Raw genomic sequence first — 53,936 nt, forward strand, 5'->3', positions numbered from 1 at the left:
TTTTTTTTTGGTGTCGTCATGTTTTTTAACTATTGATTAACGAAATTGCCGGGTGGGGGGGGCCCCCCACCCCCCCCCAAACTCTGGTGTCCGCGCCCCCCCGCCCCCCCCCCCCGCCACCGGGCAAAACGAACTAAACCTGCTGCTTCTTATCGTGCTGGCGGTTAACCCAGGTATTGATAATCAGCGTCACGATCAGAATGCCAAACACCACGCCGAGCGAAATGGCGATTGGGATGTGGTAGAAATCGACAATCAGCATCTTGATACCGATAAACACCAGAATCACCGACAGGCCGTACTTCAGCATCGAGAAGCGCTCTGCCGCGCCAGCCAGCAGGAAGTACATGGCACGCAGACCGAGGATCGCGAACAGGTTTGAGGTCAGGACGATGAACGGGTCGGTTGTCACCGCGAAAATAGCCGGGATGCTGTCTACGGCAAAAATCACGTCGCTGAGCTCCACCAGAATCAGCACCAGCAGCAGCGGGGTGGCAAACAGCAGACCGTTCTTGCGCACGAAGAAGTGCTCGCTCTCAATCTTGTCGGTCATGCGCAGATGTCCACGGATCCACTTCACCAGCGGACGATCGCCAATCGCGGAGCCGTCCTCTTTCGCCAGCGCCATCTTGATCCCGGTGAACAGCAGGAACGCGCCGAAGACGTACAGCAGCCATTCGAACTGGGTGATCAGCCAGCTGCCGGCGAAGATCATAATGGTACGCAGAACAATGGCACCCAGCACGCCGTAGACCAGCACGCGGCGCTGCAGGGCAGCAGGCACGGCAAAGTAGCTGAACAGCATCAGCCAGACGAAGACGTTATCCACCGCCAGGGCTTTTTCAATCAGATAACCGGTGAGGAAGGCGAGCGCCTGCGGATCGGCCACCGCCCGGCCTTCGGTCGAGGCCAGATACCACCAGAAGGCAGCACAGAACAGCAGGGAAAGGGTAACCCACACCAGGGACCAGGCGGCGGCCTGCTTCATGGTCATGCCGTGTGCGCCGCGACGCCCCTGCAAAAAGAGGTCGATCGCCAGCATGATGAGCACGACAACCGCGAATCCGCCCCACAACATTGGAGTGCCGACAGAATGCATACTATTTTCCTTACACATAAAAAACAAAAACGGCCATGGTCAGAAGACGATAGCCGTTAGCTTTTTATGCATAGACCTCGCCTTCCGGCAAGGTCTCACTTACAACCACGAGGGTTGCCCGGCGACCGGATGCGGTATTACACGCATCGTAATGACGATCCACCGACGAAGAAGTTACTCCCCTTTGCAGGTAACAAAATATGTCAGACCATTGGTTTCGTCAATGGTCTGCGCCGTTTCATTACACAGCTTTACGCGATGGCTTCCGCGTTCACGCCGTCTGCCGGGAACACCACGCCGGTCTGACGGCGGATCTCCGTTTGCAGTTTCGCCGTGGTGCGGCTCACCGCGAGACCCGGGTGATTCACTTCGTTGTCTTCCACCAGACGGGCAAAGACCTCTGCCTCATAGAGCATAGTGTTAATATGCTGAGGCTGCGTCAGCTCCTGCGCTTTACCGCCGCGCGGTACCACGCTTACTTTCTGGCATTCGGAGATCTTCTCGATAACCAGCGAGCCGGCTTCGCCCTGAATCTCGCTTGGCAGTACGGAATCACTGACTTTGGAGTGCTGCAGCGTGACGCTGAAATCACCGTAATCCAGCACCACGAGCCCGTGCGCATCCACGCCGCTCTCCAGCAGGCTGGCGGTGGCGGTGACGCCGTGCGGCTCGCCCCACAGCGCCACGGCGGAGGCCAGGCAATAGAAACCGATATCCATAATCGAGCCGTTAGAGAAGGCCGGGTTAAAGGTATTTGGATTTTCACCGTCGAGGTAGCGCTGGTAGCGCGACGAGTACTGGCAGTAGTTGATAAAGGCTTTACGCACTTTGCCAATTTTCGGCAGCGACTGCTGCAACAGCAGGAAATTCGGCAGGCTGGCGGTTTTGAACGCTTCGAACAGCACCACCTGGTTTTCGCGGGCAAGTGCGATGGCGGCTTCCACTTCCTGGATATTCGACGCCAGCGGCTTCTCGCAAATCACATGCTTTTTATGGCTGAGGAACAGCTTCGTTTGCGGGAAGTGCAGGGAATTCGGGCTGGCGATATACACCGCGTCAATGGCGTCGCTTTGCGCCATTTCATCAAGCGAAGTGAAGAGATGCTCAACGAGGTAATCGTTGGCAAAACTCTGCGCCTGCTCAAGGCTGCGGGAATAGACTGCGGTAAGTTTAAGTTTGCCGGTTTCGTGGGCGGCGTCGACGAACTGGCGTGTGATCCAGTTCGTACCAATGACTGCGAAACGTATCATAAACGTTTACGTACTCCGTAGCGGGGAACCTTTAGCCACTGTAGCACGTCATCATGACAATTCGCGTGCGCTATTCCGCATTACCATTTAACGATAAATGCGTAAGCCACAAGCGGGTATCAAACTCCAGCTGATGATACTGCGGCTCCATGTGGCAGCACAGGGAGTAGAACGCTTTGTCGTGCTCTTTCTCTTTCAGGTGCGCCAGCTCATGGACGACAATCATCCGCAGAAAGGCTTCCGGTGCGTTACGGAACACCGTCGCGACGCGGATCTCGGCCTTCGCTTTCAGCTTGCCGCCCTGTACGCGGGAGATGGCGGTGTGCAGGCCGAGCGCGTTTTTCAGCACGTGGATCTTGTTGTCATACATCACCTTGTTGATCGGCGGCGCGCTCTTCAGATAGCGGCTTTTCAGATCCTGCGTATACTGCCAGAGGGCTTTATCGGTCGCGAAATCGTGGGTGCCGGGATAGCGTTTTTCCAGCACCGCGCCGAGCTTCTGCCCGGCAATCAGGCTGCGAACCTGAGAAAGTAAATGCTCCGGGTAGCCCTGGAGATAAGTAAGTTGGTTCATCAACGCCCCAAATCGACAATAAAACGGGTATACTCACGCACCCTTTTCAGGGATACGCCAAATTTTACCATTCAGGAGGGCCGATGAGCCACTTAGACAACGGTTTCCGTTCACTCAACCTTAAACGTTTCCCGGAAACGGACGACGTCAACCCGCTTATGGCGTGGGAAGCGGCGGATGAATATTTGCTGCAGCAGTTGGATGAGACTGAAATCCGCGGCCCGGTTCTGATCCTGAATGATGCCTTTGGCGCGTTGGGCTGTGCGCTGGCGGAACACGCGCCTTACAGCATCGGCGATTCCTACCTGAGCGAGCTGGCGACGCGTGAAAACCTGCGCCATAACGATATCGAAGAATCCAGCGTGAAGTTTCTCGACAGCACCGCGGAGTACCCGCAGGTGCCGGGCGTGGTACTGATTAAAGTGCCAAAAACCATGGCGCTGCTGGAGCAACAGCTGCGCGCGCTGCGTAAGGTCGTGACGCCAGAAACCCGCATCATCGCGGGTGCCAAAGCGCGCGATATCCACACCTCGACGCTGGAGCTGTTTGAGAAAGTCCTTGGCCCAACCACCACGACGCTGGCGTGGAAAAAAGCGCGCCTGATCAACTGTACCTTCAGTGCGCCGGAGCTGGCTGACGCGCCAGAGACCCTGAGCTGGAGGCTGGAAGGCACAGACTGGACCATCCACAACCACGCAAACGTCTTCTCCCGCACCGGTCTGGATATCGGCGCGCGTTTCTTTATTGAAAATCTGCCGGAAAATCTGGAAGGGGAAATCGTCGATCTGGGCTGCGGTAACGGCGTGATTGGCCTGACGCTGCTGGCGAAGAACCCGGAAGCCAGCGTGGTATTCAGCGACGAATCGCCAATGGCGGTGGCGTCAAGCCGTCTGAATGTGGAAACCAACATGCCGGAAGCGCTTGATCGCTGCGAATTTATGATCAACAACGCGCTGTCGGGCGTAGAGCCTTTCCGTTTCAACGCGGTGTTCTGTAACCCGCCGTTCCACCAGAAGCATGCCCTGACGGATAACGTCGCCTGGGAGATGTTCCACCATGCGCGCCGCTGCCTGAAGATTAACGGCGAGCTGTACATCGTGGCAAACCGCCACCTGGACTACTTCCACAAGCTGAAGAAGATTTTCGGTAACTGCGTCACCATTGCGACCAACAACAAGTTTGTGGTGCTGAAAGCGGTGAAGCTGGGTCGTCGTCGCTAAGATTAGGTATGTGCGGCCTGATGCCCGGTGGCGCTTCGCTTACCGGGCCTACAATGGCCTCGAACCCGTAGGCCGGGCAAGCGCAGCGCCGCCCGGCAATGCCCTAGATCGCCAGAGCCAACTTCGTCCCCTGCGCAATTGCCCGCCGCGCGTCCAGCTCCATCGCCACGTCGCACCCGCCGATCAAATGCACCGTTTTCCCCGCCTTGCGCAGCGGATCTGCCAGATCGCGCTTCGGCTCCTGTCCGGCACAGAGAATGATATGATCCACCCGCAGCAGCTGTGGCTCACCGCCGATCGTCACGTGTAGCCCGTCATCGTCGATCTTCTGATAACTCACCGCCGGGATCATCTTCACGCCGCGCGAGAGCAGGGTGGCGCGGTGGATCCAGCCCGTAGTTTTGCCCAGCCCTTCGCCCGGCTTGCTGGCTTTACGCTGGAGCATCACGATCTGGCGCGGGCTTTTCGGCAGTTGCGGCCCTTCCGGGCGTAGCCCGCCGGACTGGCTCAGGCTGGTGTCGATACCCCATTCCACGCAAAACTCGGCAATGTTCTGGCTGGTGGCCTCGCCCGGCTGGCTTAAGTACATGGCGGTATCAAAGCCGATCCCACCGCAGCCAATAATCGCCACCTTTTCACCAACCGGGGCTTTGTCGCGCAGGACGTCGAGGTAGCTCAATACCTTCGGATGATCGATACCCTCGATCGCAGGCAGGCGCGGGGCGATCCCGCTCGCCAGGATCACCTCGTCGAAACCGGTCAGATCCGCCGCATTCACAAACTGGTTAAGCCGCAGCTCGACGCCTGTAAGCTCGATCATCCGGCGGTAGTAGCGCAGCGTTTCATAGAACTCCTCTTTGCCGGGGATCTGTTTGGCGATATTAAACTGCCCGCCAATCTCCGCCAGCGCATCAAACAGCGTCACGCTGTGCCCGCGCGAGGCGGCATTTACCGCAAACGCCAGCCCTGCCGGGCCTGCGCCCACCACGGCCAGGCGTTTTTTATTGACCGCCGGAACGACCGGTATTTTGGTTTCATGGCAGGCGCGCGGATTCACGAGACAAGAGGTGACCTTGCCGACGAAGATTTGATCCAGGCAGGCCTGGTTACAGCCGATGCAGGTGTTGATCTCATCCGCGCGTCCGCTTTGCGCTTTGGACAGCAGTTCGGCATCGGCCAGGAACGGCCGCGCCATCGACACCATATCGGCATCGCCGCGCGATATCACATCGTCCGCCACCTGCGGGTCATTAATGCGGTTGGTTGTCACCAGTGGAACAGACACTTTGCCTTTCAGCTTGCGCGTCACCCAGCTAAACGCCGCGCGCGGCACCGGCGTGGCGATGGTCGGGATACGCGCCTCGTGCCAGCCGATACCGGTGTTGATAATGGTGGCGCCGGCAGCTTCAATCGCCTGCGCCAGCTGCACGGTTTCGTCGAACGTGCCGCCTCCCTCCACCAGGTCGAGCATCGACAGGCGGAAGACAATAATAAAATCAGCCCCCGCACGTTCACGCACGGCGCGCACCACCTCCACAGCAAAGCGCATGCGGCGAGCGTAGTCGCCGCCCCATTCGTCGTCGCGCTGGTTGGTGCGGGCGGCGAGGAATTCGTTAATCAGATAGCCTTCGGAGCCCATTATCTCGACGCCGTCATAGCCCGCCTCACGCGCCAGCGCGGCGCAGCGGGCGAAGTCGTCAATCAGCGCCAGGATCTCGTCGTGGCTCAGAGCATGCGGTTTAAAACGGTTAATCGGCGCCTGAATGGCTGAAGGGGCAACCAGATTCGGCTGATAGCTGTAGCGCCCGGTGTGCAGAATTTGCAGGGCGATTTTCCCGCCCTCTTTGTGAACGGCGTCGGTCACAATGCGGTGGTGCGGCAGCTGTGACGCATCGTTCAATACCGCGCCGCCCTCCATACCCACTCCGGAAGGGGCAGGGGCTACGCCGCCGGTGACTATCAGCGCCACCCCGTGGCGCGCGCGCTCGGCGTAGAAGGCCGCCAGACGCTCGGCCCCGTCCGGATGTTCCTCCAGCCCGGTGTGCATCGAACCCATCAACACGCGGTTTTTGAGTGTGGTGAACCCCAGATCGAGGGGGGCGAATAACGACGGGTAGCGGCTCATAGTCTCTTCCAGTGTAAAATTATTGTTATGTGGTCGGATGAGTTACTAATTTAGCCAGCAGGGAGTAAAAGGGAAAAGGGGAATGCAGTGATTGTGATGGGATTCAAATATTGGTGTGGCCTGATGCCCTCACCCTAACCCTCTCCCACAGGGAGAGGGGACTTAATCTCCCTCTCCCTTAGGGAGAGGGCCGGGGTGAGGGGGATGCCCGCACCAGCCCCGGTGCCTGCCACATTGACGTCGTCAGCCCGCTGTCCACCAGCCCAAGCTGGTCGGCGTACACCGCCTGCCACTTCTGCATCATACCGTCGTAGAGCTCGCGGTGCTGCGGGTTCGGCGTAAACTCGCGGCTCCATTTCACCAGCTGCTCGCCCGTCGAGGCCATATCCGCAAACAGCCCCGCGCCTGTTCCGGCCGCGATGGCGCAGCCCAGCGCGGTTGCCTCTTTCACTTCCGGAACGCGCACCGGCAGGCCGGTGACGTCGCTTAAAATCTGGCTCCACAGGGCACCTTTTGACCCGCCGCCCGCAAAGACCAGGCTTTCAAACGTCACGCCGGAAAAGCGCGATATCTGCGCCAGGTTACAGGCCGAGACAATCGCCGCGTTCTCTTCCAGCGCGCGGAATAGCGTCGCTTTGTTGCATTTTTCCGGGTCGATGGAGAGGTTAATAAACGACGGTGCGGCGTGGTACCACTGCTTAAAATGCATCGCGTCGGAGAAGATCGGCATCACTCCGTGAGACCCCGCTGGAACCCGGCTGGCCATCTCTTCCAGCAGGGAATAAGTGTCCATTCCCATCCGCTCGGCAATCAGTTTTTCTTCGGCACAAAAGGCGTCGCGGAACCAGCGCATGGTCAGCCCGGTAAAGAAGCTGATTGACTCCGCCTGCGCCATACCGGGGATCACATGCGGGTTCACGCGGATGTTCATGTCAGGGTCGGTGCGCACCTGCGGCAGGTTCACTACCTGCTGCCAGAAGGTGCCGCCCAGCACCGCCGTTTGCCCGGCGCGCACCACGCCCAGCCCCAGACAGCCCAGCTGCACGTCGCCGCCGCCCATCACTACCGGCGTGCCCTCGCGCAGGCCGCTCTGCTGTGCGGCTTCATGGGTAATGGCACCCAGCACGGTGCCGGTCTCTTTCACCGGTGAGAGGATATCGGCCCGCAGCCCGGCCATGTCCAGCAGCGCCGGACGCCAGTCGCGGGAGAAGAGGTCCAGCATGCCGGTGGTGCCCGCATTGGACGGGTCGACCGCCAGCTCGCCGGAAAGCTTCGCTGCCAGCCAGTCGCTGATCATGGTGATGGTGGCGGCCTTGCGGTAAATATCCGGACGATGGTGTGCCAGCCACAGCAGGCGCGGCATCGCGCTCAGGGCTAGCGTTTGTCCTGAAACCTCATACACTTCGGATTCAAATCGGTCGTCGTGGATCTCTTTGAGCTCCGACACCTCGCGGCTGGCGCGGGCATCGACGTTGGCGCAGGCCCAGATGGCCTCGCCGTTGCGGTCATACAGCACAATGCCTTCGCGCATAGAGCAGCAGGCGACGGACTGGATATCCGCCGCGCTCAGATGGGCGCGATCCAGCGCCTGATGAATGCACTGACAGGCCAGCCGCCAGTTGGTCTGCAGATCAAACTCCATCGAGCCCGGCACATTTTCCACGCTCAGGTGCTTCCACTCGGCCTGACCAACGGCAATCTGGTTGCCCTGTAAATCGAAAATAACGGCGCGAACGCTGCCTGTCCCTGCATCTAACGCTAAAAGGTAACTCATGAGCTTGCCTCGTGTCAGGCGCAGGGCTGCTCTTATCCGGCCAGAGCCAGCACCGCGCGGGCTGTCGTCTCTTCCGTCACCAGGCCATTGATACGGCGACCTTTCAGTGCGGCATAAATCGCATCGGCTTTCTCTTCACCTCCGGCCACGCCAACGATGGTCGGCAGCTGCGCCAGTTCATCGAGGGTGACGCCCAGTAATTCTTTGTGGATCTCCAGCTCCTCGACGCATTCGCCTTCGGCATTGAGGAAATAGCCGAGGATGTCGCCGACCGCGCCTTTGCGGGCGTACATCAGCTGCTCGCCTTCGCTGATGTAGCCGGAGCGCAGGATGGTGGCGTCACGGCGCTGGTTCACCGAACCAATGCCGACCACAGCCACGTCGGCAGCGGTGGCGGCGAGGATCACGTCCCGCACGCTGGTCTCGTGCTTTAAGATCTCCGCAACGGAGGCGGAGGACACGCGAAGCGGGGCGGGGATCATGCTCACGCTGCAGGCCGCATCCAGCTGGCCGATACCCGTCATGTAAGGCCCCACACCGCCGGAAAGCGTCACCAGTCGGATCTGCTGCGAACTGATAAAGCCGCTTAAGTGCTGCAGGCTGCTCATGGTGGTTTCACCAAACCCCACCGCTAACAGCTGGCCGGGCTCCAGCACGCCCATCAGCGACTGCGCTGCGCCTATGCCTAACCGCACGTTCATCGGCGGGGTATTTAGCGCGGGCATCACGCGTACCAGCTTTAATCCAAAGCGCTGCTGGAGCTCGGTTTCCAGCGCCAGACAGCCCTCGTAACGGGAGTTGATCTGCACCCGGATCACCCCGGACTGGCGGCCTTTCTCCAGCAGGCGTGAAATCTTCAGGCGCGGCAGCCCGAGCCGCTCACCAATGTCGTTCTGGGTTAATCCGTCGTGGTAGTAACACCATGCCACGCGCGCTACCAGCTCCTCTTCCGCCAGTGCCAGCCCGGCAAACCGTCCTTCTTCCGCAGTGCGTTTATCGCTCATAATTGAACTCTTATAAAAATTTAGATCATATGTTCGTGATGGCGCGCCTTGAAAGTGTGAGCCACGCGACAAAACGGATCTTTTAGATTGTTTGAGGCCTGTCTGGATCTTAATCGATAAAACTGTGATCCCTGCACGGTTGTAAATATAGTTCACCGTCTACGCTTTTGAACATTATTAAATCTAAAAATCATTTGTTCAATAGCGGAGCGATGATGACCTCACTTCTTGAAGCGCACGATATCTGCAAGCAGTTCTCCGGTGTGCCGGTTCTAAAAGGCATTGATTTCACGCTGCTTGCGGGTCAGGTGCATGCGCTGATGGGCGGTAACGGCGCGGGTAAATCGACCCTGATGAAGATCATCGCCGGGGTCGAGACGCCGGACAGCGGTGAACTTTCCGTCGAGGGACAGTCATATGCGCGGCTCACGCCTGCGCAGGCGCACAGGTTAGGCATTTACCTGGTGCCGCAGGAGCCGCTGCTGTTCCCCAACCTGACGGTGAGGGAAAACATCCTCTTTCGCCTGCCGCGTGAAAGGGATCTGGCAACCAGGCTGGCGGAGAAACTCCAGCAGCTGCAGTGCCCGCTTAATCTCGATGCCGCCGCCAGCACTCTGGAAGTGGCGGATCAGCAGATGGTGGAGATCCTCCGCGGGCTCATGCGCAACGCAAAGATCCTGATCCTCGATGAACCCACGGCGTCGCTCACGCCGGGCGAAACCGAACGCCTGTTCCGCCAGATCCGCGCGCTGCAGGCGCTCGGCGTTGGCATTGTCTTTATCTCTCATAAATTGCCGGAAATCCGCCAGCTGGCGAGCCACGTCTCGGTGATGCGCGACGGCGCGGTGGTGCTGAGCGGCGAAACGGCGCAGTTCGATGATAACGCGCTTATCGCGGCGATGACGCCCGTTAGTCGGGATAAAGGCTTAAGCGACGCGCAAAAACTGTGGCTGGCGCTGCCGGGCAACCGCCGCACCCAGCCGCAGGATTTCCCGGTGCTGCGCGTGGACGATCTTACCGGGGAGGGGTTTATCGATCTCAGTCTTGAGATCTACGCCGGGGAGATCGTTGGTCTGGCCGGGCTGGTGGGATCCGGGCGCACCGAATTTGCCGAAACCCTTTATGGCCTGCGTCCGGCGCGCGGGGGGCGCATCTGGCTGGAAAACCAGGAGATCACCGGCGATCCGGTGTTTTCCCGGCTGGACAAAGGCCTGGTCTACCTGCCGGAAGACCGGCAGGTTTCCGGCTTGTTCCTGGATGCGCCGGTTCGCTGGAACACGGTCGCCCTGAACGAGCCATCTCTCTGGCAGCAGCGCAAGCGGGAGTCCGCGGTGGTGGAACGCTATCACCGGGCGCTGGGGATCAAGCTCAATCATGCGGATCAACCCGTGCGCACGCTCTCAGGCGGTAACCAGCAGAAGGTGCTGCTGGCGCGCTGCCTGGAAGCCAATCCGCTGCTGCTGATCGTCGATGAACCGACGCGCGGCGTGGACGTGGCGGCGCGCGCCGATATCTATCAATTGCTCAAAAGCGTGGCGGCGCAGAACGTGGCGGTACTGATGATCTCAAGCGATCTCGATGAGTTTCCGGGACTGGCGGACCGCGTGCTGGTGATGCACCAGGGCGTACTCAGCGGCGAATTGCCGCGCCACGCCGTCAGCCTCGACAAAATGATGGCGCTGGCATTTGGAGGGCAATCATGAAGACCTTACTGAAGAACCGCGAGCTGAGCGCCTTTCTTGCCATTCTGGCGCTGTTCGCCGTGCTGGTGGCGCTGAATCCGTCCTACCTAAGTTTGCAGACGCTGGGGATGATTTTCGCCAGCTCGCAGATCCTGATCCTGCTGGCGCTCGGCGCCGCGCTGGTGATGTTAACCCGCAATATTGACGTGTCTGTTGGCTCCACCGTGGGGCTTGCTGCCATTGCCGTCGGCGTGGCGCTGAACAGCGGCTACAGCCTGCCGGTGGCGATCCTTTTCGCACTGTCGATTGGCGCACTGGCGGGGGCATTCAACGGTTTTCTGGTGGTGGGGCTGCGCATTCCGGCGATTGTCGCCACCCTCGGTACGTTGGGGTTGTATCGCGGGGGGATGCTGCTCTGGACGGGCGGGAAGTGGATTGAAGGGCTGCCGCCGGGGCTGAAATCCCTCTCAGAACCGGTTGCCCCTGGCGTTTCACCGCTCGGTATGGTGGTGCTGTTTTTAGCGGCCACAGGCGCGTGGACGCTGTCGCGCACCGCCTTTGGTCGTGATTTTTATGCCGTGGGCGATAACCTCGCCGCCGCGCGCCAGCTGGGCGTGGCGGTGAACCGCACGCGGATGATCGCGTTTACGCTCAACGGCATGCTGGCGGCCTGCGCCGGGATCGTCTTCGCCTCGCAGATTGGCTTTGTACCGAACCAGACCGGCAGCGGGCTGGAGATGAAAGCTATCGCCGCCTGCGTGCTCGGCGGCATTTCGCTTTTGGGCGGGACGGGCACGCTGGTTGGCGCGCTGCTCGGCGCCTTCTTCCTGACGCAAATCGATACCGTGCTGGTGCTGTTCAGGCTCCCGGCGTGGTGGAACGACTTTATCGCCGGGCTGGTGCTGCTGGGCGTGCTGGTGCTCGACGGGCGCCTGCGCCAGGCGCTGGCGCGTCATCAGCGGGCGTTGAAGTACAGTCGCTTCCAGCCGGGCAATAAAGGGGGAAAGCACGTCACCCCGTTTCCAAAACGCAAAAAAGAGGTGGCGTAAATGAAGCTTAACTGGGAAAGCGCGCTGCTGATTTTGCTGGTGCTGGAGATCCTGCTCTTTGGCGCCATCAACCCGCGCATGCTCGACATCAACATGCTGCTGTTCAGCACCAGCGATTTTATCTGCATCGGCATTGTGGCGCTGCCGCTGACGCTGGTGATCATCAGCGGCGGGATCGACATTTCGCTGGGCTCCACCATTGGCCTGTGCGCCATTGCGCTTGGGGTGATGATGCAGTCGGGCTGGCCGATGGCGGTCGCCATTCCGCTCACGCTGCTGCTCGGCCTGCTGTGCGGGCTGGTGAACGCGGCGCTGATCCACTACACCGGCATCAGCCCCCTGGTGATTACCCTCGGCACGCTGTACCTCTACGGCGGCGGGGCGCTGCTGCTCTCCGGCATGGCTGGCGCGACGGGCTACGAGGGCATCGGCGGCTTCCCGGACGGCTTTACCGCGTTCGCTAATCTCACCGTTTTAGGGCTGCCGATCCCGCTGGTGCTGTTCGCGGTCATCACCGCCTTCTTCTGGCTGATTACCCACCGCGGACGCTTTGGCCGCCATCTTTTTTTGATTGGGCAAAACCCGCGCGCGGCACGCTACGCGGCGCTGTCGGTGAACGGCATGCCCTATGCGCTGTACGGCCTGGTGGGCGTGGCTTCGGCCATTGCCGCGCTGGTGATGGTCTCCTATTTCGGCTCCGCGCGTTCGGATCTGGGGCGCGATCTGCTGATGCCTGCGCTCACCGCCGCGGTGCTCGGTGGGGCGAATATCTATGGCGGTTCCGGTTCGGTTGTCGGTACCGCGCTGGCGGCGCTGCTGGTCGGCTACCTGCAACAGGGTTTACAGATGGTCGGCATCCCCAACCAGGTGTCGAGCGCGCTGTCAGGGGCGCTGCTGGTTGTGGTGGTGATGGGACGTTCGCTGAGTCTGCACCGTGAATGGGTGCGCAATATCTTCCTGAAAACTACCCGGAGCGTAAGATGAAAACAAAACTGATAGTCCTGGCGATGGCCCTCAGCTTTGCCTCGGCGCAGGCGGCAGACCGCATTGCCTTTATCCCGAAACTGGTGGGTGTCGGCTTCTTCACCAGCGGCGGCAACGGGGCCAAAGAGGCGGGGAAAGATCTTGGCGTGGACGTCACCTATGACGGCCCAACCGAGCCGAGCGTCTCCGGCCAGGTGCAGCTCATCAATAACTTCGTCAACCAGGGCTATAACGCCATCATCGTCTCCGCCGTGTCGCCGGACGGCCTCTGCCCGGCGCTGAAGCGCGCGATGCAGCGCGGGGTAAAAGTGCTGACCTGGGATTCCGACACCAAACCGGAGTGCCGCAGCATCTACATCAACCAGGGCACCCCGGAACAGCTGGGCGGCCTGCTGGTGGAGATGGCGGGCAGGCAGGTCACCAAACCGAATGCCAAAGTGGCGTTTTTCTACTCCAGCCCGACCGTCACCGACCAGAACCAGTGGGTGAAAGAGGCGAAGGCCAAAATCGAGAAAGACCATCCCCAGTGGCAGGTTGTGACCACGCAGTTTGGCTATAACGATGCCACCAAATCTCTGCAAACCGCCGAAGGGATCTTAAAAGCGTATCCGGATCTGGATGCGATCATCGCGCCGGACGCCAATGCGCTTCCAGCCGCCGCCCAGGCGGCAGAAAACCTGAAACGCGAAGGCGTGGCGATTGTCGGGTTCAGCACGCCGAACGTGATGCGCCCGTACGTTGAGCGCGGCACGGTAAAAGCCTTCGGCCTGTGGGACGTGGTGCAGCAGGGCAAAATTGCGGTCAATGTCGCCGATCGTTTACTGAAAAAAGGCGATCTTAACGTGGGCGACAGCGTGGACGTAAAAAACATCGGGGCGCTGAAGGTCGAGCCGAACAGCGTACAGGGCTACCAGTATGAGGCGAAGGGCAACGGCATCGTGCTGCTGCCGGAGCGCGTGGTGTTCACCAAAGAGAACATCAACAAATACGATTTCTGACGGGGGAATACATGGCTGATTTAGACGACATCAAAGACGGCAAGGATTTTGGCATCGGCACGCCGCAGCAGAATGTGCCGTTCACGCTGAAGGGATGTGGCTCGCTGGACTGGGGCATGCAGTCCCGGCTGGCGCGCATCTTCAACCCGCAAAGCAACCGCACGGTGATGCTGGCCTTTGACCACGGCTACTTTCAGGGGCCGACCACCGGCCTTGAGCGTATCGATCTCTCTATCGCCCCGCTGTTTGGCGAAACCGACGTGCTGATGTGTACCCGCGGCATCCTCAGGAGCCAGGTACCTGCCGCGACGAATAAACCGGTTGTGCTGCGCGCCTCCGGCGGTAACTCGATCCTGGGCGAGCTGTCCAACGAGTGCGTGGCGGTGGCGATGGAGGACGCGCTTCGCCTCAACGTCTGCGCGGTGGCCGCACAGGTGTACATTGGCAGCGAGTTTGAGCATCAGTCGATTAATAACATCATCAAGCTGGTCGACGCCGGGGCGCGCTACGGTGTGCCGACGCTGGCGGTGACGGGCGTCGGCAAAGAGATGGCGCGCGACGCACGGTATTTCTCGCTGGCCAGCCGCATCGCCGCCGAAATGGGGGCGCAGTTCGTCAAAACCTATTACGTGGACGAGGGCTTTGAAAAAGTGACCGCCAGCTGCCCGGTACCGATCGTCATTGCCGGGGGCAAAAAGCTGCCGGAGCACGAGGCGCTGGAGATGTGCTGGCGCGCAATCGACCAGGGAGCCTCCGGCGTGGACATGGGGCGCAATATCTTCCAGTCCAGCGCGCCGCTCGCCATGCTGAAGGCGGTGAAGAAAGTGGTACACGAGAACATGAGCGCCCGGGACGCGTTCCAGTTCTGGCAGGAAGAGAAACAGGGAGAAGCCAAATGAATGTGACGCTAGTGGAGATCAACATCAAACCCGAGCGGGTGGACGAGTTTCTGGAGGTGTTTCGCGCCAACCACGAGGGAGCAATCAAGGAGCCGGGAAACCTGCGATTTGACGTATTGCAGGACCCGCGGGTGAAAACCCGGTTCTTTATCTACGAAGCCTATAAAGACGACGAGGCGGTGCTGGCGCACAAGAAAACCCCGCACTATCTGGCGTGCGTGGATAAGCTTGAGGAATTGATGTCAGAGCCGCGCAAAAAACGCAGTTTTGTCGGATTGTTGCCGGAGTAACGGCTTTGCCCGGTGGCGCTAACGCTTACCGGGCCTACGGGATGCGGGACTGTGCGGTAGGCCGGGTAAGCGCAGCGCCACCCGGCGTTTTTCAGGCCAGCTCTAATTCCGCAAGGATCGCTGAAAGAGCCTCGCGCGGCTCCCCCTGAACCGCCTGTAACGGAAATGGCAATGCAGGTGAAGCCACTTTTCCCATCATCTCTGCTGCCGCCGCGATAACCCGTAAGCTGCCGTATCGACGGAATAATTCCCACAGCGGCTCTAACCGCTCGGATTGTGCCGCCTCTTTCGAACGTGCAATCGACAGCGCCGTTTGAGGAAACAACCCCGCGAGAACCGAGTACCAGACGTCAAACCCGGCCTGCAGGGCTGAGGCTGCTCGCCAGTCACCGGCGATGCCCAGCGTGACTGTATCAGGAAGACGGGCGCGTACCTGCGAGAGGTCCTCCGGCACGCGACCAAGCTTAATGGATCCCACATTCGGCAGGGCCGCGACGGCAAATAACAATTCATCGCTAAACGCAAAACCGGTCGTGGCGGGATTATCGTAAATGCATAGCGGTACGGAGAGCTGGCGGGTCACCTTTTCATAGAGATTAAACACTTCATCTTCCGTTAATCGCTGGTACGACACGGGTGCCAGCAGCACGCCGGAGACTCCTGCCGCCTGCGCGTCGTCAGCCAGACGCAGAATATCGTCAAGCCGTAGTGCACCGATGCTGACGATGACCGGAATGTCATCAGCATGCGCCACCGCGCAGCGTGCGATCCGGCCGCGCTCTTCAACGGTCAGATAGGCATAGCTTCCCGTTGAGCCGAGAATGCCCAGGGAATCCACGCCTGCGTCGACCACGGGGCGCAGAAGATTGATGAAGGACTGCTCGTCAAATATCCCCTCTTTCAGGGGCGTTAACGGAAAGGCGCTTAATCCGTGAAACATCGTGTTGTCCTCTTACAGCTCCAGCAGTTGTACCTGAGCCTTGGCCCCCGGCATCAGACGCTGAAGGTTGTTGACCAGCTCTTCTCCCGCCTCTTCCAGCGCCGCAAGCGGCATCGACGGCAGGCTTTCAAGAATAAACCACATGGTTTGCGCCTGGCTGTCCAGACGCGTCCGTATCCCCTGGCGCCAGTTCCAGCGACGGCAGGTGACGCCGAGATCGTCGCGCCAGATAACCTCGCCAGGTTCCGGATGTTCCACCACCGGCTGTCCCTCTTTGAAGGTATCAAACGGCTCGCTGCCGTCGGCCAGCGTCAGACGCGGCGCGCCCGAGTAAGTCGCCAGGTTTTCTCCGCCAACCGGAATGGCATAGCGAATACTCACTGCGTTATAGATATCCACCACCGGATCCAGCGGCGGCAGCGAGCCATCTTTCAGAACCCGCTTACGCAGGGCGGATGCCGAGCAGGGCGTGCGTTTCGGTTTCGCGCCGAAGGCTTTAAACACCTCATCCCAGTCTGAAAGGTGTGCATCAGCCCAGGGCATATCATCATTAAGCATCTGCTGGCAGGCCTGTGCCAGTGCGGCAGCCGCCACCTCCGGGTGGGTAATCGGCGCAGCTTCAACCAGAATGCTCAGCGCCCGAAAGCCGGGCGCAATGTCGGCAAGTCGCGAATCTATTGACGGCGTTACGAGAGACATAAATAATCCTGTATTGACTGTTTTATACCATGGTAGTGACCAATGACTGATAAAGTCAATATAATGACTACGCAGGGGGCCGATGTTGCCCAGGTAAGCCTGGCCGTCGCGAACCGCATCCGCAACTGGCGCAAAGAGAAAAAACTGTCGCTGGATGAGCTGTCCCGCCGCGCCAGCGTCAGCAAAGGGATGCTGGTGGAGATTGAAAAGGGCGCAGCCAACCCCAGCATCGCCATTTTATGCAAGCTGGCCGCCGCGCTCGGTATCTCAGTGGCGGATATCGTTAACGTCTCCAGCGAGCCGCTGGTGCACGTTATCGAAGAAGAGGCGATTCCGGTACTGTGGCAGGGTGCGCAGGGCGGACGCGCCAGACTGCTGGCGGGTACCGCTGGACCGGATATGATTGAACTCTGGCAATGGGAGATGCATCCGGGGGAACGGTTCACCTCTCCAGGACACCCGGCTGGAACCTTCGAGCTACTGCATGTTAACGAGGGTGTGTTAACCCTGACGGTCGATGAGACGGTGACGCAGGTTGCTGCCGGGGCATCGGCGGTGGCGAAAACCGAAGCGGCGCACGGCTATGCCAATGAGGGAAAAAACGTGCTGCGCTTTACCATGACGGTGGCGGAGTTTCACCGATAAAAAAGCAGCCCGGTGGCGCTACGCTTACCGGGCCTACATATGCAGTATTTTGTCGGCCGGGTAAGCGTAGCGCCACCCGGCGTTGATTACGCCTCTTCCACGCTCACGCGCAGCGCTGCCAGTGCTTTACGCGCCGCTTTCAGCACCTGCTCACATTGCTCAATCGTCAGCGTCAGCGGCGGTTCAATACGGATGGTTTTCGAGTTGTTGAGCGTTCCGGCCACCAGCACACGCTGGCGGAACATCTCGCTCGCGAAGCTATAGCCGGTTTCGTTATCGACAAACTCAATCGCCATCAGCATCCCTTTCCCACGCGCGTCCTGCACCAGGTCCGGATACTCCCGGCCTAACTGACGGAAGCCGTCCAGCAGCATGTCGCCTTTCTGCTCCGCCTGCGCGGGCAGGTTTTGATCCAGCAGCACGTTGATGGTCGCCAGCGCCGCCGCACAGGCCAGCGGGTTACCGCCAAAGGTGGTGGTGTGCAGGAACGGATTGTCGAACAGCACCGAGAACACTTCTTCGGTAGCAACCGTCGCACCAATCGGCATGACGCCGCCGCCCAACGCTTTCGCCAGGCACAGGATGTCCGGCTGAACGTTCTCGTGCTCGCAGGCAAACATCTTGCCGGTGCGCCCCATCCCGGTCTGGACTTCGTCGAGTATCAGCAGCGCGCCAAACTCATCGCACAGCTGACGCACGGCAGGCAGATAGCCCTGTGGAGGGAGGATCACGCCGCCTTCGCCCTGAATCGGCTCCAGGATCACCGCGGCCACGTCATCGCCGGTTTTACGGCATTCGCTCAGCACGGTGCGCATGGCGTTAATGTCGCCGAACGGCACGTGGCGGAAGCCCGGCAGCAGCGGCATAAATGGTTTGCGGAAGGTGGATTTGGCAGTAGCAGACAGTGCGCCCAGGGATTTCCCGTGGAACGCGCCGCTGGTGGCGATAAAGGTGAATTTCCCGCGCGGCGACTGGTACGCTTTGGCGAGTTTAATCGCCGCTTCGACCGATTCCGTGCCGCTGTTGCTAAAGAAGCTGTATTTCAGTTTGCCGGGCGTTAAGGCCGCCAGCGTTTTCGCGAGCATGGCGCGAAGCGGGTCGAGCAGCTCCTGGCTATGGAGAGGTTGTTTCGCAAGTTGATTCTGTACGGCGGAAACCACAACTGGATTACGGTGCCCCACGTTGAAAATTCCAAAACCTCCCAGGCAATCTATAAACTCCTGTCCCTGGGTGTCGACAAGCGTGTTCAGACTTCCCGCTTGCCACTCTACGGCTCCGTAATCCCCGCCGGCGGTAACAGATTTGCGATACTCCAGAAACCCTGGATTGACGTGCTCTTTAAAGTAATCGATGACCTCTCGGTTAAGTTGTTTCATCTCCTCATGATCAAGCGTTCGCTTCTCAATGAGATTCAGTGCGTGCGCGGTACAGGCAAGAGCCGAGGCGCTGGAAGGTAACCTGTTCAAAATGTGCTCCCGGGGATCGCGTATCACATGATACTGATTTAAGTATTGCAGGGATTACGCCATTTCAGATGACTTAACGAAAATCGGGATAAACGCCAGGTTAAAATAATGTTGCGCAATATTTAATCATGCCGATACAACCGAAACGGGGTTCAGCGGTACACGGTAGAGAGCCTTAAAAAGAGCGGAAACGCGCAACTGCACCAAAGAAGTGCGTTTGCTGCGACTTAAGCGGGCATTAACGGGTCATGCTTTGTGGGTAATTTCTTAGTGAAAGTATTTGAAATCAATGAATTATAAAATCGTACAAAAAGTACGGTTTAAGTCAAATCTGCGATCTCTATCAAGTTTAACAATTAAAGATAAATTGTTTATCGCCGAAAAAACATTAACCCACAAAATTAACATTCAAATAACCTGCAAGGGATGCCCACGATGTCCTCTCCAACTTATGTCACCCAGAATGAATATCCTCTGGACGATGACACCACCTTAATGTCTACCACAGACGTCCACAGCTACATTACCCACGCCAACGACACATTTGTGCAGGTGAGCGGCTACCAGCTTGATGAGCTGACGGGCCAGCCGCACAATCTGGTGCGCCACCCCGATATGCCAAAAGCCGCGTTTGCCGATATGTGGTACACGCTGCAGCAGGGCGAGCCGTGGAGTGGGATCGTGAAAAACCGGCGCAAAAATGGCGATCATTACTGGGTGCGTGCTAACGCGGTGCCGATGGTGCGCCACGGGCAGGTGACGGGCTATATGTCGATTCGCACGAAGGCCACAGCGGATGAGATTGCTACCGTGGAGCCGCTTTACCGGGCGCTGAATGACGGGAGCTGTAAGAAACGTGTTCATAAAGGGCTGGTCGTTGGAAAGGGCTGGCTCGGTAAACTGCCGGCCATGCCGCTGCGCTGGCGCGTGCGCAGCGTGATGGCGGTGCTCTTTGCCGTTCTCGCCGCCTCGCTGGTCGCGACCTCCGCAGGTTGGATACCGCTCGTTGCTGCCGCGGTGGTGATGCTGTTCGGGACACTGCTGTTTGAACAACAAATTGTCCGCCCGGTTGAGAATGTGGCGCGACAGGCGCTGAAGGTCGCAACCGGTGAGCGCAACAGCGTGCAGCATCTGAACCGCAGCGATGAGCTGGGGCTGACGCTGCGCGCGGTAGGGCAGCTGGGCCTGATGTGCCGCTGGTTGATCAATGACGTATCGAGCCAGGTGGTGAGCGTTCGTGACGGCAGCGACAGGCTGGCGCAGGGAAATGAAGATCTGAACGATCGTACGCGTCAGACGGTGGCGAACGTGCAGCAGACCGTCGCGACAATGAACCAGATGGCCGCTTCCGTTCAGAGTAACTCTGAAACCGCCGCCGAGGTGGATAAACTCTCCGTGGCCGCCAGCAGCGCGGCGACGAAAGGGGGCAATGCGATGCAGACCGTCGTCAAGACCATGGATGACATCGCCGACAGCACGCAGCGAATTGGCTCGATCACTTCCCTGATTAACGATATCGCTTTCCAGACCAATATTCTGGCGCTGAATGCGGCAGTTGAAGCGGCAAGGGCAGGTGAGCAGGGGAAAGGTTTTGCGGTGGTCGCAGGTGAAGTCCGCCATCTCGCCAGCCGCAGCGCCAGCGCAGCGAATGATATTCGTAAACTGATTGATGCCAGCGCCAGCAAAGTGCAGTCCGGCTCTGAGCAGGTGCACGCCGCAGGCCGCACGATGGATGATATTGTCGAGCAGGTGAAAAACGTGACGCAGCTTATCGCCCAGATCAGCCACTCGACGTCCGAGCAGGCAACCGGGTTGTCAGAGTTAACCCGCGCGGTGGCCGAGCTCGACAGCATCACGCAGAAAAACGCCAACCTGGTCGAGGAAAGCGCGCACATTTCTGCGATGGTGAAACACCGCGCCGGACGTCTTAAAGATGCAGTGACCGTGCTCCATTAAGCCGTCATGTTCCGGAAAAGCCGTTTATACCGTAAGGCATAAGCGGCTTTTTTTTGTGTGGATGTGACTATTAATGTGTTTTATTGTTAACACTACATTAAATAACTAAAGAAAGTGCCTCGGTTATTTATCCCTGCCTAAGTCAGTTTTCCAGAATGCTATTTTGAAAAAGCCCCGTCCGGTGGTCTGGTAACGATCGATGGGGGAATATTAATAGCCTCTACCTATCCATTGTTATGGTTATGAAATAAAAAAACGATCAAAGTCATAAAGTTAGCGGATTCGTTACCGATAACAGCGATCGTCTGAGAAATAATCACATCGATGGAGAAAATATGTTCTTACATGACGTAAAGATCGGCACAAAATTATTTCTGGCGTTTGGGTTCTTTATTGTCCTGATGGCGATCAGCGCGAGCTTATCATTGCTGAGCCTGAACCGGGCAAATAATGGGATGCAATCCATTATTACCAGTGACTATCCAACCACGGTAAAAGCGAACCAGTTAATCGATAACTTCCAGGAATTTATTAGCACTCAACAGCTGATGCTGCTGGACGAACAGGGCACCTACACGGGGCAATCTCAGCAGCACCTGAAAGAGATCAGCGAGCACATCACGGTGATCCTGGGCGAGCTGAACAATGCGTTGCAGGATCAAAAATCGCAGCAGGTGCTGGCGGATATCCGCAGCGTGCGCCAGCAGTATCTGGACTCGCGCTACCGCATTTTGCAGGCGGTGCAGAACAACAATCGTGCGGGCGCCATTCAGGAGATGATGACCACGACCCTCGCCGTGCAGCAGGCTTACAAAGCGAAGGTGAAAGAGCTGATTGCCATTCAAAACAGCGAGATGCAGAGTGCAGGCGCGCAGGTGGAAGGGGATTTCAGGTCTAACCGTCTGCTGCTGATCCTGATCACCCTCTTTAGCGTCGCAGTCGGCAGCCTGATTGGCTGGTTTATCGTACGTTCTATCACCCGTCCGCTCGGCGAGGCGGTGCATTTTGCAAAAGCCATTTCAGAGGGCGATCTGACGGGTAGCATTACGCCACACGGCAAAGACGAAACGGGTCTGCTGCTGCATGCGCTGATGGAGATGAAGACGCGTCTGCTGGACATTGTGCAGCAGGTGCAAACCGGCTCGGAGAATATCTCCAGCGCAGCCGCGCAGATTGTCGCCGGCAACCAGGATCTGGCCGCGCGTACGGAAGAGCAGGCAAGCTCCGTTGAACAGACCGCCGCCTCGATGGAGCAGATCACCGCCACGGTGAAAAATACGGCCTCGCACACCGGGGAAGCGACCAACCTCTCGGCAGATGCCGCCACGGTGGTCAAAAACAACGGTGAGATGATGAAGCAGGTGACCAGCAAAATGCGCCTGATTAACGAGACGTCGAACCGGATGTCCGACATTATCGACCTGATCGACGCCATTGCCTTCCAGACCAATATTCTGGCGCTGAACGCGGCGGTGGAAGCGGCGCGCGCCGGCGAGCACGGCCGCGGTTTTGCGGTGGTGGCCGGTGAGGTACGCCAGCTTGCCCAGAAGAGCGCGTCGTCTGCCAGCGAAATCCGTGAGCTGATTGAGAGCTCAACCAGCCAGACCCAGGACGGGATGAACCTGGTCGAAAAAGCCAGCGCGCTGATTAACGGAATGGTCGGCAACGTGGAGGAGATGGATGTGATCCTGCGTGAGATCCGCCAGGCCAGCCATGAGCAGACGGAAGGAATCTCCCAGATCAACAGCGCGATTGGCCTGATAGATGCCACCACCCAGCAAAACTCCGCGCTGGTCGAGGAGTCCGTCGCGGCGGCAGCATCGCTTAACGAACAGGCGATGCACCTGAAAGAGCTGGTACGCGTCTTCCGCGTGAGCGAGCACGCACCGGCTTAATCCAGCTGGGAGATCTCCAGCGCCGCGCGGTCGATCACCCCGACGATCTGCCTGAGCTGCGCGTCGCTGAGCTCTCCCTGATTCACCTTCAGGTCTAACACCGCTTTAAAGTTATCCAGCGCCCGCTTCATCTGCGGGTTTTTGCGCAGCTGGAAGCCGACGGAACGCGCTTTGATACGTGCCCGTATGTGCTCAAGCTGCTCCTGGTTTTCATCCAGCCACTGCTGGCCTGCAGCGGTAATCGTAATTCGCTTACGCCCGCTCTCTTCTTCCGTAATAGTGATAAGAGTCTGATCCTGAAGATAATCCAGGGTCGGATAGATCACCCCAGGGCTGGGGGTGTAATTCCCCTGCGTCAGGTTCTCGATCTCTTTGATCAGCTCATAGCCGTGGCTCGCGCTGCGGGTCAGGATATCCAGAATCACCAGCCGCAGATCGCCGTGCCCGAAAAAACGCGGTCGCCGACCGCCGCCATCGTGTTCGTGTCGCATAGCATCCCCTTCAATTTGATATATCTAAACTATATCTAAGATATATTCAGATGCAATCTAAAAGATCTTGCATTTTCTCTTATTAGTAATCATTATCATTTGAAAATAGATTTAGATATATCGTATTCATCAGAGAAGGGTCTAAAAATGACATCTATCCGTTACCCACAGCGTGTTCGTAATGACCTGCGTTTTCGCGAGCTGACGGTGCTCCGCGTTGAGCGCGCCAGCGCGGGTTTTCAGCGCATTGTTTTAGGCGGCGAGGCGCTGGAGGGCTTTAGCTCCCGCGGTTTTGACGACCACACCAAAGTCTTTTTCCCGGCGCCCGGGGCAACGTTTGTGCCGCCGGTGGTTACCGATGAAGGCATCGACTGGGGCGACGGCGTGCGACCGCAGACGCGCGACTATACGCCGCTGTACGATGAGTCCAGCCATGAACTGGTGCTCGATTTCTTCATTCATGACGGCGGCATTGCCAGCCGCTGGGCGGTCGAGGCGAAAATGGGCGACAGGCTGACCATCGGCGGCCCGCGCGGTTCGCTGGTGGTGCCGGAAGATTACGCCTGGCAGCTGTACGTGTGCGATGAATCCGGTATGCCCGCGCTGCGTCGACGCTTAGAGAGCATTGTTAAACTGCCGGTTCGCCCGGAGGTTCATGCGGTAGTGACGGTCGGGGACGAGTCTTATAAAGAGTATCTGGCGCACCTGAATGCGTTCGACATCACCTGGGTGGTGGGCCACAGCGAGCAGGCGGTAGCGGACCATCTGGCGGCGCTGACCGTCCCGGGGGACGATTACTTCATCTGGCTGACCGGGGAAGGGAAGGTGGTGAAAACGCTGAGCCGTCAGTTTGAAACCGACGCGATTGACCCGCAACTGGTGCGTGCCAGTGCATACTGGCACGCCAAATAGTCAGGCGGCGGAATCCAGCTGCGCTTCGTTCACCTGATGTTCGAGCGAGGCGCGGACCTCGTGCAGCGCTTTCTCCTGCTGAGCGAAGTACGCTTCCATATTGCTCAGCGACGAGACCAGAAGCCAGGACTCCTCTTTCTCGAGTTCCGCCAGCTCGTTTACTAAAATGTCGATTTGCTCGCGCACCTGCGCCATCTTCTTGCGGATGCGTTCCAGATCGTTCAGCCTGTCGCTGGCCATCAATGGCTCGAAGCCCTGCTGCAGGCGGGCTACCAGTGAGCGAATGGTTTTAACGTCGCCACGCTGCTTTGCCTGGTTGAGCTGGACCATCATCGCGTTGGCTTCTTCTTTCAGATCGTCTGCGACCAGATCCGGATGGCACAGCTTGCTCGCCTGCCGCCAGAGACGCTTCAGCTCGTTCCGATCCTCTTCCGAGAGATCTTTGCCTTTGCGCAGCCGCACCTCGGCATCGTGATGCTGCTCGCGATACTTCTCGTACTCTTCGTTGGCCTCGTCGCGTGCCTGGCGCGCAGGCTCCTCTTCGCGCGTTAAGCCGCTTTCCAGCTCCAGCGCCTCGGCCAGCAGGTTGGCAATCAGATCGCTTTGCTGCTCCAGGTGCTTACGCGCCTCGGCGGCCTGCACGGAATCCGCAGGCAGATCGCGCCAGCGCTGGGTGAGCGTCGCCAGCACCTCTACCGCCTGCGCCATATAGCGCTGGCAGCGGCGGTAATCTTCCTCGCGACGACGCGCCTCCGCCTGCTGACGACGCAGGTTCAGCTCCGCCAGGGTTTTACGCAGGGCGAGGATCTGCTGCATCAGCGGCCCGAGGCGGGAGAAGTAGAGATCGTTGAACTCGTCAAGCTGCTGCACGCGCGCGTTGCGGCGGTCTATCAGATCGCGCAGACGTTCTTCCAGCGCTTTCAGCTCCAGCTTGCTGGCGGCCACCTGTGGGTCGCGCCATGGGGTCACGGCGCGCTGGCTCTGCAACCAGGCGGCGATCGCCGCTATAGCAGCGGTGTAGTTCTTCTCCTCAAGCGCCACGACGATTGCCTGTAGCTCATCGTCAAACGCTTCATTTTTCAGGCGTGTCAGCTGGCTCTGGATGATGTCGTCATCTTCCAGTTCAATGGCATTTTTAATGATTTCTAGCCGTTTGATCGGTGTGCTCATGATGCCTTTCGCTTTGGCGCTTAAGTATTTGAGTTAAGGTTAGTTGTTGGAAATGCTACAGGAAATAATACACACGGATGATGATCGGCGCGATGGGGGATTTCTTTAATATTGCTTCAGATTTACCCCTGCAAAAATCTGAAAATGCGCCAGAAATATCCTTATTCTTTTTACTGATATTTACACTGTTTACTTTTTGACATAAGTTGCGCGTTTTTTAACAGTCAAGTTTGAAAGCGGACTTTGAGCGGAGAGTAAACAGTGTTAGGGAAAACATCAGCAATCATGCTGCTGGCAGCCATTATGTTACTGGCGCCCGGCATCACACTCGCCGCCCCGTTGTCACCGGCCGACCGTAATACCAGCCAGCAGCAACAGCAGCAGTTGCTGGATGAGAACCAGCGTCAGCGCGAATCGCTGGAGCGCAGCGTGGTATTACCGCCTCCTGTCAGGGCAGACGATACCTCTGCGTCACAAGGCCCGTGTTTCTTCATCAGCCGCATTGAGCTGTCGGGAGCGACTCTGCTTTCGCCTTCTGCTGAAAAGCAGTTGATCGCGCCATGGCTGAATCAGTGCCTTGATATTGCCCGTTTAAATACCCTGACTAACGCCGTGTCTGACTGGTACATCAGCCGGGGGTATATCACCAGCCGCGCATTTTTAACCGAACAGGATCTCTCTGGTGGCGTCCTCCAGCTTGCGGTTCTGGAAGGTAAGCTCCAGCAAATACGCCTTGAAGGCGTGCCGGCGCGCACCCTGAGCATGACCTTCCCCGGCCTCGAAGGAAAAATTCTCAACCTGCGCGATATCGAACAGGGCATGGAGCAACTCAATCGCGTGCGCCAGACGCCTGTAGAAATTGAAATTTTGCCCGGCGACAGACAGGGCTACTCAATCGTCAATCTGACGGCTTCGCCTGAATTCCCGCTCAGCGGAACAGTGAGTTTCGATAACAGCGGGCAAAAGAGCACGGGGACCGGGCAACTCAATGGCGCGCTGTACGGCAATAACCTGCTGGGTCTGGCGGATAAGTGGTTTATCAGCGGTGGGCGCAGCAGCGATTTCTCGAATAGCCAGGATGCGCAGAATTTTGCCGCCGGGGTCAGCGTACCTTACGGCTACGGCTTGCTGGACTACAGCTACAGCTGGAGCAACTACCTCAGCACCATCGATAATAACGGTTATCTCTGGCGTTCGACGGGGGATACCGAGACGCACCGCCTGACAGGCTCCTGGGTGCTGTTCCGCAATGGCGATATCAAAACCAGCGTGTCGGCGGGCATCACGCACCGCATCAACCATAACTATCTCGACGATGTTCTGCTGGCCACCAGCAGCCGCAAACTCTCCAGTTTCTCGCTGGGCCTTAACCACACGCAAAAAATCGCTTCCGGCGTGGCGACCCTGAACCCGACCTTCACTCAGGGGGTACCGTGGTTTGGCGCAGAAGATGATAACGACAAGCATGGCGATGTACCGAAAGCCGAATTTCGCAAATGGAGCGTGAACGGCAGTTTTCAGCGCCCTGTTGCCGACAAGCTGTGGTGGCTGACCAGCGTCTACTTTCAGTGGTCGCCGGACAGGTTGTACGGTAGCGAGCGTCTGACGCTGGGCGGTGAGGCCTCCGTGCGCGGCTTTAAGGAGCAGTACATCTCCGGCGATAACGGCGGCTACTGGCGAAATGAGCTGAATTATTCGCTCTTTACCCTGCCGTGGGTGGGGGATGTCGGCCTGCTGGCGGCCATCGATGGCGGCTGGCTGAAGAAGGACGGTGTTGACCGTTACGCCTCCGGCACGCTGTGGGGTGCCGCTCTGGGTCTTACGACGGCTCATCGTGGCTACTCAAGCCAGTTTACCGTTGGAACACCGATGGCGTATCCGGACTGGCTGGCACCGGGTCACCTCACGATTTATTACCGCGTATCAGTGGCTTTCTAAGGGACAGGGATGATGAAACAGGATCAGGTTCGTTTTTCGCAGCGCGCGCTGAGCGCGTTACTGAGCGTGCTGCTGGCGACGCAGCCGCTGCTGCCCGCGATGGCAGCAACCCTCACCCCGTCCGGCAATACGCAGGTGGACAAGGCGGCCAACGGCGTTCCGGTGGTGAATATTGCCACGCCGAATCAATCCGGTATTTCCCATAACAAGTACAACGATTACAACGTCGGGAAAGAGGGGCTGATCCTCAATAACGCGACCGGTCAGCTCAACCAGACCCAGCTTGGCGGCCTGATCCAGAATAACCCCAACCTGAAGGCCGGGCAGGAAGCCAAAGGCATCATCAACGAAGTCACCGGTGCTAACCGCTCGACGTTGCAGGGCTACACCGAAGTGGCGGGCAAGGCGGCCAACGTCATTGTGGCGAACCCCTACGGCATAACCTGTAACGGCTGCGGGTTTATCAATACGCCGAATGTGACGCTCACTACGGGTAAACCGGTGCTCGATGCCAGCGGTAAGCTGCAATCGCTTGATGTGACCAAAGGCGCCGTCACCATCGAAGGCGCAGGGCTGAATGGTAGCCAGAGCGATGCGGTGTCGATCATCTCCCGCGCAACCGAGATTAATGCGCAACTGCATGCGAAAGATTTACGTATCGTTGCAGGGGCGAACCGCGTCGCGGCGGACGGTAGCGTCAGTGCGTTAAAAGGTGAAGGTGAAGCCCCTAAAGTGGCGGTAGACACCGGCGCGATGGGCGGGATGTACGCCAACCGCATTCGTCTGGTCTCCAGTGAAACGGGGGTGGGCGTAAACCTGGGCAACCTTAACGCGCGTCAGGGGGAAATTAACCTTGATACCCGTGGTCGGCTTGCGGTTAACAACAGCTTGTCCAGCGGAGCCATCACGGCGAAAGGGCAAAGCGTCACCCTGACGGGGGATCACAAAGCGGGCGGGGAGTTGAGTATCGCCAGTCAGGGAGATATCGAACTTAACCAGTCGACGCTCCTGAGTGATAAAAATCTGCATTTAAATGCGGGGAATAATCTGGCCCTGAATGGCGGAAAGCTGACGTCGGGGCAAAACATGACGTTAAGCGGAAAACAGATACAACAGAACCGCACCGGCCAGGCAAATGCGGCTAACGCGATCGCCCTGACGAGCAGCGATAGCGCAGCATTGAAGGGGCAACTGACAGCCGGAACGCAGTTGAACATTACCGCAGGTATGCTGAAAAATGAAGGCCAGTGGGCAGCGGCGGAAGCGGTAGCCATTAACGCACAGCGCGTTGAGAACCTCGGCGCTGTGCAGGGCAAAAGCCTGACGGTCATGGCCGAAAGCGTAACCAGCTCGGGGAGTCTGACCAGCGGCAGCACGCTGGATATCGCCGCCAGCACCGTCACGCTTCAGGGCAATACGGGTGCTAAAGGAACAGCGAACATCATCGCCAGCGGAAAGCTGGAAAATAGTGGGGAGCTGGTCAGCGACGACACGCTGACGCTGAACGCGGCGCAGATCGTCAACAGCGGTACGCTTTCCGGTGCCCGGGGGCTCACGACCTCCGCTAAGACGTTCACCGCCAGCGAAAAGTCAGTTACCCACAGCGAGGGGGATCTGGCGCTGAACAATACCGATACCACGCTTGCCGGTGAAACCAGTGCGGGTGGCACTCTTACCCTGCAGGGACGCAGTCTCAACACTACGGCAACGGCACAGACGCAGGGCAACGGCATCAGCCTGGACGTGCTAAATGCCAAGCTTGAAGGCACTCAGGCAGCCAAAGACAGCCTCGTCCTGAAGGCTGATAACACCCTTATTCACACGGGGAAATCGTCAGCCTCAGTGCTTAAGGTGGAAACCGGGCATCTCAGCAACAGCGGGACGCTGACGGCCTCCTCGCTCGCGATTAACAGCCCTGACGTCATTAACAGTGGTCTGATCCACGCCGAAGCAACGCTTTCACTGGTCACCCGTCTGCTGGATAACCGCAGCAGCGGGGTGCTGTACAGTCCGGCTGCGCTGTCGCTTTCACTCTCTGAACTGAAAAACGCCGGCATTATCACCAGCGACGCCGCGCTTTCCCTGTCGGGCTCAACCCTGACCAACGGCGGCGAACTGAGCGGTGCCTCACTGGCTATTGATTACGACACGCTAAGTAACAGCGCGGGTGGTCTGCTGCTGGCTCACGGGGCAAACCGCATCACGGCGAGGTCGGTTTCCAGCGCGGGTAGCATCGTGGGCAACACGCTGACGCTGAATGCCGATCGCCTCGAAAGTGCCGGTCTGTTACAGGGCGACAGCGCGCTGTCACTGACCGCTGGAATACTGGATTTACTGGCAGACTCCCGCACGCTCACGGATGGGGCGCTCAGCCTTTCAGGCACCACGCTGACCACCGCAGGACAGCTACAGGGAGAGAACCTCAGCATCCGGGGGCGTGACTGGAATAACAGCGGAAGTTCACTCGCGACCGGTTCACTTAACGCCTCGACCAGTGGCACACTCAGCAATACTGGCGATCTGATGAGTCAGGGCAACAGCACGCTGAATGCGGTCGATACCGTTAACAACGGCAACATGTTGTCGGCAGGTGAACTCTCGCTGATCGGTAAAACGCTACGTAACAACGGCACGGTTCAGGGGAACCGCGTCACCGCTCATCAGGACAGCATCACTAACAGCGGAACGCTGACCGGGATCGCCGCCCTGACGCTGGCTGCCCGCCTGGAGATGGCGGCACCGTTACTGACGCTGGTGAATGACGCGTCGGGATCGTTGCTGACGGCAGGCGACCTGTCCGTGACGGGCGGCGATCTGCGAAATACAGGGCAATGGCAGGGGAAACGGGTACTTATTCATGCGCAGGCGCTTACGAACGGCGGTGCGATCCAGGCAGAAGATTTACTGGATGCGCAAATCGACAGCACCCTTACCGGCACCACGGGGAGCAAAATCACATCCAATGGAGAACTGGCGCTCTCAGCACTGACGCTGGTGAACAGCGGTCAGTGGATTGCAAAGCACCTCACGCTGCAGGCGAATACGCTGACCAACAGCGGTGAAATCACCGGCGTTGATACGCTTTCGGTTGCCGTTAACCAGATGAATAACCAGGCCGGAGGAAAACTGCTGAGTGCGGGCGCGCTGGTCCTTGATACGGGTAATGCGACCAACGCCGGGCAAATCCAGGGGAAAACGACCTTTGTTACCAGCGGGCAACTGATCAACAGCGGACGGCTTCAGGGGGAAGCGCTGACGCTGAATGCCTCAGGGGCTCTGAGCAATACCGCCAGCGGCGTGCTGCTGAGTGAGAACGCGCTGACGGTATCGGCTGCCACGCTGAATAATCAGGGAACGATACAGGGCGGTGGAGAATCTGTGGTGAAAGCCACCACCCGCATGCAGAACGACGGCAAACTGCTCTCTGGCGACAGTCTTACGCTGACCGCGCCGGATCTTGCGAACAGCAGCAGTGGGCTGGTTCAGGCGGTAAGGTTGCTGCTGGATGTGGTGAACGCCGTGAATAATGGCCGGATACTTGCGACCGACAACGCAGAGCTACGGGGAACGACGCTTACCAACGACGGCATGCTGCAGGGTGCAGACCTGCTGATTAACTATCAAAAACTGAATAACAGCGGTACGGCACTCGGCACCACTTCGCTTACGGTGAAGGGCGATGCGATTGCGAATAGTACCAGCGGGAAGCTGTTCAGCGCAGGTAATCTCACCCTCGACAGCGGCACGCTGAATAACGCGGGTCAGATTGTGGCGCTGGGGGATGTCACGCTGCATCTGTTAAGTGCGCTGGAGTTCAGTGGAACGCTGGCCGCCAGCAGCAACCTGTCTCTCACCGCTCAGGGGGACATTACCAATAACGGTACGATGCAGGGGAACGGCCTCGTTCTGAGCGCCGGTGGCGTGCTCACCAATAACGGACAGGTCACTGCAGGTAACGGTCACAGCACGTTCAGCGCGCAACGTATTTTGCTCAATGCAGCCGGTAGCCTCTCTGCAGGCGGCGACGTGGCGTTTAACAGCCTGAGCGACATTACCGTAAATGGGTTTACCGGTACGGCAGGTAGCCTGACGATGAATGCGGCGGGCACCTTGCTCAATACCGCATTGATTTATGCCGCCAATAATATGCAACTCTTTGCCGACCGTATTCATAACGTCTACGGCGATATCCTGGCAGGGAATAGCCTGTGGATGCAGAAAAATGCGGCGGGTGCGGCGAGCAGTGAAGTGGTGAATACGTCCGGGAATATTGAGACGCAAAAGGGCGATATTACGATCATTACAGCCCATTTATTAAATGAGCGGGATGGAAGCAATTCGAATACTCAGATAATCGATTTGGATAACCCTTCCTGGGTTGGTGATTCATCCTTTGTTGTAAGCCTGGATGATATGGAGGAAGGAAGCTATTCAACAGTAAAAAAACGCACGGATGTCTGGGTTGGAAGCTGTATGAGTTTCCCAACTTATCCAGGTGCCTGCACGATGGATGAGCCTTTCTTTACCACCTCTTACCGGATTAATAATTCGGGTCAAACTAAACGTTTTGCTATTAAACGAACTGAGGTTGATGTAAGCAGTGCTGGCCACGCAGCGCGCATAGCATCAGCTAATAATCTAAATATCACTGCAAATTATCTCGACAATAGCGGTAGCAATATACTTGCTAATAGCGACATTAGCCTAAAAGGTACGCAACTCAACAACCAAAGCTATCAGGCCAGTTCTGAGACGGAGTATCTTGTCTACACGGCATCAACCATTAATGCCGGTGGTATAACCTATACTCTGACTGGGCGTGAGGTCGAATCAGAAAATACCGCTAACGTTGTTAGGGCAGTAATACAGGCTGGCGGCAATGTCTCAGCCACCTTCACTACCGACATCAGCAACACGCTCGTCACCGCGAATACGGACGGCTTTAGCAATACGATTACCGCCCCAACGCTGACCCCACTCAGCAACCAGTCCATCGCCAACGGCGAGCAGGCGGAGTCTCTTGTCGAAACCGATACGCAGGACATCACCACGCCGCAATGGCGTGATGCGCTGAGCGACGCCCTGAAAGACATCTCCGGCGGTTCATCACTTTCCGATCAGAACGCCAGCAGCGGTAACTACCCACTGCCGTCCGGCAACAACGGCTATTTTGTCCCCTCCACCGATCCCGATAGCCCGTATCTGATAACGGTGAACCCGAAGCTCGATGGCCTCGGCAACGTGGACGACAGCCTGTTTGACGGACTGTATGACCTGCTCGGTATAAAACCCGGCGATGCACCGCGTGAAACCAACAGCGCATACACCGATCGAAACCAGTTCCTCGGCTCAGCGTATTTCCTGGACAGGCTCGGCCTGAACCCGGACCGCGACTACCGGTTCCTCGGCGACGCGGCGTTTGATACCCGTTACGTCAGCAACGCCATTCTGAACCAGACCGGCAGCCGCTACATCAACGGCATCGGTTCCGACCTCGACCAGATGCGCTACCTGATGGACAGCGCCGCCGCGCAACAGCACGCGCTGGGGCTGAAATTCGGCGTGGCGCTCACTGCGGCTCAGGTTGCCGCGCTTGACCACAGCCTGCTGTGGTGGGAAGCGGCGAGCATTAACGGTCAGACGGTGATGATCCCGAAAGTCTACCTCTCACCGAAGGATGTCACCGTTCACAGCGGCAGCGTGATTAGCGGTAATAACGTCCAGCTGGCGGGCGGTAACGTCATCAACAGCGGCAGTACGATCGCGGCGCAGAATGGCCTGACAATCGACAGCAGCAACAGCCTGAGCAATCTCAACGCCGGGCTGTTGAGCGCAGGCGGTGGGCTGAACCTGAGCGCGCTGGGGGACATCAACAACATCGGTTCCACCATCAGCGGTAAAACGGTTGGGCTGGAGAGCGTCACGGGCAGCGTTAACAACGTTACCCGCGTACAGCAATGGAATGTCGATGCGGGAAATGTGCATTTCAGTGGCACGGATATCGGCAAGACGGCCTCCATCACCGCCACCGACGGGCTGACGATGCGCGCCGGACAGGATATCAACGTGACCGGCGCAAACGTGTCGGCGGGCGGCAGCCTGGCCATGGCGGCGGGGAATGATATCAACATCACCGCCAACGAGATTGCGACGAGCGAGGGACGTGCCGGGCGCAACCGCGCGACCACGGAGACGGCGTCGGTCACGCATCAGGGCAGTACCCTGAGTGCAGGCGAAGACCTCACCCTGCAGGCGGGTAACGACGTGAATGCCCGTGCGGCGGCGATGGCCGCAGAAGGTGATGTGGGGATTCAGGCCGGACGGGATGTGAATCTGCTGGCGGAAGCGTCAACGGAACGCTCCAGCAGCCAGGCGAAGAAAAAAACCGCCATTGATGAATCTGTTCGTCAGCAGGGAACGGAGATTGCCAGCGGCGGCAATACGGCGATCGTCGCCGGGCGCGACGTGACCGCGCAGGCGGCAGAGGTCACTGCGCAGGGCGATATTGGCGTGGCGGCTGGCCGCGACGTGAACCTGACGACGGCAACGGAGAGCGATTACCGCTACCGGGAGCAAACCAAAACCAGCAGCGGGTTCCTCAGCAAAAAGACCACCCACACCATTGAGGAAGACAGCGTGACGCGGGAGAAAGGCTCGCTGCTGAGCGGCGACAACGTGACGGTGTCGGCAGGGAACAACCTGCTGGTGAAAGGTTCTGCGGTTGCCGGAGACGGCGACGTGTCCCTGTCCGCAGGCAATAACGTGGACATCGTGGCGGCGACCAACACCGACACCTCATGGCGCTTCAAGGAGACCAAAAAGTCCGGCCTGATGGGTACGGGCGGCATCGGCTTCACCATCGGCAGCAGCAAAACCACCCACGACCTTCGCGAGCAGGGCACGACGCAGAGCGAGAGCTTCAGCACTGTCGGCTCAACGGGCGGTAACGTCAGCATTACCGCGGGCAAACAGGCGCATATCGGCGGGGCGGATATCATCGCGCAGAAGGATATCAGCCTGACCGGCGACAGCGTGGTGATTGAGCCGGGGCATGACAAACGCACCCGCGATGAGAGGTTTGAGCAGAAGAGCAGCGGTCTGACGGTGGCATTGTCGGGGGCGGCGGGGAGCGCGGTGAATAATGCTGTCACCACGGCACGCGACGCGAAAGGCGAGAGCGATGACCGCCTTGCGGCGCTGAAGGCCACCAAAGCGGCACTGTCAGGCGTACAGGCCTCGCAGGGTGCGGAAATGGCGCAGATTAACGGCGATCCTAACAGCGGTATCGGCGTAAGCGTTTCGCTCTCCTCGCAGAAATCGAAATCCGAGCAGCACATGCAGAGTGACACGGTTGCGGGCAGTACGCTGAATGCGGGGAGTAATCTTGCCATCACCGCGACCGGAAAAGGGAAAGGTGATAACAGCGGCGACATTCTTATCGGTGGCAGCCAGCTGAAGGTGGGCGGCGACACCGCGCTTGTCGCAGCGAACGACATTGTGCTGGGCGGCGCGGCCAGCACGCAGCAGACGACAGGAAAGAACAGCAGCAGCGGTGGCGGCGCAGGCGTCAGCATTGGCGGTGGCAAGAGCGGTTACGGCATCGGCGTGTTTGCGAATGTGAATGCTTCGAAAGGCAGTGAAAAGGGCGACGGTACGGCGTGGACGGAAACAACGCTCGACAGCGGCGGGATGGTCTCCATGACCAGCGGTCGGGACGCCATTCTGAAAGGCGCGCAGGTAAGTGGCGATAAAATCGTTGCGGATATCGGACGTGACCTGTGGATGAGCAGCCAGCAGGACAGCAACGATTATAAATCGACGCAGAACAGCGCGGCGGCAGGCGGCAGCTTCTCTTTCGGCAGCATGACGGGTTCCGGCTACATCAGCGCCAGCCAGGACAAAATGAAGAGCACGTATGACTCGGTGCAGGAGCAGACAGGGCTCTTCGCGGGTGAAGGCGGCTTTGATGTGACGGTGGGACGGCACACGCAGCTTGACGGTGCGGTGATTGCCTCGACGGCGACGGCGGACAAAAACAGTCTCGATACGGGAACGCTGGGCTTCCGGGATATCCACAACGAGGCGGATTATAAGGTCAGCCACAGCGGTATCAGCCTCAGCGGCGGCGGTGACTTTGGCGGTGACGCATTTAAGGGCAACCTGCCGGGCGGCGTGGTATCGGCTGCGGGCAGCAGCGGTCATGCGGAAGGCACGACGCAGGCGGCGGTGGGTGAGGGTAACATCACCGTCCGTGATACCGCGAACCAGCAGCAGGATGTGGCTAATCTGAGCCGGGACACAGAACACGCAAACGACAGCATCAGCCCGATATTTGACAAGGAGAAGGAGCAGAAGCGGCTTGCGCAGGTGAGCGCCATCAGCGATATCGGCGGACAGGTGGCCGACATTGCCAGAACGCAGGGCGAGCTGAATGCGCTGAAGGAAGCGCGTAAGACGCACCCTGACCTGACGGTCGAGCAACTGAAAGAGACGCCGGAGTACCGGGATGAGCAGGCGAAGTTTGGTACGGGTAGCACCATTCAGCGTGGTATTCAGGCGGCAACGGCGGCGCTTCAGGGGCTGGCGGGCGGAGACCTGACGGCAGCACTGGCTGGGGCGTCGGCGCCGGAACTGGCAAATTATATCGGCCACGGTATGGGCATCGACGACAACGCAGCGGCGAAAGCCATTGCTCACGCCATACTGGGTGGTACGGTTGCAGCGTTGCAGGGCAACAGTGCGGCGGCGGGTGCTGCGGGCGCGGTCACGGGGGAGCTTGCGGCGAACGCGATAATGGCGTCTCTGTATCCGGGCAAAGCGGTGAGTGACCTGAGCGAGGAGCAGAAGCAGACGGTCAGCACGCTGGCGACGATATCGGCGGGGATGGCCGGAGGAATAGCGGGAGACAGCACGGCTTCAGCAGCTTCGGGGGCGCAGGGCGGGAAGAATGCGGTTGAGAATAATGCGCTAAGTGTTGCTCAAAACAAATCCCGCTCTCAGGAAATGGCTCAGTGCCAGGGTGCTGCTGCTTGCGAGAAAGATGTTGTTGATAAGTACAAGAAAATCAACGCTGAGCAGCATGAGAGTGTGGTTGGTTGTAAAGGTGCACAAGAGTGTGTAGATAAGGCAAATGAAGTCGGTAAGATACAGGCTGATTATGCTAATCGTACTAATGAGCTTCTGGAAAAAGCTCGCGTTGATGGTAGTCTGAGTCCTGAAGAACAGAATGAACTTTCTATTCTTCAGGTGACAACTATCCAGCTTGAAGCAGACAGAAATGCAGCAATCCACAATGCGCTGATGTCTGGTGATTCGCCGGAAGCGAAGCAACTTGCGATAAACTCGTTAGCGCAGTTGGCCGGAACCAGCGCGGCAGGAATTGCAGCGGGAATCGGGAAGTCAGGGGCGAAAGGAAGCCCATTACCTACGCCTCAACCAACTGTTGCAGCTAATGGCTTGGTGTATAAATCGAATCCAAAACATACTCCAGGCCAGCCGAGTAACAGGCCTGATGCAGGTATTGAACCTAAGGATTCGATTAGCCTCTTTGAGCAATCTATTCCAAGTACAAAACAATATCCGAATAAAGAAGTTAGATTTGCAGTTGATAGCCAGGGTAATGTACACCGTTTTGTTGGTACGAATGGTGAGTATCACTGGAACGGAAGTACCGCAGATAAAAACGCTTTGACCAGTGATCAAATACCAACTTCAATCCAGAAACAATTAGGAGTCCGGATAAAATGATTTATGGCGATCCCTTTTTTTTTGCTCTCCAGTTTGATGTTGTTGAATGCTGGAACGATCCGGGTGATATCTGGAAAAATGGCCTTTTTACTTTATATATTGAGGGTAAAAAACTGTTTGATGCCGTAGATGCTGTTGAGTTACGAACTACGTTTAGTTTTTATTCAAAAGCACCAGTTAATGATCTGGTTATCAACGATTTAGATATTTGTTCGGATGAGCTTTACAAGAATGCTAAAGATTATTTTCTTGGTGACGGTGAAGAATTGATTGATGGCTTATTTGATATGACATGTGTCCCGATGGAAGATAATCGTTGCTATCTTTACTTTATCAAGACAAGTATCGGAGATAGGCTTGTATGGAGTACCAGCACTAGCGATAGTATAAACGAAACAGTTCTCCCGCCTGGAACAATTCTTAATGTAATTAACAGATTAAAAGACTGTCATTTATAAAAAGATCCCAGCCTCAGCGGTGGGATCTTTTTAACCGTCACCCCTTAACCGGCTCGATCATCAGTCTCCCCTACGTCAGTATTACGGCAGGCAAACAGGCGCATATCGGCGGGGCGGATACGCAGGCGGCGCTGTCCGGTGTACAGGCCGGACAGCGCCGTGGCGCTGGACCAGGCGAAAGGCGGCTCGGACAGACGCAATAACAACACCATCGGCATCAGCGCGTCGATTGGCTCACAGTCGTCCAAATCCTCATCGCATACGGAGAGCGAGACGACGGGCAGCACCCTGAGTGCGGGCAATAACGTCACGATAAAAGCCACCGGCAGTGACATCACCGTGGCGGGCAGCCAGATTAAGGCCGGGAAGGACGTGATGCTGGATGCGGCGCGGGACGTCAACCTGATAGCCTCGCAGGACACGCAGCAGACAACGGGTAAAAACAGCAGCAGCGGTGGCAGCCTGGGTGTCGGGGTGGGCGTCGGCTCTGGCGGGGCGGGCATCAGCATCTCGGCGAACGCCAACAGCAGCAAGGGGCACGAGAAGGGCAACGGCGTCTGGCAGAACGAGACCACGGTGGATGCGGGTAACCGCGAGACCATCAACACCGGGCGCGACGCGACAATCGCCGGTGCGCAGGTGAGCGGCGAAACCGTGGTGGCAGATATCGGGCGCGACCTGACGATTGCCAGCACTCAGGACAGTGACCACTACAACAGCAAGCAGAACAGCGTCAGCGGCGGTGTGGGTTACACCTTTGGTGCTGGCGGTTTCTCCGGCAGCATCAACGTCAGTCGCGACAAAATGACCAGCGACTACGACTCGGTGCAGGAGCAGAGCGGGCTGTTTGCAGGCAGCGGCGGGTTTGACGTGACGGTGGGCAACCATACGCAGCTCGACGGCGGGGTGATTGCCTCCACGGCGACGGCGGATAAGAACCGCCTCGATACCGGGACGCTGGGCTTCAGCGATATCCACAACCAGGCGGACTTTAAGACCGAACATCAGGGCGCGGGCATCAGTTCGGGCGGCAGCATCGGCGAGCAGTTTGTCGGGAATATGGCGAACGCTCTGCTGGCCGGAGGCGGTAACAGCGGTCACGCGGAAGGTACGACGCAGGCGGCGGTGAGCGAGGGGACGCTCATCATCCGTGACAAGGAGAACCAGAAGCAGGATGTGGCGGACCTGAGCCGCGACGCGGAGCATGCCAACGGCAGCATCAGCCCGATTTTTGACAAGGAGAAGGAGCAGCAGCGCCTGCAGGAAGTGCAGCTGATTGGTGAGATTGGCTCGCAGGCGGTGGATATTGCGAACACGCAGGGGGAGATAAACGGACTGAATGCAGGCAGAAAAGAGCTTGCAGATAAAGGGATAACCGAGCCGGGGGCGGATGCCAGCGACGAGGCTAAAGCCGCATATCAGAATGCCCTGCGCGAAACCGGTGCGTATAAGACCACGACGGCGAAATACGGCACGGGCAGTGACCTGCAGCGGGGTATCCAGGCGGCGACGGCCGCGCTTCAGGGGCTGGCGGGCAGCGATCTGACGGCGGCGCTGGCGGGGGCATCGGCGCCGGAGCTGGCGTATCGTATTGGTCATGGCATGGGGATCGATGACAATACGGCAGCGAAAACCATTGCGCATGCCATCCTGGGCGGTGCGGTTGCGGCGCTGCAGGGGAATAATGCAGCAGCGGGTGCGGCAGGCGCGGCGACCGGTGAACTTGCGGCGAAGGCGATAGCGGGTATGCTGTATCCGGGTAAAGCGGTCAGCGACCTGAGCGAGGAGCAGAAGCAGACGGTCAGTGCACTGGCGACGATATCGGCGGGAATGGCAGGTGGACTCGCGGGGGACAGTACAGCGTCGGCGATGACAGGGGCGCTGGCCGGGAAAAACTCGGCTGAGTCGAATTCACTTGCACATGTTCTGGCAGCGGCAGAGAAAGAAAAGCCTGGCACGATAGCGAAATACCAGGCCGCCAGAGAAGCCATGTGTAAGCAGGACCCGGAAGCGTGTCGCCAGGCAGTGAATGAGGCGGCGAGCCTGGGGCTGGATTTTGTGCCAATAGTTGGGGATATTAAGGGGTTCCACGAGGCTGAAACGGCGCTGGATTATCTTGCTGCGGCAGTTGGGCTGATACCGGGGGCGGGTGATGTAGCGGGTAAGACGCTCAAGGCGGCGGAAAAGGCTCTGAAGGCCGGAGATGTTGAAACAGCGTCTAAGCTGATAAATAAAGCCAGTGATGAAGTTTATACGACGCTTCCTATGGGAAGTAAACGTAACCCCATGAATCAGCCGAGTAATCCGTCTTATCAACCAGTCAGAAACCAGCCAACAACGATCAGTAACAGGGAATATTCTGGTCATGCCTTAGACCGAATGCAGGATCGAGGGGTTACGCCTTCTGTTGTCGAAAATACGATTAAAAATGGACAATCAACGACAAGTCGAGGTGGAACGACAGTACATTTTGATCCTGAGAGTAAAATATCAGTGGTAACAAATGAAACTGGAAGGGTGGTGACAGTTAAATATGGAAACAAATAAGAAAGATATCATTTGTGAATATGCGCTGAATTCGCTAGGCGACATAGCTAGTTTCGCAAGATTTGTCAGCTATGCGGAAGATCTCTCCCAATTAGATGAATTGTTTGAAAATAATAAGGATAAAGAGGATTACGAACAAATATGGTTCGAGTTAGAAATCATTAACGCACTTGCTTTATCTCAATGGGAAACTGAAGGGTATCCTTCGGATTGGAAAAAACAGTGGGAATCTAGTTACAAGCAAGATGCGTCCCATATCATGGGTGAATTACTTAACTTGTTGAAGTAAATTGAGATCCCGGCCACCAGGCCGGGATCCTTTTATCCGTCAGGCAAGCGGTTCGATCACCAGACTTCCTTGTTCCATGTTGACCGTGACCGGGGTGTCGGTGCTGAATCATGCCTCTGCCAGCAAGTTGCCGTTCAGGCGCAGGGCCAGAGCGAAAGCTTCAGCACTTTCTTCTCAACGGGCGATAACGTCAGCATTGCAGCGGGCAAACAGGCGCATATCGGCGGGGCGGATACCAGAAGAAAAAATAAGTATTAGTCTTCAATATGATGATTAACTGTAATCCCGGCCACTGTGCCGGGATTTTATCTTGACTGTCACCTACTCCGCTTAATCACCGGCACATCACCCAAATCATTCAGCGCTCCCGGAAATGTCTTCAGCCACTGCGCCACTTTCTTTTTATTAATGTTCACCACGCTCATACCTTCAAGGCATCCCCATAATTCGCGTGTATGTTGTGGCGTAATGACAATACAATCCTTCATGACCCGGATTTTGACAGGCATCCCGTCAATAAAACCTGCATTTGCGAGCCACTTGCCGCTAAGGGGAAGGTATCGACAGTCCACCCGTGAATAAAGTTCGCAACAGGCTGAACTGTCTTCCTGCGTTTCCGCACGGGGATGAATGGGGGCAGCATCAGTCCTGTTCCCGTGCAAACGGCGAATATCATTTTTGCGTATCAGATCGCGGTTTTCAGTAATACTGTTAAAAGCATCTGATTCTGTTTTGAAAACAGTAAACTCTGGCTTAAAATTCGTCACAGCCATATTCAACTCCGTGTAAGTTGCTTTGTGGTTAGCGGCATGGAGGTGCTGATACACTTTCATGTCGCGTTCTTTAATAATATGAAAAATTATGTTCTGCTAACGCTTCCTTTACTGTGAAGTGGTTTTCTTTGCATTGATTATACCGGACTGTATAAAAATTCAGTCTCTGATAAAAAGATAATTTCGGGAATTGCGAAGTGGCTTCAGAAAATATTCATGAACAATGTTGTTGAGTAAATAATCGCTGCCTCCGCGTTGGAATCTCTTTTTCAACCGTAACATTCGCTCCCATTACCTGTTGTCGCGCTTGTGAGCAGGTGTCATTCAGAACACCCAGCCATCCCTTCGCCCGGTTTACCATAAAATTCCTAAAATGTGTAATTTGCCAGCGACATCACTTTATCCTGCTCTGGATTGTTCATCTTCCATGTTAAAATCCGCAGCAAACAACATTGTTAAGGATAAACGATGAATATGAAACTTTCCCTGTTTTGCGCATATACAGGTTTCAGTAAAAAGGACTCCCCCATATGGTCAGATGTTTACGATGCGCTTCATCAGCTCAGGACGAATACTGGAAGCGTCAATATTGTAGATGTTGATAATAAAAAAACGCTCAGCATACATTCTGATGGTATGCATTTTCTACTCTCATTAATTGATGGTAAAGACGATAAAACAAAAATAAAAAGCATCCAAAGTGCTTGTTTTGAAAGGAAGGTAAGTTTTGTTCCACCTGTTTTCTTGAGTTGCTCTCATGACCTGACAAGTGATTTCGAGTTTGTGACTGAGGTTTCCAGAACCTTTTTCATCACAGGACAGGTTTAGCGTTTTGCTGCATTAAAACAACCTGTTAAATCTGGCATTAAAATTCCACACACATTTATTTAAATCATTATGCCTAATGAAAAGTAGGTTGTGTTCGTCTATTTCATATTTTTTCTGAATTATTCTCAAACCAGACAAACCTTGTCCAGATTCATCCCGTGGTAGGCTATGTTGTACATCGCGTAATGAAGCCGTTAATGCCTCAGGAAAGAATAAACAACAATGACGAAAATACTGCTTGTGGATGACCATCCGGCAATCTGCTTTGCACTCAAGGTGTTACTGGAAAAAAATCCGGATTTTACCGTGACAACATCCTCCGGCGAGAACCTGCTGGCGCTGCTGCACCGGGAGCTGCCGTCGCTGTTAATCCTCGATCTGGAACTCAAAAATGCCGACGGGCTGGATCTCCTTCCGCGCATCAAACATCACTTCCCTGCGCTCAGGGTGCTGGTTTACACCAACCAGCCAGCGGAGATCTACGCACTGCGTACGCTGAAGGCCGGGGCGAGCGGGTTTATTAATAAAAGCCTGGCGCTGGATCGCGTCGAGCCTGTTTGTCAGCTGCTGCTGGACGGCTATCACTGTTTCCCGGAAGAAACATTCACGAAAGTCGTTGAGGCTACTGAAATAAAACATGACACCCGGTCGCTGCTGGCGAGTTTCTCCGATCGTGAAATTGCGGTGCTGAACTATCTGAAGCAGGGCAAAAGCAACAAGGATATTGCCGATCGGCTGGCGCTCAGCAACAAAACCATCAGCACCTATAAGGCGCGAATGATGAAAAAAAGCGGTTTTGCGCATTTTGAACAACTTTTCGATCTTATAGATACCTCAGAGCCAGAGACGTGAGAGCCGTTACCTTTATCTTGCTTTTTTGCATTGCATTCACCGTGTGCGCCGCGCAACAGGGGGAATCCCTTCGCTTGCTGGCGCGTAGTCATGAAGAGGTGATCGAGCCGGGGCTCAGCGGCAGCGAATGGCGCTGGGTACGCGAGCACCGCAAAATCCGCCTGGCGGTCTGGGAGCCGATGATGCCCCCTTACGACATCACCACTGGCTTGAATGATTACGGCGGTATTAACGCGGATTTCACCGGGCTGGTGGCGGAAAATCTCGGTGTCGAGATCGAGGTTGTGCGCTATCCAACCTATGACGATGCCCTGTTGGCATTGCGGGCAGGTAAGGCAGATTTTATTCCTCAGGCAGGGGGGAGCCAGCAAAAACAGGGGCTGGTGCTGAGTGTGCCTTACAGCGACAACATCGCGGTTGAAGTAGTTAACACCGATGCCTCGCCCGATGAGCCGGTGAAAAGGGTCGCTGTTTCGCCTGTCTACAGCAGCAGCGAGGTGCTGGCCCGCTATCCGGAGGCTGAAATTGTGAACTTCACCTCCACGCGGCATGCGCTGGAGGCTCTGGCGTTTCGCAAAATCGATCTGTTCTTCAGCGATGCAATCACCGCGCGTTACCTGGCGAGTCAGTCAAATTTAAGCAATCTCAGCATTCGTCCGGTGGCGGACACGTTCGAGGCATCGGGATTCTCGTTCGCCGCAATGCCGAAAATGGCGGTCTGGATCGCGATTCTGGATAAGATGCTGCTGGCACTGCCGGAGAACGCGGGGGTGGAGATCCACCGCCGCTGGAGCGGGGGGATCCCGCTCTCCCTGAGCGAGGAGCCACCGCGTTACACTTCACTTGAACATAAATGGATCAAAGAACACTCACGCATCCGCGTCGCGGTGGCGCAGGATAATGCCCCCATTGCCTTTTTCAACGCGCGCGGGCAGTTGCGCGGCATCCTTGCGGATCTCCTTACCGCACTTCGTTTGCGTACCGGGTTTACCTTTGAAATCCGCCGTTATCCGAGCCAGGAGGCCGCCTTCAGGGCCATTAATCGCGGTGAGGCCGATCTGATTGCCGGCGTGACTCAGGAAGGGATCTGGCAGGCGGATCTCCTCACCACCCGAACCTGGCTGTATAACTCCTGGGTCATGGTTGGACACGCGCTTCCGGGGAAGGAGGTGCTTCAGCCCCGCGTGGTGAGCCTGCGCGGTGAAGCGCCGGATGGCTGGCTTGGCAGACAAAACAGCGGCCAGACGGCGAAGGTCGATACCTGGTGGCAGGGTTTTAACAGCGTGGTGAAGAATAAAAACGACATGATGGTTGTGCCGCTTATCATTGCCAATGCCCAGCTCACCCGTAAGGAATTTGCGTCACTGAAAATTCTCGCCAGCATCGATGCCGATCCGCTGCGCTTTGCCTTTGGCGCATCGCGGCAGGCCTGGCCGCTGATCACCATTCTGAATAAAGCACTGATCAACATCCCGCCGGAGGACCTCCACGCCCTGACGCGCGGCGGCAATACGGGCAATGTGTTTGCCTCTGTGTCGACGTCGGCGCTGTCGATAACGTGGGTGGTGGCGTTCACCGCCGCCGGTACGGCATTGCTGGTGTTGGTGGTGTGGTGGATTTACCGCCAGCGATGCATCCGCCGGGTGCGCATCCTGGGGCTTATTCAGACGCTGCGCGCGGCGAAACATCGCGCAGAGCGAGCCCATCGGGGAAAAAGCGCCTTTCTGGCGACCATGAGCCATGAAATTCGCACGCCCGTTAGCGCCATCATCGGCATGCTGGAGCTGGTGATGAAACGCCCCGATACTGCCCCGCAAAACCCGCAGTCGATACGGGTCGCCTGGGACGCGGCGCAGTCGCTGTTGTTGCTTATCGGGAATATCCTGGATGTGGAGCGTATCGAGTCCGGCCGTCTGGTGCTCCGCCCGGAGCGCGCCTCGCTTCGAAACCTGATAGAAGGAACGGTGTCGCAGTTTGAGGGGCTGGCAGCGCAGAAGTCATTGAAACTGCTGCTGGAAATGGATACCGCCCTGAAAGGGGACGTACTGATAGACGTAATGCGTTTTCGCCAGATCGTCACCAACCTGCTGGGTAACGCCATAAAATTCACCGACCGCGGTCAGGTGCTGCTGCGCGCACAGCCGCAATGGCAGGATGGCAAGTTTATGCTGCTGGAGCTAACGATAGCAGACACCGGCGAGGGGATTGATGACGCGACGCGACAGCGCCTGTTCCAGCCTTTTAGTCAGGGAGAGAGCCGTACCAGGGCGCAGGGCAGCGGGCTGGGGCTCTATATTTGTCGCCAGCTCGCCGACATGATGGAAGGGGATCTTACACTGAACAGCGTGCCGGGCGAGGGCACGACGGTCGCGGTGACGCTCAGGCTGCCGATCATGGCCGCACTGCCAGAGAAAGAGGCCGCTCCTTCTGTGCCTCCCGGCGCACGGGCTGCCTTGACCATTATGGTGGTTGATGACAATCCGGTCGGGCGGATGCTGCTGACCCAGCAGCTTGAGTGGCTGGGGCATGCTGTTACGCAGTATGACACCCCGAAAATGCTGATCGAGAGCCTGGCGACCCGACGGCCAGACGCGGTGATCACGGACTGCAACATGCCCGAAATGAGCGGCTATGCGTTATCGCGCATCATTAATGAACGTTACCCGGATGTCGTGGTGTTTGGGATGACGGCTGACGCGCGTGAATCCGTTCGGGATGAGGCGCGGGAAGCGGGTATGCGTGACTGTATCTTCAAGCCGGTCACGCTTGTTGCGCTGGAAAACCTGATTGCACCCCTGACCCCTTGCGGGAAATTTCCTGTGGCTTCTCATCCCGCCATGATGCTGCCCGCGGCGCTGCTGGACGGTGAGCATCTGGCAACGTTTCTGGATCTCCAGATAACCGTGCTGGAGGAGACGCTGCGCGATATCGCGCGGTGGCGAAGCGATCCCCGCACATCCTTAAATGAAGCGCTGCACCGGCTGCGGGGCGGTATTCAACTGCTGGGTATGACGACGCTGGAAGCACGCTGTCTGGAGCAGGAGCAGGATGCCGATAGCAGCGGTATCCGTCAGCTTGAGGAGGACATTCTGGCATTGAGGGGCGCACTACAGCACTGGCGCGAGACGGGACTACAACCGGGCGAGACCGTCCTACAGCAGAATGAGGACGGGCGTACAGCGTAAGCTTCCCGTCCACCGGGGTACTCTTTTATTCGAGGAAGTTCACATATAAAGGAGATATCCCGATGAAAAAATTAGTATCCGCACTGGTCGTTATCGCATCTGTTGGTATGTTCACCTCCGCACAGGCGGCAGAAAGCTGCACCGCGAAAGCCGCCGCGCTGGAAAAAGAGATCCGTATTGCCCAGCAGTACGGTAATACCTACAAAATCAACGGCCTGAAAAAAGCGCTGGCTGAAGTCAAAGCGCACTGCACCCCGGCAAGCGTACAGGCTGACGCGCAAAAAGATGTGAAGAAGCTTGAGAAGAAACTGGCAGAGAAGCGTGAAGATATTGCCGAGGTTCAGGCAGACCTGCGTGAAGCGAAAGCCAAAGGTGACAGCAAGAAAGTGGCGAAATACCAGCGCAAACTGGCTGAAAAACAGAGCGATCTGAGCGGTATTCAGCAAGAACTGAACCGTGCTCGCGCTGCGCTCGCATCCCTGCAGAAATAACGCTGTTGTGTAAAACAGGTGAGGGGGCATTAGCCTCTTCACCTTTTTGCGCTGCCTGCCATCATGACTCTACTCCGTCTTCTCTGTTTTATGCTGCTGTTCACTCTGGCAGAGAGCCGCGCGGCCCCTCAAAAGACGTGGGTGATCCTCAATAACCTCTACAAAGGGGCGATCTCGTTTGATGTATCTGCCTCCGGGCCTTGCCTCAGCCAGCCGCTGATGGAGGAGTGGGGCGTGCGTGACGCGGTGCTTGCGCGTCTGGTCTGGGATGCCAAAGGGTGCCTGACACCCCAGTCTGCCGAGCAGTTTAACCTCAAATACTGGTACCGCCCGCAAGCGCAACTGCTTACGCTCCTGTTCCCGACAGACGCCATTAGTCCGCAGCAGAATGGGGTCAGCACCAGCCGCTGGGATGATGGCATCAACGCACTGTTTATTAACTATCGTCTGGATGCGGATAACAGCCAGGCACAGTACGACTGGGAGCATTCCGGCACTGACGCCACGCTGAACCTGGACAATGGCCTTAACGTTGGGCCCTGGCGGCTGCGTTATCAAAACACCGTCTGGCGCGATAAAGAGGGGCAACACGGTTCGTACAGCAATGCGATGTCGCTCTGGCGTAGCATCACGCCGCTGCGTTCGCGGTTGACCTTTGGCGACGGCAATACGTCTTCAAATTTGTTCGACAGCCTGGCGTTTCGCGGTGCATCACTCGCCAGTGATGAGGCGATGTACCCCGATAGCTGGCGACCCTATTCACCCTGGATCAACGGCTATGCCCGCACCGAGGCCGAAGTCACCATTCATCAGAACGGCGTACGTGTTTACCGTATTCACGTCCCGCCCGGACCGTTTACCCTTCGCGATTTTTATCCGCCGGACCCAAACGGCAACCTGGAAATGACGATTCAGGAGAGCGACGGTACAGAGCGTACCCGTCTGCTGCCCTATTCCAGCATGCCCAATCTGGTGCATCAGGGACTCTTTAGCTATGAACTTGCTGCCGGACGTTATAAGCCTTTTCACGGTATCGACAGGGATAAGGACCGCTTCTGGCAGAGTACCTTCTCATGGGGGATTGCACCGCAGGTCACCGTTTTTGCCGGGCTACAGCAAGGAGAGCACTATTTCAGCCAGGTCGCGGGTTTCGGCGGTAACCTGGGGCTGTGGGGCGCGTTTTCCGGAGATGTCAGCGCGGCCCGCTATACGCAAGAGGCGGCGACGCTGCGCGGCAAGGTGTGGCGTGTGCGTTATGCCAAAGCGTTCTTCACGACCGAAACCAGCCTCACCGCTCAGCTCCAGTGGTATCCGCGTGGCGGGCATTACCGGTCGCTGGAAGAAAAAATCACGCGGGCGGAACTGCTGAGATACGGCTGGGACGATGACGTCACCCGGCGGGCGCTTCGCGGGCAACTGGAGCTTAACCAGAATCTTGCCGAGGACTCTAGCCTGAGCCTGTCGTGGCAATGGTTGAAGTCACGTGAACCTGACGCGGGCAACACGGGAACGACGCTGAGCCTGAATACGACCTTCCACAACGTGGATTTAAGCGTGTACGGCGTATACGAGCGCTACGGTAAAAACCCGAATGAAACCACTGTGGGTATCAACGTCAGTGTGCCTTTATCCCTTTGGGGGGCGACGAGTAATGTCGGCTATATCACCGAGCTCGCCAGCCGGGGGGAAGATAGCCATGGGGTGAATGTATACGGTTCAGCGTTAAGTGATTACAGCCTGCGTTACGATCTGCAGGCGACGCATACCGTTCACCGCGATGATGAGCTCTCTGCGAACCTGGGCTATCAGTACAACGCGGGCGAGCTGAATCTCAGTATGGTGCGCGGGGGAACGCGCCGCGATTATCATGCCGACACCAGCGGTAGCATTCTGGTCCACGCGGAAGGTGTGACGCTGGGCCAGCAACTCGGCAGCACGGCTGCGCTGGTGGACGTGCCAGGCTCGCCGGGAATGGGCTTCTATAACCAGTTTGGCTCCACAACCAATGTCAAAGGCGAGCTGCTGGTAAGTTACTTAACGCCATGGCGGGTGAACCGAATTACAGTCGATAGCCAGAGCTTGCCGGAAAATACCACGCTGGATGTGACGGAACTGGAAACGGTTCCGACCGATGGCGCAATTGTCCTGCTGCGTTTCCCACAACCGATAAGGCATTGAAAGTAAAAAGAACGGGATAAAAATTGAGACCAATCCCTACGTAAAATTACCAGGTAAAACGCGTATTCATCCGAATAGTTTGCCCTTTCGGGAGTGCTTATGCTTCGTCTCACTGACTATTTTTCCTGATATCGGCAGACGATTGTTCGCCGTGAGGAATGTTTTTTCAACGGAGTGTAGATGAACATGAAAGCTATTGTAGTCGCCCTGCCTGTCGTGATGATCCCGGCTACCGTTCTGGCGGCAAATACGGAAGAAGGGTATTACGGTTCGGCAAAATATCTGCAGATTGAACAGCGGGCCAAAGAGATGGATACCAGTTCCCGTCCGGGTGTCGGGCAGTTTGTGGGTGGTAAACAGAAAGAGCATTTAGGCGGCGCGGCTATTGCTGCTGGCTATCAGTTTGGCAACGGCTGGCGTACGGAAGGTGAATACACCTTTAAGCAGAAAACGGAATACACCAACGGTTCCAGCGCGTTCCCAAACGGTTTTGATCATCTTCAGACCGAAACTGAACGTCTGATGTTGAACGTCTATCGTGATTATGAGCTGGGCTACGGCGTCTCTGTTTACGGTACCGCAGGGCTTGGTGTGAGCAGGATTAAAGCAGGCGGCTGGCAGGGCAATCCTGGCCGTGAATACGGCTCGACGACGCAAAACAACCTGACTTACGCGTTAGGTGCAGGCGTAAGCTACACGCCGGTTGAGCGTTTGTATGTCGATCTGGGCTATCGCTATATCGATATGGGTAAGATCGAAAGCGGATATAACAACTATGCGAACATGCGTGGCTTAAAAGATGAGCAGATGAAGGCGCATATCGTCTCTAATGAATTTACCCTTGGCATGCGTTATGTCTTTTAACCTGTTGTAAGCGTCACTGCCTTAAAAACAGGGCCAACGCCGCGGGAGTGCGGGGTTGGCTTTTTTATTTCGTGCGTGTGGCATGTTGATTACCCGACCCAGATCAGAACCAACGATTATGTTTCACATAGAAATAGGTAACGATGATGATCCATGCCAGGGTAAGGATACCAAAATAGTCAGGGATGAAACGCGCGAACATATAAGCACCAGCAATGATAAGTGCTATAGGGATGTAATAAATATATGACTGCAGAAACCATAATATTGCTCGTTTCATCTTTTTAATAGCTCATATAAAGCGTCTCCGATTATTTCCTCATTGTTTCCACCTGATTCGATTTGATAAATTATTTTTGTCATTTGTGGTTCAATAAGAAAGTAAAGCATCTCAAGGTTTTGTTGATACAAGGACTGATAATACGCTGGGTCTTGGAATTTGAGCTTGTTAGCAGCTAATGCTGCTACCTGTGCTTTCGAATAGATGATGGCACCGTTAACATACATTGATGATAATGAATTGACCATTCTGATATGCGATTCATGAAAATCACCGCTACTGATTATCAGCTTTGCAATAGTTAAGGACAGCGCTAGTTTGCTAGATTTTTCTGCGTACTCATATGCCTTATCGCCTAATTCCTTTTTAAGAAATGCAGCGAGATTGTTACTCTTTTGCTCTCCGAGTCTTTTGAGAGTTTTCCGAAAGTAAATCTCAACCATATCAAGAGCAACATCGTTTCGATTATAGATTTCAGCAAGTGCCAATGCGAGTCGGCGGTCTTCATTTATTAGCTCACGACAGGCATTGCGGTAGTAATCGTCTGGTATCAAGCACGAACCATAGTTGATCATACGCTGTGTGCCAAGCTTCAGATTTTCGATAGTGCTCATATTAGTGGCTTGTATTTCTCGCAATGCTTTGGTTAGTGCCAGGGCCAGGTTTCTTTCTGATTGCAACTTCATTTTTGCATAGCCGCCTGCCATTGTAATTTCCCTTGTTGTAACATTACCCTGTCAATAATTGATCAGCATTGTCATAGGGGGCAAGGAAGATAATGAAAAAAAGCGGTAGAGTGTCAATTTATGTTTTGGTGGTTATTATTTTCTTTCTAACTATTCCGGAGATCGTTGTTCGTGTACTGACGCCGGAGCAGTTTGCTCGACTGAGTGATTTTACAAGCTTTGGTGGCCTGTTCAGTCATATCCTTTCTTTACTGATTTTCCTCGGTTTAGCTTCAATTCTGCTGGGCGTGCTCGCCATTTTTGTAACGAAGAAAATTTACCGATATTTAAAAGCTAATCAACAAAACTGACCGCACAATGCGGGCAGGCGAGGCGGAAGTTGAATGGGCATATTTACCCTTTAACCTCTTCTCCCCGTAGGGAGAAAACATCTGCGCATCAAAATCCCTCGCGAGCGGTTCGCCCATACACTCAAAGGCCAGAGCTTCGCCTTTGGTGGCGAATTTCTTTCTGATGCGCTTACTTTTGGCCCCGTTGGGGTAGATCTCGCAAAGCCAGCCACCGACAGGATTTTTACGGACCGCCATCAGTTTACCTCGCTGTAGACACCCACCACGCGACCCACCGTTTTTATCTCACCAATAACGCATTCAAATGGAATCTTTCCACCCGCAACGTGAAGTTTTTTCCCTGGCAGTAGCGTCAAATCGCGGATGCTGGTGGTGCCTTCAATCTCAACCAGCCACAGCCCATCGGTTAACGACGCGTCTTTTTCAACGAAGTGAAGTTTTCCCTCCGCCCGGACGGCGATGCCACGGGTGAGCTGCTTGCTGAAGAAATGGGAGTCGATGCTCAAAGTAGTATTTTCTTCCAGTCTACCATCACTAAGAGTGAATAGTGCAACAGTTAAGGGATCCCCTTGGGTTGGCTGACCTTCAAACTGCGCACCTTGCCCGGTCATCAGCCAGCGAAGGCTGGCACCGGTGTCCAGCGCGCACTGAACCGCAAAGTCGTAAGAGATGGTACCGCGCGCGTAGCGGTTCTGAAGCGAGCTGGCGGCGATATTAAAGTGCCGGGCCAGCTGGATTTTCTGCGTGAAACCATATACCTGACAGATTCTATCGAGTAACTCTTCATTATTCACTTGAGAATCTAAAATCAAAATATGTTCCTTTGAGTGTTTACTAATACTCATTTGGGTATTAATATCATTACAAATTCGGGCAATCAGCGGCAGACGTTGGCAAACAGAGGCTAATGATTGCAGACATTATCAAAATGGGAATCATGCAGCATGGCTTCTGAAATCGCAATCCTCAAACGGCGGAAAAAACCGTGCTGTGCCCGTTTTCACCGCATTAGCGTGCGTGAATTTACGCGAGGGGAGATATGGCGATAGAAGCTGCCCGTGCAAGGGTTCCACTTAGCGTGGGGGCTCGTCTTAGCGGGCTTAACCACGTCGCTGAGCTGCGCGCCCGATACGGGAGCGATAGCGGAAAAGAGCTGGCGCGGTTTATGGCTGAGCTGCGCGATAAACGCGATCCCTGTTTTGAGGAGAACAGCAGGGCGCTGGCCGCCATCTTTTTCCTGGCGAGATTACCCGTTGCCCGTCATGAGTGCGATATCAGCGAGCTGACGACCGAGGAGAAAAGGGCGCTGATTACCGCCATGAATCATTTTCGTGCTGTTGTGAGTTTATTTCCTGAACGGCTGACCATGCCGATGTAACCCAACCAAAAAACCAATGGCGTAAACCCGCCGGGCATTCTATTGCCTGAATTTAAGGAGAACGCGTGATGCGAAACAGTGAAAACCGCCCTTATCCGATCGGAAGTGAAGAACTGAAACGCCTGCTGATGGAGGCAAAAACGGAGGAACGATGCGCGCGAGCCCGCGCGGTCTCCCTGCGCCTGGAGGCACTGGCAAGCCAAATTTTTAAAACCGGCATGAGCGGAGAAGACGTTGCTGAACTGCTGTGCCACGAGGCGGCCCGCTACGAGCGTGAATCCCAGGAGCTGCACTGATGGCCGATTTTATCGATCTTGCGCAGGCGCGCGAGCAGGAAGACAGAGAGCGGCACATTAATCACGCCCGCAGACGGCCTGCATCGCCTTCGCGTTTCCTCTGCGAGGAGTGCGAGGCCCCGATACCGGAGGCACGCCGCATGGCGGTGCCCGGCGTGGCCCTGTGCGTCACCTGCCAGGAGATCGCGGAGATGAAAAATAAACACGTCCGGGGAGGATGAGTTGGCTACGTCATTTGCTTATCCGTGGAACGCTCCGCGGTCGGCCATTGCCAGCCCCTACCTCACCCATGCCCAACAGCAGCGCCGCGATCGCCTTTTCGCGGCGCTGCAGCAGGCAAGAATTGCCCTCTCACAGCAGCCTGACTGCGTGCGCGTTGACGTCTGGCGCACGGTCGACGCCCTCGAACAGCGTCGGGGCAGCCCGCAGGCCAATGCCTTTTTGATCCGCTTCTGCAACAGGATGCTGCCCCGCCTGCGGCAGGTCTCTGAACGCTATGCCTGCGCGGGCCTGCACAGCGCGGTTTCCCGGGCCGTGTTTGACGGCCATTTCGACACCCGGCTTCTGCAATACCTTGCCTCGCGGATGGTCGAGCTGGTTGCCCGCTATAACCGACTCCCGGATATGTCCCGCGCGGATATCGACCTGCTGGCCGCCGATATCGCCAGCTTTATTCGCGGCGAGCTGGCGAATATTAACGATGCTGACATGGGCGAATACCAGACGCTGTACGTCTGGTATCAGCGAGCCGGACTGATCGCCAGGCAGTTCAACGTGTCGCCTCCGCACTGGGAGCGGGTGTCGAAGTCGTTTTTCAACAAAGATGATGTTGCCGCGGCGGTGATCCGCATGTTTTCCGAGGCGTGGTGGCGCGGGCGTTTGCGTCGGGTCGCGGCTGCCTGGCGCGAGCATGTGCAGATTGCCCTCGGCAACGTCAGTAAAAAGAGAACGGCGTATGCGAGCAAGCGCTGCGTGACCGAGTGGCGCGAGCAGAAGCGCCGCACCCGCGAATTTCTCAAGGGCATGGAGCTGGAAGATGAAGAGGGTAACCGCATCAGCCTGATTGAAAAATACGATACCTCGGTGGCCAACCCGGCGATACGTCGCTGCGAACTGATGACCCGCATTCGCGGGTTTGAGAATATCTGCCAGGCGCTGGGCTATGTGGGTGAGTTCTATACCTTAACCGCGCCCGCGCAGTATCACGCGACCGTGAAATCGGGCTACCCCAACGCGAAGTGGAACGGGTCCAGCCCGGCGGAGACGCAAAGCTACTTCACCCGGCTGTGGGCGCGCATCCGCGCAAAGCTGCACCGGGAGGGGCGGCGTATTTTTGGTATCCGCGTCGCGGAACCCCATCACGACGGCACGCCCCATTGGCACATGCTGATGTTTATGCTGCCGGAAGATGTCGAATGCGTTCGCCGGATTATAGGGGATTACGCGCGGCAGGAGGATGCCGTTGAGCTGCAGAGCGAAAGCGCCAGACAGGCGCGCTTTCACGCGGAAGCGATCGATCCGCAGAAAGGCAGCGCTACCGGCTATATCGCCAAATACATCTCAAAGAATATCGACGGCTATGCGCTTGATGGCGAGACCCGGCGGAGACGCAAAGCTACTTCACCCGGCTGTGGGCGCGCATCCGCGCAAAGCTGCACCGGGAGGGGTGGTGCA

Annotated in this window: 40 protein-coding genes and 2 pseudogenes; 27 read left to right on the forward strand and 15 right to left on the reverse strand. The window is 56.9% G+C overall.

Features of this window, described 5'->3' with window-relative positions:
- Positions 1-133 precede the first annotated feature (133 nt).
- From E3U32_RS02165 to E3U32_RS02175, 3 genes are all read right to left on the reverse strand, one after another.
- Positions 134-1,099: a TerC family protein gene (locus E3U32_RS02165; RefSeq protein WP_134347483.1), complete on the reverse strand. Its 966-nt coding sequence runs from the start codon at positions 1,097-1,099 to the stop codon at positions 134-136.
- A 251-nt stretch (positions 1,100-1,350) separates the two neighbouring features.
- Complete coding sequence (locus E3U32_RS02170) at positions 1,351-2,349, reverse strand: Gfo/Idh/MocA family protein (RefSeq protein ID WP_134347484.1); 999 nt, start codon at positions 2,347-2,349, stop codon at positions 1,351-1,353.
- Positions 2,350-2,419: 70 nt separating this feature from the next.
- On the reverse strand, positions 2,420-2,923 hold the full coding sequence (locus E3U32_RS02175) for a YgjP-like metallopeptidase domain-containing protein (RefSeq protein WP_134347485.1): 504 nt from the start codon (positions 2,921-2,923) through the stop codon (positions 2,420-2,422).
- An 83-nt stretch (positions 2,924-3,006) separates the two neighbouring features.
- On the opposite strand from E3U32_RS02175, the gene rlmG reads away from it, so the two are divergent.
- The gene (gene rlmG / locus E3U32_RS02180) at positions 3,007-4,143 is read left to right on the forward strand and encodes a 23S rRNA (guanine(1835)-N(2))-methyltransferase RlmG (RefSeq protein ID WP_134347486.1); all 1,137 of its coding nucleotides are present in this window, start codon (positions 3,007-3,009) and stop codon (positions 4,141-4,143) included.
- 103 nt (positions 4,144-4,246) lie between these two features.
- Here the strand turns inward: rlmG and E3U32_RS02185 are convergent, their stop codons facing one another.
- From E3U32_RS02185 to lsrR, 3 genes are all read right to left on the reverse strand, one after another.
- The gene (locus E3U32_RS02185) at positions 4,247-6,268 is read right to left on the reverse strand and encodes an NADPH-dependent 2,4-dienoyl-CoA reductase (RefSeq protein ID WP_134347487.1); all 2,022 of its coding nucleotides are present in this window, start codon (positions 6,266-6,268) and stop codon (positions 4,247-4,249) included.
- A 178-nt stretch (positions 6,269-6,446) separates the two neighbouring features.
- Positions 6,447-8,042 carry an autoinducer-2 kinase gene (gene lsrK, locus E3U32_RS02190; protein WP_134347488.1) on the reverse strand — a complete coding sequence of 532 codons (1,596 nt, stop codon included), beginning with the start codon at positions 8,040-8,042 and terminating at the stop codon, positions 6,447-6,449.
- A 32-nt stretch (positions 8,043-8,074) separates the two neighbouring features.
- On the reverse strand, positions 8,075-9,046 hold the full coding sequence (lsrR, locus tag E3U32_RS02195; RefSeq protein ID WP_134347489.1) for a transcriptional regulator LsrR: 972 nt from the start codon (positions 9,044-9,046) through the stop codon (positions 8,075-8,077).
- 215 nt (positions 9,047-9,261) lie between these two features.
- Here lsrR and lsrA point away from each other — a divergent pair, with 215 nt between their 5' ends.
- The 6 genes from lsrA to lsrG are packed head-to-tail and all read left to right on the forward strand — an operon-like array spanning position 9,262 to position 14,948.
- Complete coding sequence (gene lsrA / locus E3U32_RS02200; RefSeq protein ID WP_134347518.1) at positions 9,262-10,749, forward strand: autoinducer 2 ABC transporter ATP-binding protein LsrA; 1,488 nt, start codon at positions 9,262-9,264, stop codon at positions 10,747-10,749.
- Complete coding sequence (lsrC, locus tag E3U32_RS02205; RefSeq protein WP_134347490.1) at positions 10,746-11,777, forward strand: autoinducer 2 ABC transporter permease LsrC; 1,032 nt, start codon at positions 10,746-10,748, stop codon at positions 11,775-11,777. The genes lsrA and lsrC overlap by 4 nt, the downstream gene beginning before the upstream one ends.
- On the forward strand, positions 11,778-12,761 hold the full coding sequence (gene lsrD, locus E3U32_RS02210) for an autoinducer 2 ABC transporter permease LsrD (RefSeq protein ID WP_134347491.1): 984 nt from the start codon (positions 11,778-11,780) through the stop codon (positions 12,759-12,761).
- Entirely contained in the window at positions 12,758-13,759 is a 1,002-nt protein-coding gene (gene lsrB / locus E3U32_RS02215; RefSeq protein ID WP_134347492.1) for an autoinducer 2 ABC transporter substrate-binding protein LsrB, read from the forward strand. Before lsrD ends, lsrB begins: the two co-directional genes overlap by 4 nt.
- 11 nt (positions 13,760-13,770) lie before the next feature.
- On the forward strand, positions 13,771-14,658 hold the full coding sequence (lsrF, locus tag E3U32_RS02220; RefSeq protein WP_134347493.1) for a 3-hydroxy-5-phosphonooxypentane-2,4-dione thiolase: 888 nt from the start codon (positions 13,771-13,773) through the stop codon (positions 14,656-14,658).
- Complete coding sequence (gene lsrG, locus E3U32_RS02225) at positions 14,655-14,948, forward strand: (4S)-4-hydroxy-5-phosphonooxypentane-2,3-dione isomerase (protein WP_134347494.1); 294 nt, start codon at positions 14,655-14,657, stop codon at positions 14,946-14,948. Before lsrF ends, lsrG begins: the two co-directional genes overlap by 4 nt.
- A gap of 91 nt (positions 14,949-15,039) precedes the next feature.
- Here the strand turns inward: lsrG and E3U32_RS02230 are convergent, their stop codons facing one another.
- Together E3U32_RS02230 and E3U32_RS02235 are read right to left on the reverse strand one after the other, a co-directional pair.
- Positions 15,040-15,888, reverse strand: a complete 849-nt coding sequence (locus E3U32_RS02230) for a dihydrodipicolinate synthase family protein (RefSeq protein ID WP_134347495.1) — start codon at positions 15,886-15,888, stop codon at positions 15,040-15,042.
- Between the two features lie 12 nt (positions 15,889-15,900).
- Positions 15,901-16,587, reverse strand: coding sequence for a B3/B4 domain-containing protein (locus tag E3U32_RS02235; protein WP_134347496.1), 687 nt, complete (start codon positions 16,585-16,587; stop codon positions 15,901-15,903).
- A 42-nt stretch (positions 16,588-16,629) separates the two neighbouring features.
- Between E3U32_RS02235 and E3U32_RS02240 the strand changes: the two genes are divergently transcribed.
- Positions 16,630-17,232, forward strand: a complete 603-nt coding sequence (locus E3U32_RS02240) for a helix-turn-helix domain-containing protein (protein ID WP_134347497.1) — start codon at positions 16,630-16,632, stop codon at positions 17,230-17,232.
- Positions 17,233-17,318: 86 nt separating this feature from the next.
- Here the strand turns inward: E3U32_RS02240 and ygjG are convergent, their stop codons facing one another.
- A complete protein-coding gene (ygjG, locus tag E3U32_RS02245; RefSeq protein WP_208527896.1) occupies positions 17,319-18,698 on the reverse strand; it encodes a putrescine aminotransferase in 1,380 nt (459 codons plus the stop codon).
- A 435-nt stretch (positions 18,699-19,133) separates the two neighbouring features.
- Between ygjG and E3U32_RS02250 the strand changes: the two genes are divergently transcribed.
- Both E3U32_RS02250 and E3U32_RS02255 read left to right on the forward strand, forming a co-directional pair.
- Positions 19,134-20,654 carry a methyl-accepting chemotaxis protein gene (locus E3U32_RS02250; protein WP_134347499.1) on the forward strand — a complete coding sequence of 507 codons (1,521 nt, stop codon included), beginning with the start codon at positions 19,134-19,136 and terminating at the stop codon, positions 20,652-20,654.
- Positions 20,655-20,989: 335 nt separating this feature from the next.
- On the forward strand, positions 20,990-22,549 hold the full coding sequence (locus E3U32_RS02255; protein ID WP_134347500.1) for a methyl-accepting chemotaxis protein: 1,560 nt from the start codon (positions 20,990-20,992) through the stop codon (positions 22,547-22,549).
- Here the strand turns inward: E3U32_RS02255 and E3U32_RS02260 are convergent.
- On the reverse strand, positions 22,546-23,040 hold the full coding sequence (locus tag E3U32_RS02260; RefSeq protein ID WP_134347501.1) for a PadR family transcriptional regulator: 495 nt from the start codon (positions 23,038-23,040) through the stop codon (positions 22,546-22,548). The genes E3U32_RS02255 and E3U32_RS02260 overlap by 4 nt on opposite strands.
- 147 nt (positions 23,041-23,187) lie before the next feature.
- Here E3U32_RS02260 and E3U32_RS02265 point away from each other — a divergent pair, with 147 nt between their 5' ends.
- Positions 23,188-23,952: a siderophore-interacting protein gene (locus tag E3U32_RS02265; RefSeq protein ID WP_134347502.1), complete on the forward strand. Its 765-nt coding sequence runs from the start codon at positions 23,188-23,190 to the stop codon at positions 23,950-23,952.
- Here the strand turns inward: E3U32_RS02265 and E3U32_RS02270 are convergent, their stop codons facing one another.
- Positions 23,953-25,122: a DNA repair protein gene (locus E3U32_RS02270; protein ID WP_134347503.1), complete on the reverse strand. Its 1,170-nt coding sequence runs from the start codon at positions 25,120-25,122 to the stop codon at positions 23,953-23,955.
- Positions 25,123-25,407: 285 nt separating this feature from the next.
- On the opposite strand from E3U32_RS02270, the gene E3U32_RS02275 reads away from it, so the two are divergent.
- The 5 genes and pseudogenes from E3U32_RS02275 (at position 25,408) to E3U32_RS02295 (ending at position 40,101) form a co-directional block, all read left to right on the forward strand.
- Positions 25,408-27,060: a ShlB/FhaC/HecB family hemolysin secretion/activation protein gene (locus E3U32_RS02275; RefSeq protein WP_286164107.1), complete on the forward strand. Its 1,653-nt coding sequence runs from the start codon at positions 25,408-25,410 to the stop codon at positions 27,058-27,060.
- A gap of 12 nt (positions 27,061-27,072) precedes the next feature.
- The gene (locus E3U32_RS02280) at positions 27,073-36,807 is read left to right on the forward strand and encodes a hemagglutinin repeat-containing protein (protein ID WP_134347519.1); all 9,735 of its coding nucleotides are present in this window, start codon (positions 27,073-27,075) and stop codon (positions 36,805-36,807) included.
- A complete protein-coding gene (locus tag E3U32_RS02285) occupies positions 36,804-37,265 on the forward strand; it encodes an immunity 42 family protein (protein WP_134347505.1) in 462 nt (153 codons plus the stop codon). The genes E3U32_RS02280 and E3U32_RS02285 overlap by 4 nt, the downstream gene beginning before the upstream one ends.
- A 119-nt stretch (positions 37,266-37,384) precedes the next feature.
- A pseudogene (locus tag E3U32_RS02290) lies at positions 37,385-39,191 on the forward strand (hemagglutinin repeat-containing protein); the annotation flags it as partial.
- A gap of 607 nt (positions 39,192-39,798) precedes the next feature.
- Complete coding sequence (locus tag E3U32_RS02295) at positions 39,799-40,101, forward strand: hypothetical protein (protein WP_134347506.1); 303 nt, start codon at positions 39,799-39,801, stop codon at positions 40,099-40,101.
- A 317-nt stretch (positions 40,102-40,418) separates the two neighbouring features.
- Here the strand turns inward: E3U32_RS02295 and E3U32_RS02305 are convergent, their stop codons facing one another.
- Positions 40,419-40,874 carry a SymE family type I addiction module toxin gene (locus E3U32_RS02305; RefSeq protein WP_134347508.1) on the reverse strand — a complete coding sequence of 152 codons (456 nt, stop codon included), beginning with the start codon at positions 40,872-40,874 and terminating at the stop codon, positions 40,419-40,421.
- 468 nt (positions 40,875-41,342) lie between these two features.
- Between E3U32_RS02305 and E3U32_RS02310 the strand changes: the two genes are divergently transcribed.
- From E3U32_RS02310 to E3U32_RS02335, 6 genes are all read left to right on the forward strand, one after another.
- Positions 41,343-41,702: a DUF6911 family protein gene (locus tag E3U32_RS02310; protein WP_134347509.1), complete on the forward strand. Its 360-nt coding sequence runs from the start codon at positions 41,343-41,345 to the stop codon at positions 41,700-41,702.
- Positions 41,703-41,924: 222 nt separating this feature from the next.
- Entirely contained in the window at positions 41,925-42,554 is a 630-nt protein-coding gene (locus E3U32_RS02315; RefSeq protein ID WP_134347510.1) for a response regulator transcription factor, read from the forward strand.
- Positions 42,555-42,628: 74 nt separating this feature from the next.
- Entirely contained in the window at positions 42,629-45,739 is a 3,111-nt protein-coding gene (locus tag E3U32_RS02320; RefSeq protein WP_286164103.1) for an ATP-binding protein, read from the forward strand.
- 62 nt (positions 45,740-45,801) lie between these two features.
- Positions 45,802-46,230 carry a DUF1090 domain-containing protein gene (locus tag E3U32_RS02325; protein ID WP_134347512.1) on the forward strand — a complete coding sequence of 143 codons (429 nt, stop codon included), beginning with the start codon at positions 45,802-45,804 and terminating at the stop codon, positions 46,228-46,230.
- A 63-nt stretch (positions 46,231-46,293) separates the two neighbouring features.
- Complete coding sequence (locus E3U32_RS02330) at positions 46,294-48,408, forward strand: fimbria/pilus outer membrane usher protein (RefSeq protein ID WP_286164104.1); 2,115 nt, start codon at positions 46,294-46,296, stop codon at positions 48,406-48,408.
- A gap of 180 nt (positions 48,409-48,588) precedes the next feature.
- Complete coding sequence (locus tag E3U32_RS02335) at positions 48,589-49,272, forward strand: outer membrane protein (RefSeq protein ID WP_134347513.1); 684 nt, start codon at positions 48,589-48,591, stop codon at positions 49,270-49,272.
- 276 nt (positions 49,273-49,548) lie between these two features.
- Here E3U32_RS02335 and E3U32_RS02340 read toward each other — a convergent pair whose 3' ends face one another.
- A complete protein-coding gene (locus E3U32_RS02340) occupies positions 49,549-50,259 on the reverse strand; it encodes a hypothetical protein (RefSeq protein ID WP_134347514.1) in 711 nt (236 codons plus the stop codon).
- 71 nt (positions 50,260-50,330) lie between these two features.
- On the opposite strand from E3U32_RS02340, the gene E3U32_RS02345 reads away from it, so the two are divergent.
- Positions 50,331-50,588, forward strand: a complete 258-nt coding sequence (locus E3U32_RS02345) for a hypothetical protein (protein ID WP_134347515.1) — start codon at positions 50,331-50,333, stop codon at positions 50,586-50,588.
- Between the two features lie 30 nt (positions 50,589-50,618).
- Here the strand turns inward: E3U32_RS02345 and E3U32_RS02350 are convergent.
- Together E3U32_RS02350 and E3U32_RS02355 are read right to left on the reverse strand one after the other, a co-directional pair.
- A pseudogene (locus E3U32_RS02350) lies at positions 50,619-50,825 on the reverse strand (site-specific integrase); the annotation flags it as partial.
- Positions 50,825-51,400: a phage repressor protein CI gene (locus E3U32_RS02355; protein ID WP_134347521.1), complete on the reverse strand. Its 576-nt coding sequence runs from the start codon at positions 51,398-51,400 to the stop codon at positions 50,825-50,827. The gene E3U32_RS02355 and the pseudogene E3U32_RS02350, both read right to left, overlap by 1 nt.
- Before the next feature lie 227 nt (positions 51,401-51,627).
- Between E3U32_RS02355 and E3U32_RS02360 the strand changes: the two genes are divergently transcribed.
- The 4 genes from E3U32_RS02360 to E3U32_RS02375 form a co-directional block, all read left to right on the forward strand.
- The gene (locus E3U32_RS02360; RefSeq protein ID WP_042714015.1) at positions 51,628-51,966 is read left to right on the forward strand and encodes a DUF5347 domain-containing protein; all 339 of its coding nucleotides are present in this window, start codon (positions 51,628-51,630) and stop codon (positions 51,964-51,966) included.
- 68 nt (positions 51,967-52,034) lie between these two features.
- Positions 52,035-52,262, forward strand: coding sequence for a DUF2732 family protein (locus tag E3U32_RS02365; protein ID WP_134347516.1), 228 nt, complete (start codon positions 52,035-52,037; stop codon positions 52,260-52,262).
- The gene (locus E3U32_RS02370) at positions 52,262-52,483 is read left to right on the forward strand and encodes a TraR/DksA family transcriptional regulator (protein ID WP_134347517.1); all 222 of its coding nucleotides are present in this window, start codon (positions 52,262-52,264) and stop codon (positions 52,481-52,483) included. The genes E3U32_RS02365 and E3U32_RS02370 overlap by 1 nt, the downstream gene beginning before the upstream one ends.
- A 1-nt stretch (position 52,484) precedes the next feature.
- On the forward strand, positions 52,485-53,936 hold a 1,452-nt coding region (locus E3U32_RS02375; RefSeq protein ID WP_286164106.1), incomplete at its 3' end, for a replication endonuclease.

The sequence above is a fragment of the Lelliottia nimipressuralis genome, from assembly GCF_004402045.1.
Lineage (GTDB): Bacteria > Pseudomonadota > Gammaproteobacteria > Enterobacterales > Enterobacteriaceae > Enterobacter > Enterobacter chinensis.

Coding starts and splice junctions, on each gene's coding strand:
- E3U32_RS02305 (WP_134347508.1), bottom strand. CDS start 40,874: ATGGCTGTGACGAATTTTAAGCCAGAGTTTACTGTTTTCAAAACAGAA.
- lsrK (WP_134347488.1), bottom strand. CDS start 8,042: ATGAGTTACCTTTTAGCGTTAGATGCAGGGACAGGCAGCGTTCGCGCC.
- E3U32_RS02175 (WP_134347485.1), bottom strand. CDS start 2,923: ATGAACCAACTTACTTATCTCCAGGGCTACCCGGAGCATTTACTTTCT.
- lsrR (WP_134347489.1), bottom strand. CDS start 9,046: ATGAGCGATAAACGCACTGCGGAAGAAGGACGGTTTGCCGGGCTGGCA.
- E3U32_RS02370 (WP_134347517.1), top strand. CDS start 52,262: ATGGCCGATTTTATCGATCTTGCGCAGGCGCGCGAGCAGGAAGACAGA.
- E3U32_RS02360 (WP_042714015.1), top strand. CDS start 51,628: ATGGCGATAGAAGCTGCCCGTGCAAGGGTTCCACTTAGCGTGGGGGCT.
- lsrF (WP_134347493.1), top strand. CDS start 13,771: ATGGCTGATTTAGACGACATCAAAGACGGCAAGGATTTTGGCATCGGC.
- E3U32_RS02235 (WP_134347496.1), bottom strand. CDS start 16,587: ATGTCTCTCGTAACGCCGTCAATAGATTCGCGACTTGCCGACATTGCG.
- E3U32_RS02345 (WP_134347515.1), top strand. CDS start 50,331: ATGAAAAAAAGCGGTAGAGTGTCAATTTATGTTTTGGTGGTTATTATT.
- E3U32_RS02325 (WP_134347512.1), top strand. CDS start 45,802: ATGAAAAAATTAGTATCCGCACTGGTCGTTATCGCATCTGTTGGTATG.
- lsrD (WP_134347491.1), top strand. CDS start 11,778: ATGAAGCTTAACTGGGAAAGCGCGCTGCTGATTTTGCTGGTGCTGGAG.
- E3U32_RS02250 (WP_134347499.1), top strand. CDS start 19,134: ATGTCCTCTCCAACTTATGTCACCCAGAATGAATATCCTCTGGACGAT.
- lsrC (WP_134347490.1), top strand. CDS start 10,746: ATGAAGACCTTACTGAAGAACCGCGAGCTGAGCGCCTTTCTTGCCATT.
- E3U32_RS02255 (WP_134347500.1), top strand. CDS start 20,990: ATGTTCTTACATGACGTAAAGATCGGCACAAAATTATTTCTGGCGTTT.
- E3U32_RS02330 (WP_286164104.1), top strand. CDS start 46,294: ATGACTCTACTCCGTCTTCTCTGTTTTATGCTGCTGTTCACTCTGGCA.
- E3U32_RS02265 (WP_134347502.1), top strand. CDS start 23,188: ATGACATCTATCCGTTACCCACAGCGTGTTCGTAATGACCTGCGTTTT.
- E3U32_RS02185 (WP_134347487.1), bottom strand. CDS start 6,268: ATGAGCCGCTACCCGTCGTTATTCGCCCCCCTCGATCTGGGGTTCACC.
- E3U32_RS02270 (WP_134347503.1), bottom strand. CDS start 25,122: ATGAGCACACCGATCAAACGGCTAGAAATCATTAAAAATGCCATTGAA.
- E3U32_RS02310 (WP_134347509.1), top strand. CDS start 41,343: ATGAATATGAAACTTTCCCTGTTTTGCGCATATACAGGTTTCAGTAAA.
- E3U32_RS02260 (WP_134347501.1), bottom strand. CDS start 23,040: ATGCGACACGAACACGATGGCGGCGGTCGGCGACCGCGTTTTTTCGGG.
- lsrA (WP_134347518.1), top strand. CDS start 9,262: ATGACCTCACTTCTTGAAGCGCACGATATCTGCAAGCAGTTCTCCGGT.
- rlmG (WP_134347486.1), top strand. CDS start 3,007: ATGAGCCACTTAGACAACGGTTTCCGTTCACTCAACCTTAAACGTTTC.
- lsrG (WP_134347494.1), top strand. CDS start 14,655: ATGAATGTGACGCTAGTGGAGATCAACATCAAACCCGAGCGGGTGGAC.
- E3U32_RS02285 (WP_134347505.1), top strand. CDS start 36,804: ATGATTTATGGCGATCCCTTTTTTTTTGCTCTCCAGTTTGATGTTGTT.
- lsrB (WP_134347492.1), top strand. CDS start 12,758: ATGAAAACAAAACTGATAGTCCTGGCGATGGCCCTCAGCTTTGCCTCG.
- E3U32_RS02170 (WP_134347484.1), bottom strand. CDS start 2,349: ATGATACGTTTCGCAGTCATTGGTACGAACTGGATCACACGCCAGTTC.
- E3U32_RS02240 (WP_134347497.1), top strand. CDS start 16,630: ATGACTGATAAAGTCAATATAATGACTACGCAGGGGGCCGATGTTGCC.
- E3U32_RS02335 (WP_134347513.1), top strand. CDS start 48,589: ATGAACATGAAAGCTATTGTAGTCGCCCTGCCTGTCGTGATGATCCCG.
- E3U32_RS02230 (WP_134347495.1), bottom strand. CDS start 15,888: ATGTTTCACGGATTAAGCGCCTTTCCGTTAACGCCCCTGAAAGAGGGG.
- E3U32_RS02275 (WP_286164107.1), top strand. CDS start 25,408: ATGCTGCTGGCAGCCATTATGTTACTGGCGCCCGGCATCACACTCGCC.
- E3U32_RS02165 (WP_134347483.1), bottom strand. CDS start 1,099: ATGCATTCTGTCGGCACTCCAATGTTGTGGGGCGGATTCGCGGTTGTC.
- E3U32_RS02365 (WP_134347516.1), top strand. CDS start 52,035: ATGCGAAACAGTGAAAACCGCCCTTATCCGATCGGAAGTGAAGAACTG.
- E3U32_RS02340 (WP_134347514.1), bottom strand. CDS start 50,259: ATGGCAGGCGGCTATGCAAAAATGAAGTTGCAATCAGAAAGAAACCTG.
- E3U32_RS02315 (WP_134347510.1), top strand. CDS start 41,925: ATGACGAAAATACTGCTTGTGGATGACCATCCGGCAATCTGCTTTGCA.
- E3U32_RS02280 (WP_134347519.1), top strand. CDS start 27,073: ATGAAACAGGATCAGGTTCGTTTTTCGCAGCGCGCGCTGAGCGCGTTA.
- E3U32_RS02295 (WP_134347506.1), top strand. CDS start 39,799: ATGGAAACAAATAAGAAAGATATCATTTGTGAATATGCGCTGAATTCG.